This is a genomic window from Providencia vermicola, from assembly GCF_010748935.1.
Classification (GTDB): domain Bacteria; phylum Pseudomonadota; class Gammaproteobacteria; order Enterobacterales; family Enterobacteriaceae; genus Providencia; species Providencia zhejiangensis.
This window is the reverse complement of record NZ_CP048796.1, coordinates 3,637,215-3,694,885: the sequence shown is the minus strand read 5'-3', so window position 1 is coordinate 3,694,885 and position 57,671 is coordinate 3,637,215. Positions and strand designations below refer to the sequence as shown.

General features: G+C 42.1%; 56 protein-coding genes (2 of these 56 cut by a window edge). 24 read left to right on the top strand and 32 right to left on the bottom strand.

The genetic code is table 11. The annotated features are described in order from the left end of the window. The 14 genes from G3341_RS16720 to G3341_RS16655 form a co-directional block, all read right to left on the bottom strand. A protein-coding gene (locus tag G3341_RS16720; protein ID WP_163863024.1) for an ATP-grasp domain-containing protein crosses the window boundary here: on the bottom strand, nt 1-885 show its 5' portion. It extends 324 nt beyond the left edge of the window; the window shows 885 of its 1,209 coding nt (coding positions 1-885); it begins with the start codon at nt 883-885; the stop codon falls past the left edge of the window. Next, entirely contained in the window at nt 857-2,023 is a 1,167-nt protein-coding gene (locus tag G3341_RS16715; protein ID WP_163863022.1) for an MFS transporter, read from the bottom strand. Before G3341_RS16715 ends, G3341_RS16720 begins: the two co-directional genes overlap by 29 nt. Beyond that, the gene (locus G3341_RS16710) at nt 2,020-3,054 is read right to left on the bottom strand and encodes a threonine aldolase family protein (protein WP_163863020.1); all 1,035 of its coding nucleotides are present in this window, start codon (nt 3,052-3,054) and stop codon (nt 2,020-2,022) included. The genes G3341_RS16715 and G3341_RS16710 overlap by 4 nt, the downstream gene beginning before the upstream one ends. A gap of 970 nt (nt 3,055-4,024) precedes the next feature. Next, the gene (fis, locus tag G3341_RS16705) at nt 4,025-4,321 is read right to left on the bottom strand and encodes a DNA-binding transcriptional regulator Fis (RefSeq protein WP_004258438.1); all 297 of its coding nucleotides are present in this window, start codon (nt 4,319-4,321) and stop codon (nt 4,025-4,027) included. Nucleotides 4,322-4,345: 24 nt separating this feature from the next. Continuing rightward, entirely contained in the window at nt 4,346-5,311 is a 966-nt protein-coding gene (dusB, locus tag G3341_RS16700; protein WP_154624870.1) for a tRNA dihydrouridine synthase DusB, read from the bottom strand. Between the two features lie 316 nt (nt 5,312-5,627). Next, on the bottom strand, nt 5,628-6,512 hold the full coding sequence (gene prmA / locus G3341_RS16695) for a 50S ribosomal protein L11 methyltransferase (RefSeq protein WP_154624871.1): 885 nt from the start codon (nt 6,510-6,512) through the stop codon (nt 5,628-5,630). A gap of 13 nt (nt 6,513-6,525) precedes the next feature. Further along, entirely contained in the window at nt 6,526-7,992 is a 1,467-nt protein-coding gene (panF, locus tag G3341_RS16690) for a sodium/pantothenate symporter (RefSeq protein WP_163863018.1), read from the bottom strand. Next, nucleotides 7,982-8,224 carry a YhdT family protein gene (locus G3341_RS16685; RefSeq protein ID WP_154624873.1) on the bottom strand — a complete coding sequence of 81 codons (243 nt, stop codon included), beginning with the start codon at nt 8,222-8,224 and terminating at the stop codon, nt 7,982-7,984. The genes panF and G3341_RS16685 overlap by 11 nt, the downstream gene beginning before the upstream one ends. Nucleotides 8,225-8,365: 141 nt before the next feature. Next, nucleotides 8,366-8,668, bottom strand: a complete 303-nt coding sequence (locus G3341_RS16680; protein ID WP_163863016.1) for a DUF202 domain-containing protein — start codon at nt 8,666-8,668, stop codon at nt 8,366-8,368. Between the two features lie 8 nt (nt 8,669-8,676). Further along, nucleotides 8,677-9,024 carry a YidH family protein gene (locus G3341_RS16675; RefSeq protein ID WP_154624875.1) on the bottom strand — a complete coding sequence of 116 codons (348 nt, stop codon included), beginning with the start codon at nt 9,022-9,024 and terminating at the stop codon, nt 8,677-8,679. A gap of 141 nt (nt 9,025-9,165) precedes the next feature. Further along, the gene (accC, locus tag G3341_RS16670) at nt 9,166-10,512 is read right to left on the bottom strand and encodes an acetyl-CoA carboxylase biotin carboxylase subunit (RefSeq protein WP_163863014.1); all 1,347 of its coding nucleotides are present in this window, start codon (nt 10,510-10,512) and stop codon (nt 9,166-9,168) included. Between the two features lie 12 nt (nt 10,513-10,524). Next, nucleotides 10,525-11,001 carry an acetyl-CoA carboxylase biotin carboxyl carrier protein gene (gene accB, locus G3341_RS16665; RefSeq protein ID WP_154624877.1) on the bottom strand — a complete coding sequence of 159 codons (477 nt, stop codon included), beginning with the start codon at nt 10,999-11,001 and terminating at the stop codon, nt 10,525-10,527. A 30-nt stretch (nt 11,002-11,031) separates the two neighbouring features. After that, entirely contained in the window at nt 11,032-11,484 is a 453-nt protein-coding gene (gene aroQ / locus G3341_RS16660) for a type II 3-dehydroquinate dehydratase (RefSeq protein ID WP_163863012.1), read from the bottom strand. 232 nt (nt 11,485-11,716) lie between these two features. Next, on the bottom strand, nt 11,717-12,700 hold the full coding sequence (locus tag G3341_RS16655) for an oxidoreductase (RefSeq protein WP_154624879.1): 984 nt from the start codon (nt 12,698-12,700) through the stop codon (nt 11,717-11,719). A gap of 639 nt (nt 12,701-13,339) precedes the next feature. Here G3341_RS16655 and G3341_RS16650 point away from each other — a divergent pair. The 10 genes from G3341_RS16650 to G3341_RS16605 all read left to right on the top strand — a co-directional run bounded on the left by G3341_RS16650 (nt 13,340) and on the right by G3341_RS16605 (nt 25,008). Further along, entirely contained in the window at nt 13,340-14,383 is a 1,044-nt protein-coding gene (locus tag G3341_RS16650) for a rod shape-determining protein (protein WP_154635575.1), read from the top strand. An 87-nt stretch (nt 14,384-14,470) separates the two neighbouring features. After that, entirely contained in the window at nt 14,471-15,439 is a 969-nt protein-coding gene (gene mreC / locus G3341_RS16645) for a rod shape-determining protein MreC (RefSeq protein ID WP_154624881.1), read from the top strand. A gap of 40 nt (nt 15,440-15,479) precedes the next feature. Next, nucleotides 15,480-15,968 carry a rod shape-determining protein MreD gene (gene mreD, locus G3341_RS16640; RefSeq protein ID WP_154624882.1) on the top strand — a complete coding sequence of 163 codons (489 nt, stop codon included), beginning with the start codon at nt 15,480-15,482 and terminating at the stop codon, nt 15,966-15,968. 38 nt (nt 15,969-16,006) lie between these two features. Further along, nucleotides 16,007-16,594: a Maf family protein gene (locus G3341_RS16635; protein WP_154624883.1), complete on the top strand. Its 588-nt coding sequence runs from the start codon at nt 16,007-16,009 to the stop codon at nt 16,592-16,594. After that, nucleotides 16,591-18,060 (top strand): ribonuclease G, encoded by a 1,470-nt coding sequence (gene rng / locus G3341_RS16630; RefSeq protein ID WP_154624884.1) that lies wholly within the window; start codon nt 16,591-16,593, stop codon nt 18,058-18,060. Before G3341_RS16635 ends, rng begins: the two co-directional genes overlap by 4 nt. Nucleotides 18,061-18,082: 22 nt before the next feature. Beyond that, nucleotides 18,083-21,877, top strand: a complete 3,795-nt coding sequence (gene yhdP / locus G3341_RS16625; RefSeq protein WP_163863010.1) for an AsmA2 domain-containing protein YhdP — start codon at nt 18,083-18,085, stop codon at nt 21,875-21,877. Beyond that, on the top strand, nt 21,877-22,731 hold the full coding sequence (gene nit1 / locus G3341_RS16620) for a deaminated glutathione amidase (RefSeq protein WP_154624886.1): 855 nt from the start codon (nt 21,877-21,879) through the stop codon (nt 22,729-22,731). The genes yhdP and nit1 overlap by 1 nt, the downstream gene beginning before the upstream one ends. 5 nt (nt 22,732-22,736) lie before the next feature. Beyond that, complete coding sequence (tldD, locus tag G3341_RS16615) at nt 22,737-24,182, top strand: metalloprotease TldD (RefSeq protein WP_163863009.1); 1,446 nt, start codon at nt 22,737-22,739, stop codon at nt 24,180-24,182. Between the two features lie 23 nt (nt 24,183-24,205). Beyond that, the gene (locus G3341_RS16610; RefSeq protein WP_154624911.1) at nt 24,206-24,688 is read left to right on the top strand and encodes a ribonuclease domain-containing protein; all 483 of its coding nucleotides are present in this window, start codon (nt 24,206-24,208) and stop codon (nt 24,686-24,688) included. 11 nt (nt 24,689-24,699) lie between these two features. After that, entirely contained in the window at nt 24,700-25,008 is a 309-nt protein-coding gene (locus G3341_RS16605) for a barstar family protein (RefSeq protein WP_154624888.1), read from the top strand. A gap of 384 nt (nt 25,009-25,392) precedes the next feature. Here the strand turns inward: G3341_RS16605 and yjgA are convergent, their stop codons facing one another. Beyond that, on the bottom strand, nt 25,393-25,938 hold the full coding sequence (yjgA, locus tag G3341_RS16600) for a ribosome biogenesis factor YjgA (protein ID WP_163863006.1): 546 nt from the start codon (nt 25,936-25,938) through the stop codon (nt 25,393-25,395). Nucleotides 25,939-26,112: 174 nt separating this feature from the next. Here yjgA and pmbA point away from each other — a divergent pair, with 174 nt between their 5' ends. Both pmbA and G3341_RS16590 read left to right on the top strand, forming a co-directional pair. After that, complete coding sequence (gene pmbA, locus G3341_RS16595; RefSeq protein ID WP_154624890.1) at nt 26,113-27,453, top strand: metalloprotease PmbA; 1,341 nt, start codon at nt 26,113-26,115, stop codon at nt 27,451-27,453. A gap of 85 nt (nt 27,454-27,538) precedes the next feature. Then, nucleotides 27,539-28,060 (top strand): YcxB family protein, encoded by a 522-nt coding sequence (locus G3341_RS16590; protein ID WP_163863004.1) that lies wholly within the window; start codon nt 27,539-27,541, stop codon nt 28,058-28,060. Between the two features lie 124 nt (nt 28,061-28,184). On the opposite strand, the gene rnk is transcribed toward G3341_RS16590, so the two are convergent. The 11 genes from rnk to kdsD all read right to left on the bottom strand — a co-directional run bounded on the left by rnk (nt 28,185) and on the right by kdsD (nt 35,983). Further along, nucleotides 28,185-28,595 (bottom strand): nucleoside diphosphate kinase regulator, encoded by a 411-nt coding sequence (rnk, locus tag G3341_RS16585; protein ID WP_154624892.1) that lies wholly within the window; start codon nt 28,593-28,595, stop codon nt 28,185-28,187. 188 nt (nt 28,596-28,783) lie between these two features. Then, a complete protein-coding gene (gene npr, locus G3341_RS16580) occupies nt 28,784-29,056 on the bottom strand; it encodes a PTS phosphocarrier protein NPr (RefSeq protein WP_154624893.1) in 273 nt (90 codons plus the stop codon). After that, nucleotides 29,056-29,907, bottom strand: coding sequence for an RNase adapter RapZ (rapZ, locus tag G3341_RS16575; RefSeq protein WP_154624894.1), 852 nt, complete (start codon nt 29,905-29,907; stop codon nt 29,056-29,058). Before rapZ ends, npr begins: the two co-directional genes overlap by 1 nt. 168 nt (nt 29,908-30,075) lie before the next feature. Continuing rightward, a complete protein-coding gene (gene ptsN, locus G3341_RS16570) occupies nt 30,076-30,543 on the bottom strand; it encodes a PTS IIA-like nitrogen regulatory protein PtsN (RefSeq protein WP_154624895.1) in 468 nt (155 codons plus the stop codon). Between the two features lie 102 nt (nt 30,544-30,645). Continuing rightward, complete coding sequence (gene hpf / locus G3341_RS16565; protein WP_154624896.1) at nt 30,646-30,933, bottom strand: ribosome hibernation promoting factor; 288 nt, start codon at nt 30,931-30,933, stop codon at nt 30,646-30,648. Between the two features lie 22 nt (nt 30,934-30,955). After that, nucleotides 30,956-32,401: an RNA polymerase factor sigma-54 gene (gene rpoN, locus G3341_RS16560; RefSeq protein WP_154624897.1), complete on the bottom strand. Its 1,446-nt coding sequence runs from the start codon at nt 32,399-32,401 to the stop codon at nt 30,956-30,958. Between the two features lie 165 nt (nt 32,402-32,566). Next, entirely contained in the window at nt 32,567-33,292 is a 726-nt protein-coding gene (gene lptB, locus G3341_RS16555; RefSeq protein WP_154624898.1) for an LPS export ABC transporter ATP-binding protein, read from the bottom strand. A 5-nt stretch (nt 33,293-33,297) separates the two neighbouring features. Then, complete coding sequence (lptA, locus tag G3341_RS16550) at nt 33,298-33,846, bottom strand: lipopolysaccharide ABC transporter substrate-binding protein LptA (RefSeq protein ID WP_154624899.1); 549 nt, start codon at nt 33,844-33,846, stop codon at nt 33,298-33,300. Continuing rightward, nucleotides 33,830-34,423 carry an LPS export ABC transporter periplasmic protein LptC gene (lptC, locus tag G3341_RS16545; protein ID WP_154624900.1) on the bottom strand — a complete coding sequence of 198 codons (594 nt, stop codon included), beginning with the start codon at nt 34,421-34,423 and terminating at the stop codon, nt 33,830-33,832. The genes lptA and lptC overlap by 17 nt, the downstream gene beginning before the upstream one ends. A 15-nt stretch (nt 34,424-34,438) precedes the next feature. Then, nucleotides 34,439-34,999: a 3-deoxy-manno-octulosonate-8-phosphatase KdsC gene (kdsC, locus tag G3341_RS16540; protein WP_154624901.1), complete on the bottom strand. Its 561-nt coding sequence runs from the start codon at nt 34,997-34,999 to the stop codon at nt 34,439-34,441. Nucleotides 35,000-35,014: 15 nt separating this feature from the next. Further along, nucleotides 35,015-35,983, bottom strand: coding sequence for an arabinose-5-phosphate isomerase KdsD (gene kdsD / locus G3341_RS16535; RefSeq protein ID WP_154624902.1), 969 nt, complete (start codon nt 35,981-35,983; stop codon nt 35,015-35,017). 483 nt (nt 35,984-36,466) lie between these two features. Between kdsD and mlaF the strand changes: the two genes are divergently transcribed. The 7 genes from mlaF (at nt 36,467) to murA (ending at nt 41,335) form a co-directional block, all read left to right on the top strand. Beyond that, nucleotides 36,467-37,270, top strand: a complete 804-nt coding sequence (gene mlaF, locus G3341_RS16530) for a phospholipid ABC transporter ATP-binding protein MlaF (RefSeq protein WP_154624903.1) — start codon at nt 36,467-36,469, stop codon at nt 37,268-37,270. 6 nt (nt 37,271-37,276) lie between these two features. Further along, the gene (gene mlaE / locus G3341_RS16525) at nt 37,277-38,059 is read left to right on the top strand and encodes a lipid asymmetry maintenance ABC transporter permease subunit MlaE (protein WP_154624904.1); all 783 of its coding nucleotides are present in this window, start codon (nt 37,277-37,279) and stop codon (nt 38,057-38,059) included. A gap of 3 nt (nt 38,060-38,062) precedes the next feature. After that, nucleotides 38,063-38,560 (top strand): outer membrane lipid asymmetry maintenance protein MlaD, encoded by a 498-nt coding sequence (gene mlaD, locus G3341_RS16520; protein ID WP_163863002.1) that lies wholly within the window; start codon nt 38,063-38,065, stop codon nt 38,558-38,560. Between the two features lie 34 nt (nt 38,561-38,594). Further along, nucleotides 38,595-39,221: a phospholipid-binding protein MlaC gene (mlaC, locus tag G3341_RS16515; protein ID WP_163863000.1), complete on the top strand. Its 627-nt coding sequence runs from the start codon at nt 38,595-38,597 to the stop codon at nt 39,219-39,221. 4 nt (nt 39,222-39,225) lie between these two features. Further along, nucleotides 39,226-39,516: a lipid asymmetry maintenance protein MlaB gene (mlaB, locus tag G3341_RS16510; RefSeq protein WP_154624907.1), complete on the top strand. Its 291-nt coding sequence runs from the start codon at nt 39,226-39,228 to the stop codon at nt 39,514-39,516. Between the two features lie 138 nt (nt 39,517-39,654). Continuing rightward, nucleotides 39,655-39,909, top strand: a complete 255-nt coding sequence (gene ibaG / locus G3341_RS16505; protein WP_154624908.1) for a BolA family iron metabolism protein IbaG — start codon at nt 39,655-39,657, stop codon at nt 39,907-39,909. Between the two features lie 163 nt (nt 39,910-40,072). Then, a complete protein-coding gene (gene murA / locus G3341_RS16500; protein WP_154624909.1) occupies nt 40,073-41,335 on the top strand; it encodes a UDP-N-acetylglucosamine 1-carboxyvinyltransferase in 1,263 nt (420 codons plus the stop codon). A gap of 705 nt (nt 41,336-42,040) precedes the next feature. Here murA and G3341_RS16495 read toward each other — a convergent pair. The 4 genes from G3341_RS16495 to zapG form a co-directional block, all read right to left on the bottom strand. Continuing rightward, nucleotides 42,041-42,754, bottom strand: a complete 714-nt coding sequence (locus tag G3341_RS16495; RefSeq protein ID WP_154624910.1) for a hypothetical protein — start codon at nt 42,752-42,754, stop codon at nt 42,041-42,043. 845 nt (nt 42,755-43,599) lie between these two features. Next, nucleotides 43,600-44,664 (bottom strand): outer membrane-stress sensor serine endopeptidase DegS, encoded by a 1,065-nt coding sequence (gene degS / locus G3341_RS16490; RefSeq protein WP_154622912.1) that lies wholly within the window; start codon nt 44,662-44,664, stop codon nt 43,600-43,602. Nucleotides 44,665-44,785: 121 nt separating this feature from the next. After that, nucleotides 44,786-46,180: a Do family serine endopeptidase gene (locus tag G3341_RS16485; protein ID WP_167520937.1), complete on the bottom strand. Its 1,395-nt coding sequence runs from the start codon at nt 46,178-46,180 to the stop codon at nt 44,786-44,788. Nucleotides 46,181-46,638: 458 nt separating this feature from the next. After that, complete coding sequence (zapG, locus tag G3341_RS16480; protein ID WP_154622910.1) at nt 46,639-47,043, bottom strand: Z-ring associated protein ZapG; 405 nt, start codon at nt 47,041-47,043, stop codon at nt 46,639-46,641. 345 nt (nt 47,044-47,388) lie between these two features. Here zapG and zapE point away from each other — a divergent pair, with 345 nt between their 5' ends. From zapE to sspB, 5 genes are all read left to right on the top strand, one after another. Next, on the top strand, nt 47,389-48,522 hold the full coding sequence (gene zapE / locus G3341_RS16475) for a cell division protein ZapE (protein ID WP_163862997.1): 1,134 nt from the start codon (nt 47,389-47,391) through the stop codon (nt 48,520-48,522). Nucleotides 48,523-48,790: 268 nt separating this feature from the next. Then, nucleotides 48,791-49,219: a 50S ribosomal protein L13 gene (rplM, locus tag G3341_RS16470; RefSeq protein WP_004925433.1), complete on the top strand. Its 429-nt coding sequence runs from the start codon at nt 48,791-48,793 to the stop codon at nt 49,217-49,219. Nucleotides 49,220-49,234: 15 nt separating this feature from the next. Further along, nucleotides 49,235-49,627 carry a 30S ribosomal protein S9 gene (rpsI, locus tag G3341_RS16465; protein ID WP_004258235.1) on the top strand — a complete coding sequence of 131 codons (393 nt, stop codon included), beginning with the start codon at nt 49,235-49,237 and terminating at the stop codon, nt 49,625-49,627. 1,307 nt (nt 49,628-50,934) lie between these two features. Further along, on the top strand, nt 50,935-51,576 hold the full coding sequence (gene sspA, locus G3341_RS16460) for a stringent starvation protein SspA (RefSeq protein WP_154621896.1): 642 nt from the start codon (nt 50,935-50,937) through the stop codon (nt 51,574-51,576). Between the two features lie 8 nt (nt 51,577-51,584). Then, on the top strand, nt 51,585-52,076 hold the full coding sequence (gene sspB, locus G3341_RS16455) for a ClpXP protease specificity-enhancing factor (RefSeq protein WP_195848132.1): 492 nt from the start codon (nt 51,585-51,587) through the stop codon (nt 52,074-52,076). Nucleotides 52,077-52,145: 69 nt separating this feature from the next. On the opposite strand, the gene G3341_RS16450 is transcribed toward sspB, so the two are convergent. Both G3341_RS16450 and gltB read right to left on the bottom strand, forming a co-directional pair. Beyond that, a complete protein-coding gene (locus tag G3341_RS16450; protein WP_163862995.1) occupies nt 52,146-53,561 on the bottom strand; it encodes an FAD-dependent oxidoreductase in 1,416 nt (471 codons plus the stop codon). 10 nt (nt 53,562-53,571) lie between these two features. After that, a protein-coding gene (gltB, locus tag G3341_RS16445; RefSeq protein ID WP_154621893.1) for a glutamate synthase large subunit crosses the window boundary here: on the bottom strand, nt 53,572-57,671 show its 3' portion. It continues 364 nt past the right edge of the window; only the last 4,100 of its 4,464 coding nucleotides appear in the window; the start codon falls outside the window, past its right edge — the gene reads right to left on this strand; the stop codon is at nt 53,572-53,574.

The window sequence follows — 57,671 nt, the reverse complement described above, 5'->3', positions numbered from 1 at the left end:
GATTTGACACAGTTTATCGATCATTCCTCCTGCAACCCGTGGATTGATTTCAATCAGTGTGATGGAATCATTCTGTAATTTAAACTCGACGTGTACGACGGTATGAGATAACCCAATGTGTTTAAGCCAACTAATTAAGGTGGTTTTAATCTCAGGGTAGGAGGGTAATTCACAAGGGAAGTCATGACCTACCTCGACGGAATATTGCCCTGTCGTTGTATATTTTTTGGTTATTCCCAGTATTTCCCATTGATTTGAGGAGGTATCCCAGTAGGCCTCGGCACTATATTCATCACCATGAATAAATTCTTCAATAAGATAATCTGAAGATAATTCGTAGCCACGTTGATTAACCCTAAAGTGACAGATCTCTTGGATTGCGTTGGTCAGTTCTATAGGCGTATGACAAATCGTGACTTTACTGCTACCACTATCGTCGCAAGGTTTTACGACCAATGGAAATGATAGATTTGAGGTATCGATAGTGTCCTTAATATTGATAACATGATATTGAAAACCTTGATGGTATTGGCTCAATCGTTCACGAGTCTTTTGCTTATATCGGCATAACACTAAAGGTTTAATTGGCGGTGAAGGTAAACCTAATGCATGGGAAGCCGCTGCGGCAGTAATTAATCGATAGTCATCGAACGCGACAATACCATAAGTTGGATAATTCATGGCATGATTAATGACCGCTGTAAGGCTATCTGTATTTACCTCAGCGACATGATCGACAACATTTAATGGATTGTCTGCAATATGCTCATAGAACGAGCGCTGTTTGGTCAATAATATTGTCTGGTAACCTGCATTTTTTGCTATCTGAATCGCCCTTACGCCAGTTCCTGAGAGATTACACTCTAGAAATATAATCGCTTTCATGACTTTTCCTTTTAGTGAGTAAACCTTCGATAGAGAATAAAGAAATCAGCGTTAGGCATGAGCTAAATGGAATAAGGACGTGCAACTGATAGCGATCTGCCATAATTCCCATATAGGCACCACCAGACTCGGCTAATCCCCAGAAAAAGATGCATAGAGAGAGTGATAATTTTTTATTTTTAAAAGGGCATTTTTCTATAGATAGGCTGTTGTTGTAGGGGCTCCAAATTAACTCACTTAGCGTAAATAGTATGATTAATAAATACAGGCTTAAAGCTGACTGGAAATCAAATAGCAATAGTAAGATAGACACGAATACTAGGCTTAACTTATAAGTAATAATCTGTCTTTTAGTACTCTGCTTTGACAGTAAAGAGGTTGATTTCACTTGTAACAATATGATGAGTATCGCGTTTAATGCAAATAGTGAAGAAACGGAGACATAGCGAATAGTCTCGTTATGATTCGCTTCAAAGTGAAAGGCGAGATTCCTGAGTATTAAACCAATCATAAAAAAAGAGATTGAGCTATAGCAAACAAATAGCACCCACTCAGAAAAGGTTGCCACCACTTTATCGTTATTTTGCTGATTACTATGACTGTGTTTCACATTGTTTAATGTGCAAGAATAGAGCGACGATGACAGCATGACGACAGCTGGCAGGATAATAATCCCCGAATAAAAGCCATGATAAAACCATTCACCTATCACTCCACCAATCGCAGATGAAATATTGACGGCAACATTTAGAATCGAAAAATTTTTAACACGTTCGGCGTGATTATTATTTTCAGCAATAAAAAGACTCGTGCAAACATTCGCAATAGAAAAACCGGCGCCAATGATGGCGGAAATAAACATAATGGCTATGACGTCAGTCATCGCATAGATAGATAGAAGGGATATGGCCGCGACAAGATAACTAAATATTAATGTTAGTTTATAACCGACAGCATCAATAATATAGTGCGTGAATAATGAACATGCTCGACTAATAAATAGAAATATAAATAAAATAACAGCCACGTTTTCTTCACTAATACCTTTATAATTTATAAGGTAAATTGAATAGAAAGGTAAAAAACTATAAAAAGATAGGCCAGAAAGAAAACGCGACGTAATTATTTTATTTATCATAGAAAACCTTTATGCTTATCTATCGTTTCAAAGATGGATTTTATTTGATTAATCATTTCATGATTAATATTAGAGCTAGTGACAAAACGAACAGTATTTGCAGTCCATGCCGTCGCTAATACACCGTATTCTTTCAACTTGTTGACTAGAGCATCCGCATTATGACTTTTTATCATGACAATATTTGTTTCAACTGGATAAGCGAGTTGAAAATATTTAGTGCATATTAATTCTAGACTTTTAGCATTTATATGATCACGTTCTAGACGGGAAGAGTAATTTTTTAATTTGTTTAATGCGATGGCAGCCATCAGCCCTGATTGGTGTAGTGCTCCACCATACCATTTTCTTATTTTTTTGGCTTTATCAATCTCATCTTGTCTTCCAATAAGTATAGAACCAAACGGCGAACCAACGCCTTTAGATAGGCAAAGATTTAGCATATCAATGTGTTCAGTATATTGTTTAGGTGAAATACCGAGCGATACACATGCATTTAATACGCGGGCACCATCTAAAAAAAGAGACATTTTTCTTTCATCACATAACATTCTTAATTGGGATATTTCATCAAGCGGAAAAATCATTCCTCCATAAGTGCTAATACTACTTTCTATTGATAGAATTTTAGGTGTAGCATATAAATTTGACCAACGAGCTTTATTATTGAACGCATTTAATACGTCAGACGTTGTTAATATGCCACTTTTAGTGTGCACATTATTAATCACTAGGCCATTTAATGCCGCAGTTTGTGAGGACTCAAAAAAACAAACATGATAACCCACTTCAGTTATCAGCTCTTCCCCTGGTTTTGATAGTACTCGCAAAGCAACTTGATTACTCATGGTTCCGGAAGGCATAAATAGCGCGCTTTCTTTACCAAAAAGGTCGGCAATTTTAAATTCCAGCATTTTGACATAACGGTCTTCATTATAACAATCATCACCGATGTAATCATAATTTATATCCAGTAAATCTTCAGGCTTTAATTTTGTCAATGTATCACTTCGAAGGTCAATGAGTTCCATATATAGTTTTATTCCTAATTATTTTAAGTTGAATCATTATGGGGGTATTTCTCGGTCATAATAGGAATAAATTATTTTTATGAATCTATAAATAATATTTTTACAAAACAAGTTTTTATTTTTTATAACAAGGTAATTGTGAGCGGTATCATGCTTTATGATTTATAATTAGTTGTAATTTAAATTATTTTAATAAGTTAATATCCAAATTAATAGATGTCATATATATTTTTAATCTCACCATTATTCAAAGTGAATAAGGTGATCTTTTTAGGGGCGATTAATTAATTCGAATCATCATTAAATCATCACCTGAGCATATGAGTGGCAGTTTTTATGACATCTAAATGTATAGCACCAGGGGTTGAGGTCTGTCGATTATGCGGGGGATAAAAGAATTTATCGGCTAACGCTAACAATATACGCTGATTTATCTACTATCTGTGCTGTGGTTGATTTGATTTTTCGCTGCAATCTATATGAGATATGCTCAAAGCGAGATCGAAATGTGATAAGTCAGTGAGCGAACGATGAGAGTGTGATGGGAAACGATATGATCGTGATGATCTTCAAGTGGCTTCTTGAGAGGGCTTATTGTCAGCAGGATCAAGTTATCGCATACCAATAGAAAACGATTTGCGGATAAGCATAGATGGCTTAACCCCTTTTGAAGGTAGTTGATGCCGAAAGGTTTAACGACAGCCCTTTTACCTTGATAGAGTCATGTGTGGCTTCATTTTTCCTATCATGGTAGATATCGCGCGGTTTTACAAAATAGTCTCTAGTATGCAGCGGAACATGCGAGGTATTTTCAAATTGCTGAAGGCCGCAACGTGAGCACAATAAATAGCATCAATCGATATTCAGGTGGGGAGAGGTTATCAATAGTGAGATGACTTATTTAGGTCATAAAAAAGCACTTCCTGAAAACAAGAAGTGCTTCTAAAAACACGGCATTAACCGACTAGGATTAGTTCATGCCGTATTTTTTCAGTTTCTTACGCAGCGTACCGCGGTTGATACCCATCATCAGGGCTGCACGGGTCTGGTTTCCACGGGTATATTGCATAACCATGTCCAACAAAGGCTGCTCTACCTCAGCCAATACCAGCTCATATAAATCGTTAACATCTTGATTGTTTAATTGAGCAAAATAGTTCTTCAGTGCTTGCTTAACTGAATCACGCAATGGTTTTTGAGTTACTTGATCTTGTGAATTTACAGTAGCAACGGTTAGTACGTCAGAATTTACGCGTTGTTCGAACATAGTTCTGTCAGCTCTTATCTTTATTTACGCAAAGTATTCAAAAAATGCTTCCAACACCTCCAGCTGTTCGCTGGCGTCCTCAATGGCGTTGAATGAGCGCCGGAACTGGTCATCAGGTGCATGCTCCTGCAAATACCAAGAGACATGTTTGCGCGCTATACGGGCTCCTTTGCCTTGACCATAAAAGTCGTGCAACTCCTGTACATGCGCTATCATAATGCGCTTCACCTCTGCCATTGGCATGGGGGGCAACATTTCACCTGTGTCCAGATAATGCTGGATTTCCCGAAAGATCCAGGGTCTTCCCTGAGCCGCTCGTCCTACCATCAGGGCATCCGCCCCTGTGTAATCCAAGACAGCTCTGGCTTTAAGCGGGTCAGTAATGTCGCCATTGGCAATAACCGGAATGGCAACAGTCTGCTTAACTGCCCGTATATTGTCGTACTCCGCTTCACCATTGAACAAACAGGCACGCGTCCTGCCGTGAATAGTTAATGCTTGAATACCACAATCTTCGGCCAATTTGGCAATTTCTATGCAGTTTCGTTCTTCAGGTGACCAACCTGTGCGGATCTTCAGTGTGACAGGAACATCAACTGCTTTCACTACCGCCGACAGGATAGACTCTACCAAGTCGGGATAACGTAAGAGTGCTGAACCCGCAAGCTTACGATTCACTTTTTTAGCTGGACAGCCCATATTGATATCGATGATTTGGGCACCACTCTCAACATTAATCTGAGCTGCTGCGGCCATTTCATCGGGATCATTGCCAGCTATTTGAACGGAACGCACCCCCGGTTCATCGCGATGAACCATTCTAAGTCTCGATTTGTCTGTCTTCCAAACCTGTGGATTAGAAGAAAGCATTTCTGAGACTGTCATACCCGCACCCATGTCATAACAGAGGGACCGGAATGGTCTATCTGTTATGCCTGCCATGGGGGCAGCAATAAGACAGTTTCGCAACTGATATTGTCCGATTCGCATAACTAAAGGGGGCCATACTGTGACTGCAAGGGCGCGTATATTACGCATTTTTTTCGAGATATGAAAGGACAAACTTTGAGCAAACCGTTATTTATTACTAATTTTTTTATCTTGATTTTTTCAAGAAACAACTATTAGTCTTATATAACAACTGGTTAAGTGAATTTATAGCAAATCCACAAAAATCATTGTTGACCTGTTCAAATCTCAAGCAGGATAGAAAATCACCAGCAGTTGAACAATATTTGAGCTATAAGATAATCTATTCCCGCTTCAATTTCAAAGAAATTATTCACTGATTTTTATTATAAATTTATCAAAAACGCTTGACACCAGTGATACGACACCACTCCTCTTTTTCTGCGATAGGGTCTATTGCAAATAGCTCACGATATGCGTCGGCAACGCCTTCTGCTTGTGTAGCCAGAACACCTGAAAGCCCTAATAAACCGCCTGAACGTGGCAGTACGCTGATCATAGGTGCTAACTCACGTAATGGGCCGGCTAAAATATTCGCGACGACCACGTCAGCTTGTAGCTCTTTTGGTTGATCCTTAGGTAAGTAGAGTGATAAGCGTTCTGAAACACCATTGCGTTCAGCATTATCACGACTGGCGATTATGGCTTGAGGATCGATATCGATCCCAATGGCTTGCGCTGCACCGAGTTTCAAGGCTGCGATGGCAAGAATGCCGGATCCACAACCAAAGTCGATAACGGTTTTACCTTCAAGATCGAGTCCGTCTAGCCACTCTAAGCATAATGAAGTGGTTGGGTGAGTTCCCGTGCCAAAAGCAAGGCCGGGATCTAACATCACATTGACGGCGTTGGGATCAGGAACATCTCGCCAGCTTGGACAGATCCAAAGACGTTGCCCAAAGCGCATTGGATGAAAATTGTCCATCCATTCTCTTTCCCAATCTTTATCTTCAAGTTGTTCGATTTTATGAATGAAACCTTTTTCGAGAAGAGGGCTGTTCTCTAATTGTGCAACAACCCTTTTCATATCCGTTTCTGCATCATAGAGGCCAATAACATCAGTATCCCCCCATAAACGCGTTTCTCCAGGGAGCGGTTCGAATACTGGGGTGTCATGGCTATCTTGAAAGGTAACCGAAACGGCACCGCTCTCAATGAGTTCATCGCCAAGTGCTTCGGCGTGTTGTCCAGTTGAGTTAAGTCTTAGTTGTATCCAAGGCATAGTGATTCTCTTTTTACTTAATTTTTGCGGGCGTAGCCAATTGATTGGCTGCCGATTGTACTGGATTTTTACCGAAAAGATTACCAATAATAAAAGCAATAAGGCTAAATACCAATGAAGGTACAATGGCATGAAAGCCTAACAGCTCGATTTTAAATGATGCCAGTAGTGCATAAGAGACACCGCCAACGACCATACCGCTGATAGCACCTTTACTATTGGCTTTTTCCCAATAGAGGCCTAACACAAGTGGCCATAAAAAGACGGCTTCCAGTCCACCAAACGCCAATAAATTAAGCCAAATAATCATTTTTGGCGGATCCCATGCGGCAAAGAGCAGCAAAGCACCCAGTATCAAGGTTGAAAAACTGGAAATACGAGCCAGTTTTTTCTCATTTCGAATTTGTGCTGGCGCCGCACTTAAATAGATATCTTTAACTATAGTTGCTGATGATTGCAGTAGTTGTGCGTTGATGGTGGACATGATCGCTGCCATTGGCGCCGCTAAAAAAATACCGGCCGCAAATGGGGGCAATACTTGTACCATCAATGTTGGGATAACCTGATCAGGGATAGTGAGGTCTGGCAGAATTGCACGGCCTAATGCTCCGGCAAAGTGCATACCAAACATCAACATTGCCATGACTATCGTGCCTAAAATAATACCACGATGAACAGCTTTACTGTCTTTATAGGAGATACAGCGCACTGCGGTGTGTGGTAGCCCGATAACGCCAAAGCAAACTAAAATCCAGAAAGACGCAAGGAAAGGTGCGCTCAAAATATCATCGGCGCCTTCTACTGATACCAATTTAGGGTCAATGGTCTGTATTTTTCCGACTGCTGCACTGAGTCCACCGGCATGGTAGATTATGGCGACGAGTAAAATCACTGTTCCTAGCAGCATAACAAGGCCTTGTAAGGCGTCATTGAGCACACTAGCACGGAAACCACCAATCGCGGTATAGAGCGCGATTGAAACACCAAAAATGATTAAGCCATAGGTATAAGGGATACCGGCTGCGGTTTCGAGCAATCTAGCTCCCCCAATAAATTGCACGGTCATCGCACCGAAAAAAGCCACCAGCAGGCTGAGGCTTGCAAACCAGACTAAAAAGCGGCTTTGATAACGTGCATACAACATATCATTCAATGTTACGGCATTATATCGGCGAGCTAAAATAGCAAATTTTTTACCAAGTACGCCTAACGATAACCAGATCGCGGGTAATTGGATCATCGCCAGTAGCACCCAGCCTAAACCGTATTTATAGGCAGCTCCTGGTCCACCAATAAAGGAACTGGCGCTCACATAGGTCGCGGTGATGGTCATTGCAAGTACAAAGCCACCCATCGAACGATTACCGAGGAAGTACTCATTGAGGAAAGCTCCCTGTGTGCGTTTGCGATAAGCGTACACAGATAGCAGAAATACCAAAGCGAGATAGCCTATTAGAGGGAGTAGGACTTCAGTCTGCATCCTTGTCCTCCAATGGAATATCTTTAAAAATAATGTTGACCATCATAATACACAGTAAAATGAAAATGATGGGTAGAATGAGACAGGACCATTCAAACCATACAGGTAAGCCTGTAATTCCAATGGTATTGCTTGGAAGATAGGCACAAATCACCCACCCAATTAAATAGGCGATGGTCAGATAGAATGACCAGCGGGCTTCCTTATTTGATTGAAGAAAACGTTTATCCATACGTATTTCCCCCTCATAGAAATAAAAATAATCAGCGATTGTACGACAAACCTAGGGATGTGTGTAAAAAAACCGATAAAGGCTATTGAATATGTTCGATTTGTCATCGAATAATATGGCGTGTATGTAGGGTAATAGGGATTATTTGTCTACGAATAGAGAGAGGATAAATAGAATTGACATCGCGAAGATAGCGAACGCAGTGATGTAGAGAAAAAGTGCACTATCAATTTTTAGTCCATTGTTTTGATAAGAGCGTGAAATATGTCTTTTGCAGCTAATGATACCCAGTAGCGTGATAGCAATCAGTGCAGCAGAAAACATAAGCCATGACGACGCTAATAATCCCAAGCGAAAAAAAAGCAATCCATTGATCGTCAATAGCAGTAAAGTTCGGCTCCAAGCTTGTTGTGTTCTTTCTGGTTGTAAGCCAGGGTCACGCATCACTATACCTATAGTAAGATGTAAAGTAAGGAAATTAAGGCAATAGAGACAATAAACAGGCTCATCATGGTGAGAAAAGAGGTATATTTCAAAGGTTCCTCTTTACGCATTGCAATCTCGTTTTGTCGCCAACGATACAGTGCCATGATTGCGGTAATGCCGCCAGCCGATGACAGAAAAAGCGCTAATAAGGTTTTTAACCAAGAGTCTTGCAGTAGCTGTTCGATAGCGATTGCCCCTGCTAACAAGGCCAATGCGGTTCTTATCCACGCAAGGAAGGTTCTTTCATTTGCTAGGGAAAAGCGGTAGTCCGGTGTTTTGCCAATATTTTTCCAATCATGATGTTTGAAGGCCATGGCGATTATTCACTGTGTTGGTTGGATTGATTGTAATGAATGACTATATTAAATAGCTCTTACTCATGATGCAAAAAAATACCGGAAAGGGTGTTTTCCGGTATTTGATGAATGAAAGAATTATTTTAGTGATTCAGAATATTATTCTTGAATATCTAATTTTTTCTCCAAATAGTGGATGTTAGTACCACCTTTTTGGAAGTTTTCATCATTCATGATCATTTGGTGTAGTTCAATGTTGGTTTTGATACCATCGATGATAAGCTCATTCAGTGCGTTTTTCATACGCACAATCGCAATTTCACGAGTTTCACCATAGGTGATCAGCTTACCAATCATTGAGTCATAATATGGAGGCACGGTATAGCCTGCATAAATATGGGACTCCCAACGCACACCAAAGCCACCCGGAGAATGGAAACGAGTGATCTTACCTGGGCTAGGCATAAAGGTGTTTGGATCTTCTGCGTTGATACGGCATTCAATCGCATGACCGTGAACAACGATATCTTCCTGTTTGACAGACAACGGTAAGCCTGAAGCAACACGTAGCTGTTCTTTAATTAAGTCAACACCCGTAATCATTTCTGTTACAGGATGCTCAACTTGAATACGGGTGTTCATCTCAATAAAGTAGAACTCACCGTTTTCATACAGGAATTCGAATGTTCCCGCACCGCGGTAGCCGATTTCAATACAGGCATTTGCACAACGCTCACCGATACTACGGCGAACTTCAGGCGTGATACCCGGCGCAGGTGCCTCTTCAACGACTTTCTGGTGGCGACGTTGCATTGAACAATCGCGTTCTGCTAAATAGATAGCATTACCTTGGCCATCAGCCATAACTTGGATTTCAACGTGACGAGGGTTTTCAAGGAATTTTTCCATATAAACCATATCGTTGTTGAAAGCCGCTTTAGCTTCGGCACGGGTTAGGCTGATTGATGAATCTAAGTCTTTTTCATGGCGTACGACACGCATACCACGACCACCACCGCCACCCGATGCTTTAATGATCACTGGGTAACCGATACGCTGTGCGATAGCTCGGTTTTTGTCTGTATCGCTGCCAAGAGGGCCATCGGAACCGGGGACGCAAGGTACACCTGCAAGTTTCATCGCCTCGATAGCGGAAACTTTGTCGCCCATTAGGCGGATGGTTTCAGCTTTAGGTCCGATAAAAATAAACCCTGAACGCTCAACTTGTTCTGCAAAATCAGCATTCTCAGACAGGAAACCATATCCTGGGTGAATAGCTTGAGCACCTGAAATTTCTGCCGCTGAAATGATAGCGGGAATGTTCAGGTAGCTTTTTGTGGATGCGGCTGGACCGATACAAATAGTTTCGTCAGCCAACAACACATGTTTTAGATCACTATCTGCCGCGGAGTGAACAGCTACGGTCTTGATACCTAATTCTTTACAGGCTCGAAGAATACGTAGTGCGATTTCGCCACGGTTAGCAATGACAATTTTTTCCAGCATGGAAACGCCTCGTTATTCGATAACAACCAACGGCTGGTCATATTCAATTGGCTCACCGTTCTGTGCCAGGATTGCTTTCACAACACCTGCTTTTTCTGCTTCAATTTGGTTCATCATTTTCATCGCTTCAATGATGAAAAGTGGATCGCCAACATTGACAGTTTGTCCAACTTCAATAAATGGTTTTGCTTCTGGACTTGGTGAGCGGTAGAAAGTACCAACCATTGGAGAGCGTACTTGATGACCCGATACAGCCGCAGGTGCGGTGGATGGCGTTGCAGCAGGTGCTTCTTGAGCCGGTGCAACAGCCGCTGCTAATGCAGGTTGTGCAGCTGGAGCTGAATAAAATTGTTGAGGTGCCGACATAACCTGAGAAGTCGCTGAAACACGGCTGATACGTACTGATTCTTCACCTTCAGAAATCTCCAGTTCAGAAATGCCAGACTCTTCAACCAGCTCGATCAGCTTTTTAATTTTACGAATATCCATGGATATGATTCCGTACTCTTATATTTGGATTTAATTAATTGATGACAGACGGTTAACCGCTGCCTGTAACGCGAAACTGTAACCATCAGCGCCAAGACCACAAATTACGCCGACAGCTTTATCGGAGAGATAGGAGTGATGGCGAAATGGTTCTCTGGCGTGCACATTAGACAGGTGAATCTCGATAAACGGGAGTGCAACTGCTAACAATGCATCACGCAGGGCAACACTTGTATGCGTGAATGCAGCTGGATTAATCAGGATAAAATCGACGTTATCCTTTGCTGCATGAATTTTATCTATCAATTCGTGCTCTGCATTCGACTGAAAATGACTCAATTTTACGCCTAGATGTTCCGCTTCCGCCGTTAGTTTGGAAACTATGTCTACTAGCGTGAGATTGCCGTATTTGTCAGGCTCTCTAGTACCAAGTAGATTTAGATTCGGTCCATTGAGGAGTAAAATGTGAGTATCTTCTGTCATTGTGTTGCTAACTCCGACGATATGTCAATAACCTGACAACATAACCTGATGTTGATGGTTTGTCATCTTTTATCATAAAAATAAATGAAATCTTTACGGATAAAAAACACTATTATAATTATTTCGTGGCATATGACAGCAAAATACTGGTCTTATCAGAGAAATTACCCGAACTTATTTTTTGAATTGTGCGGCAATCCAAATTTTTGAATTTATCCGCACACGTTGTATTTTATGCACTTAAAACATTAACAAGTGTACGCCCTGTTATCTGATTTTTTAAGAACTTTTGTGCATACTCGATGGATTGTTCCAAAGTGATTTCGCATGTGATATGCGTATAAAATGACTCAGGAAGTAATTGAGAAAGGCGCTGCCACACTGCTGGGCGTTTTGCGGCAGGGTAATAAACAGAATCGATACCTTGTAGACGAATATTACGCAATATAAATGGCATGACGGTGGTAGGAAGTGAAAAACCGCCCGCCAGGCCACAAGCAGCAACGGCACCGTTGTAGTGCGTTTGTGCCAGTATATTTGCCAGTACATCTCCGCCAACGGTATCGATAGCCCCCGCCCAATGTTGTTTGTCTAAGGGTTTCGCGGGCGACGTAAATTCACTGCGAGGTAACACGCTTTTGGCACCGATTTGCTGCAAGTAATCACTATTTTCTTGGCGACCAGAAATCGCGACCACATCGTAGCCAAGGGATGATAATAGTTGGATTGCGGTGGAACCAACTCCTCCACTGGCTCCACTAACGATCACTTCCCCTTTATCTGGCGTTATCCCTGCATCCTCTAATGCGTTAACGCACAGCATGGCTGTAAAACCGGCAGTGCCAATGATCATGGCTTGGCGTAATGACAGATGTTCAGGAAGCGGGGTGAGGAAATTAGCAGGCACTCGAGCCCGAGTTGCGAGTCCACCCCAATGTGTTTCGCCTACGCCCCAACCGGTGAGTAAAACATGTTGCCCAACGCTAAAACGAGGATCCTCGCTATGATGTACCACACCCGAAAAATCAATACCAGGCACCATGGGATATTGGCGGACAATACCGGCTTTGCCATTGATGGCTAAGGCATCTTTATAATTTAATGTAGACCAATGAATATCAACGATAACATCACCTGCGGGGAGTTGCTCGGTAGGAATGGTCTGTATTTCGGTTGTTAGCTGGTCATTTTCTTTCTGTAGGACGAGGGCTTTCATACTTCGCTCCTAATTTTATATGGGAATTTTCCGAGTAAAATTGAGTATAATTGATGATATCAACTTTAGTACTTTCATCGATGTTAATTAAGTTGTGATGGTAGTATTGTTGTTATTGTAATTAATTTGTAAAAATGTAATTTTTTCTGGCATAAATACTGTTTTATCGTGCAGAATATCACGTTAAGAAGGTTTCTGTTTGTGTATAGGTAATATTACATAGGTCATTTGGTGGTTTATGTAACTAACATACAGAAAATGCACATATTTAGCTGTGAAGTTGGTCGATGTGCAACAATAAAAAAATAACAAGAAATTTATTTGAACTTGTAGCTATAAAAACTTGTCAACACAGGGTGGAACAGAAGACGGCGTATATAACAACCAAAGAGCGATTAGCTGTTGATAGATTTATTCATTCATAAATAAGTTAAATTTACTCACCAATTAATGGCTATTTTTAAAGGTTGTTATCTGCTTCGTTTTCAAAAGAGGCATGTACAGTAATTTATACTGTAACAACAGATGGATTAACCATATTTTTTGAAGCGGCTCATTAACGCCTTGAGACAGCTTCAAGTGGTTGGTAGAGTAGACGGGTTTTTATTCGTCCCCAGCTTGCAGGATAACCCTTTCGTTATGTTTAAAAAATTTCGTGGCATGTTTTCTAATGACCTGTCAATTGACTTGGGTACGGCCAATACCCTCATTTATGTCAAAGGACAAGGCGTAAAATTAAATGAACCTTCTGTTGTCGCTATTCGCCAAGATCGTTCTGGCACGCCAAAGAGCGTCGCAGCCGTAGGTGGTGAAGCTAAGCAAATGCTGGGGCGTACACCAGGCAATATTTCCGCAATAAGACCGATGAAAGATGGTGTTATTGCTGACTTTTTCTTAACTGAAAAAATGTTGCAGCATTTTATCAAACAGGTGCATAGCAATAGTTTTCTTCGTCCAAGCCCACGAGTGTTGGTTTGCGTACCTGTTGGTGCAACGCAAGTTGAGCGTAAAGCGATACGTGAATCCGCGTTGAGCGCAGGCGCACGTGAAGTCTTTTTGATTGAAGAGCCGATGGCAGCCGCAATTGGTGCTGGCTTACCAGTTTCTGAAGCAACGGGTTCAATGGTGGTTGATATTGGTGGTGGCACGACTGAAGTTGCTGTTATCTCATTGAACGGTGTTGTGTATTCTTCTTCTGTTCGCATTGGTGGTGACCGCTTTGATGAAGCAATCATTAACTATGTGCGTCGCAATTATGGTTCTTTAATCGGTGAAGCAACGGCTGAGCGTATTAAACACGGCATTGGTTCAGCTTATCCAACTGATGAAGTCTATGAAATTGAAGTGCGTGGACGTAACCTTGCTGAAGGTGTTCCTCGCGGCTTCAAAATGAACTCAAATGAGATTTTAGAGGCATTACAAGAGCCACTAACGGGGATTGTTAGCGCTGTGATGTTAGCATTAGAGCAATGTCCTCCTGAATTAGCCTCTGATATTTCAGAGCGTGGTATGGTATTGACGGGGGGGGGAGCACTGCTTCGCAACCTTGATCGCTTACTCATGGAAGAGACAGGTATCCCTGTTATTGTTGCAGAAGATCCTTTAACTTGCGTTGCTCGAGGTGGTGGCAAGGCATTAGAGATGATCGATATGCACGGCGGTGATCTGTTTAGCGAAGACTAAATAACGCCATAGGCAAGCTGGGGTTGTTACCCCAGCTGCTGCTTTGCCTATTTTTGTTCCTCTGAATTTAGTGAAACTCAGCCATACATGAAGCCGATTTTTAGGCGAGGGCCATCGCTCCAGTTGCGTATTTTTATTGCTGTCATTGCCGCAATAGCACTGGTAGTGATTGACCATCGTTTTGAGCCTTTCAATAAAATCCGTAACTATTTAGACACGGCGGTCAGCCCATTTTACTTTTTGGCGAATGGCCCGCGTCAGTTTCTTGATAATGTGTCGGAAAATTTCGCCTTACGAGAGCAACTTCAATTTGAAAACAAGGCATTACGTCAAGAGTTGCTATTAAAAAAAGCCGATAGTCTTTTGTTAGAGCAACTCAAGCAAGAAAACTCACGTCTTCGAGAGCTTCTCGGGTCGCCCCTGCGCCAAGACGAACATATGATGGTGACTCAGGTCATTTCTGGTGCCAATACCCCTTATCGTGATCAAGTCGTTATCGACAAAGGCGAGAATGATAACGTCTATGAAGGTCAGCCCGTTATCAGTGATAAAGGTGTTGTGGGGCAAGTTGTTGGCGTCAGCCAGTTTAGTAGCCGCGTTTTATTGATTTGCGATACTACGCATGCCCTGCCGGTTCAAGTGTTACGTAATGATATTCGTGTGATAGCCGCCGGTTCTGGCTGTGCAGATGATTTACAGTTAGAGCCACTACCTGAAAATACCGATATTCGTGTTGGTGATGTACTGGTGACGTCAGGGCTTGGTGGGCGTTTCCCTGAAGGATACCCAGTCGCTGTTGTCTCAAACGTGAAGCATGATACTCAGCGAGCTTATACGATCATTAGTGCGCGCCCGAGTGCTGAGTTACAACGCTTACGTTATTTGTTGCTATTATGGGGTAATGACAATGATACCGTTACACCATTACAGCCTTCTGAGGTATATCGTGCTGCGAATGAGCGTCTGATGAAGGTGCTCCCACAGGTATTACCAAATCCTAGTGAAATTCAGGGACCACCATTACCTCCATCACTGTCTCAGGAAGCCCAACCATAAAGGAAGGTGCAATGGCTATGGGTAAAATAGGGTAAGCTAAATGGATGAATATCGTGGTAATGGTCGCAGTATTATCTGGATCTCTTTTTTCATCGCATTGATTTTACAAGTGATACCATGGCCTGAACAATTTACGTTTTACAGGCCATCGTGGCTATTGTTGATCTTGATTTATTGGGTGATGGCGTTGCCACATCGTGTCAGTGTTGGCACAAGCTTTATTCTTGGTATCATCGTTGATTCTATTCAAGGTTCAGCGCTAGGGGTTCATGCCCTTTCTTACAGTATTATCTGCTATCTTGTCTCTTACAAATACCAGTTACTGAGAAATATGGCGCTGTGGCAGCAAGCCTTAATGATTGTCTTACTGACCGTGATATTGGATATGACGGTATTTTGGGCAGAATTTGTTTCTTCACAAGTATTATTCCACCCACAAGTATTCTGGAATAGTCTTGTGAATGGTATCCTGTGGCCATGGTTGTTTTTGCTATTACGGAAAATTCGCCGTCAGTTTTCAGTGTGTTAAGATTTTAGCGGCGGGCAATTATCTCTAGGATATCGTTTATGAGTTATATCTATTTAGCTTCTGGTTCACCACGAAGAAGAGAATTAGTGCAATTACTGGGTTATCACTTTGATATATTGAGCCCTGTCGTTGAGGAACAATGGCAAGAGGGTGAAACCCCAGAAGCTTATGTGCAACGTTTGGCTCGAGAAAAATCACAGGCTGGCGTCAAAATAGCCGCCAACGATTATCCTGTCATTGGCGCTGATACAATTGTTGTTCTTAATAATCAAATTTTAGAGAAGCCCCGTAACGAGCAACATGCGCAAGAAATGTTGTTATCCCTTTCTGGTAATACGCACCAAGTGATGACCGCTGTCGCAATCTCAAACAAGGATCACACATTGACGCATCTCGTTGTGACAGATGTGACGTTCCGCGAATTATCTGTAGCGGAAATAAAGGATTATATCAAATCAGGGGAGCCAATGGATAAAGCCGGTGCATATGGAATACAAGGAAAGGGGGGATGCTATGTTAGGCGAATTAATGGCAGTTACCATGCGGTTGTCGGTTTACCTTTAGTAGAAACAGATGAATTAATACAACGATTTTTAGCGCTAAGTGATGGTAAGGGGATGTCATGACTGCTGAGTTATTAGTAAATGTTACACCATCTGAAACGCGCGTAGCTTATATAGATGGCGGTGTTTTGCAAGAAATACATGTAGAGCGAGAAGCAAAAAGAGGAATTGTAGGGAATATTTACAAAGGTCGTGTGAGCCGTGTGTTGCCCGGTATGCAGGCGGCCTTTGTTGATATTGGTCTCGATAAAGCCGCTTTTCTGCATGCGTCTGATATCATGCCACACACTGAATGTATTGCGGGTGAAGAGCAGAAAAACTTTCATGTTAGAGATATTGCGGAACTGGTTAAGCAAGGACAAGACCTCATTGTTCAAGTGGTAAAAGATCCGCTAGGAACCAAAGGTGCAAGACTCACCACGGATATTACCTTACCGTCGCGTTACTTGGTCTTCATGCCCGGCGCATCCCATGTCGGGGTATCACAGCGTATCGAGAGTGAAAGTGAACGCGAACGTTTAAAAGAGTGTGTGTCTCAATATTGTGATGAAAACGGTGGCTTTATTATACGTACCGCCGCGGAAGGGGTGGGCGAAGATGAAGTGAAGCAAGATGCCGCTTTCCTCAAACGTTTATGGGCAAAAGTGATTGAACGTAAGAAACGTAATATCACTCGCACTAAAATTTATGGTGAATTGTCACTCGCTTACCGGATAATTCGTGATTTCGCTGGCGCTTCATTAGATAGAATTCGCGTAGATTCTCGTCTAACCTATAAGCAGTTACAAGAATTTATTGATGAATATGTTCCTGAAATGACGGCTAAGCTTGAATTGTATCAAGGCAATCAGCCTATCTTTGATTTGTTCGATGTTGAGAATGAAATTCAGCGCGCAATGGATCGTAAAGTTGAGCTGAAATCGGGTGGGTATCTGATTATCGATCAAACAGAAGCGATGACCACTATCGATATTAATACCGGGGCATTTGTTGGTCATCGTAATCTCGAAGAGACTATATTTAATACCAATATAGAAGCCACTCAAGCTATCGCTCGTCAGTTACGACTCAGAAATTTGGGTGGGATCATTATCATTGATTTCATCGATATGGGTGATTTGGAACATCGCCGCCGCGTTCTGGCCTCTTTGGAACAAGCATTGAGTAAAGATAAGGTGAAAACCACGATTAATGGTTTTTCTCAATTGGGGCTTGTTGAAATGACACGCAAGCGTACACGCGAGAGCCTTGAGCATGTGTTATGTGATGTGTGTCCGACCTGTCAAGGTAGAGGAACGGTTAAATCTGTTGAGACCGTGTGTTATGAGATTCTGCGAGAAATTGTGCGTGTTCATCGTACTATCGATGCAGATAGGTTCTTAGTTTATGCTTCTCAAGCGGTGGTTGATGCACTGATGGGTGATGAATCTCATGCTTTAGCCGAAGTTGAAATCTTTGTTGGTAAGCAGGTTAAAGTTCAGACTGAGTCTTTATACAGTCAGGAACAATTTGACGTCATCATGATGTAGTGTTTACTTGAAGGAGAAACGGGTGAAACGACTGCCAAGAGTAGTATGGATGACCACGGCTATCGTGCTGCTGCTTTGTGCATTGCTGTTAACAGGGCTACGTTTCTTCTTACCGAATGTTAATCATTATCAGCAAGGCATTATTGCTTATATTGAAAAAAATACTGATATCTCACTACAAATTGGTGAGATAGAAGGTGCTTGGCAATCTTTTGGACCTGTTTTTACCTTGAGGGATGTGGTTGTTCATAACCCTGAGGTTGATGCAACAGCCAGCAAAATTGCGATTGAACTGGATATTTGGCGCTCTATTCTTTCTTTAACATGGCGTTTTCGAGATATTACCTTTTATCAACTTGATGTGGATTATAAGGTGCCTTTTAGTTTCGAAGGCAGCGCTGAACCGATCGATAGCGACGGCATTGAAGGGCTATTTTTAAAACAGTTTAATCATTTTACGCTGAAAAATAGCCAACTCACATTTCTCACTCCTTCAGAACAAAAAACGACGCTTATTTTACCTGAGTTAACATGGCTTAATGAACAAGAGCGTCATCGTGCTCAAGGCTTTGTTAGCCTAGAGACGATTAATAAGCAGCATGGTTTTTTGCAGGTCAAACTGGATGTGAAAGATAAAAATGGCATCTTGAGTGACGGCACTGTCTATCTGCAAGCCGATAACATTGATATGCAACCATGGCTTAGCCGGTGGTTACGCGAAAATACAGGATTACGCGACGCTAATTTCAGCTTATCTTCTTGGGTGAGTATTAAAAATAATCGTATTGATAGCGGGTTACTACAGTTACGCCAAGGTGAAGCCAACTGGGGAGAGGCTCCTTTAGCCCAGAACCTACAAGTTAATGATTTATTGATTCGAATGAGAAGACAGGGTGAAGGATGGTTATTTAACATTCCTGAGCTAAATACATTAAAAACAAACGAATATATTTGGCCAAATGGCAGTGTTTCGGTGCTGTATCTTCCCTCATCGATGAAATATAACCAACAAGACCATTGGCGTATCCGAGCTAAAAATATTGAGCTAGAACGCTTAAGTGAAGTATTACCCACGTTCTCATTTGTAACTCCTGAAACGGTACAAGATTGGCAGCACCGCCAACCTAAAGGGGTGTTATCTGCTTTTTCTTTGGATATCACGCCAGAACAACTCGACCATACGCAAATCGATATGGACTGGCAGAATGTTAGCTGGAAAAAATGGAAGCAATTGCCTTCAGTTGACCACTTTACCGGGGTTTTAGTGGGCAATATGCAACGAGGTGTTTTGGATGCCTCACTAGAAAATAGTGAAGTTGACTATGAGCCAGAATTTAAAGCGCCGTTTAAAGTGAGCAAGGCGGTTGGGCGTTTTTATTGGCAAAATGATGACAGCCAGTTCAGACTATGGAGCGATAGCATTGATATCCAAGCTATCTCAGTCTGGGCTAACGGCCAATTTAACTTTTTAACCTCGAAAAAGCGTGATGAGAGTGACCTGAGCATATTAGCTGGCATTAGTGTGACTGATGCTGGTGATGCATGGCGCTATTTCCCTCAAAAACTGATGGGGCAAGAGCTAGCGGATTACTTATCCAAAGCCATCATTGCAGGGAAAGTCGATGAAGCTACTCTGGTGTTTAAAGGGGACCCTGCACATTTTCCATTTTATGGTAACGATGGACAGTTTCAGGTATTCGTACCATTACATAATGCCACGTTTGAATATGATGAAGGCTGGCCTGCGCTATTTGACCTTGATATTAATCTTGATTTCCAACGTTCCAGTTTGGCGATGCGTGCCGAAAAAGTTAAATTGGGCGATGCGATTGCGACAAATTTAACGGCAGACATTCCTGAATATCAAGATGAGATGCTGTTTATTAATGCGGATCTCGCGGGGACAGGTTCTCAAATTCAACAATATTTCACCACAACACCAATGAAACACTCGATTGGTGACACACTAGACGAATTACAAATTGGCGGTAGTGTGAAAGGGGAGCTTGGATTATCCATTCCACTATCGGCAGGTAAAGAGGTGGTTGCCAAAGGGCAGGTTTATTTAGATAAAAACGACCTATTTATTAAGCCAATTGCGAGCAAACTGACGGCGCTAAGTGGAAGTTTCCAATTCAATAATGGCAACTTAGTTGGCAACAGGTTAGCAGGGCATTGGTTTGGTCAGCCGGTAGCAATAGACTTTTCCACTCAGGATAACCCCAAAAATTATCAAGTAAATGTGGATTTGAAAGGAAATTGGGAACTCGCAAAGATTGCGCAATTGCCTGACTCCATAAAACAAAAGCTTGCTGGCAGCAGTGATTGGAGCAGCCAAATTGAAATATTATTACCGAATGCGGCAAGCGAAAAAATGGCACTGAAAGTCGCTTTCAAGGCAGGGCTAGATAAATTAAAAAGTCGTTTACCTGCTTTGGATGACCATTTATTAAAAGAGTTAGGTTCAATGAATGCGACGGCTCAAGGCTCAACGGACCACCTTGTGATTGGCGGTGATATTGGTCAACGTGTTGGTTTTAATAGCCAATGGGATTTGAGTGGAACGAAATTAGGGTTAGATAAAGCGACAGTCGCTCAATGGCAGGGAAAAGCCCCCGAATTACCTAAGTCATCGACGTTATTGGCAGATTTACCGCCTATCACTAACCCAAATTGGTTTAAAACCCTTGATACCCTATTTTCACCAAAACAAAAGAGTCAGCCATTCGATATTCGCTTACCTGAGACGGTGACGGTGAAAACACCTTCCCTGTCTTTAGGTGGTCAGGCATGGAAAAACATAGATCTTTCATTCAGCTTGTTAGCTGAAGAGCAACTGATAAAGGTTTCAAGCGAAAACCTGAAAGGTGAACTCCAGATCTTTGCTAATCAACCATGGGCACTAAATATCGATTATCTGTATTACAATCCAACCGCATTTCCGGGACAACAAACCACGAGCAGTAATGATAGCGCTTCATTTGATTTTAGCTATTGGCCTGAAATGACGATTCATTGCCAAGATTGTTGGGCAGGTGGACAAAAGTTAGGCAAGATCAACGCTCACTTGCTGCCTCAAGGTAATACCTTGCAACTGAGTGGTGGAACATTAACCAATAGCGTCAATCAATTAAAATTAGATGCAGTTTGGCAAAGTGGCCAACAAAATCGGACACAGATTGCAGGCTCACTAAGCGGCGAGCAATTTGATAATACGGCAGCCTACTATGGTGTTTTAGTGCCAATTATTGATGCACCTTATACCATTGACTTTCAATTAAACTGGCAAGATGTTCCATGGTCTCCAGATATTGCCACCCTTGATGGCAAATTGTCGACCAAGCTAGGTAAAGGTGCGATTGCTAAAATGGGCGGGGGAAGAGCTGGGCAGTTGTTACGCCTTGTGAGCTTTGATGCACTATTGCGCAAGCTTCAATTTGATTTTCGCGATACCTTCAGTAATGACTTCGACTTTGATTCAATTAAAGGCAGCGCCAAGATCCATAATGGTATCCTATCAACAAAAGATGTATACATTGATGGGTTAGTGGCAGATATTGCGTTAAGTGGGGAAATTGATTTGGTGAAACGCCAAATTAATGGTGAAGCAGTAGTGACTCCCGAAATATCTGCTACAGTAGGAGTAGCAACAGCATTTGCAGTTAACCCATTTGCAGGAGCAGCAGTATTTGCTGCATCAAAAGTCCTTGGTCCGTTATGGAGCAAAATTTCTGTAATACGTTATCGTGTAACAGGAAGCTTGGATGAACCAAAAATTGATGAAGTATTGCGTCAGCTAAAGGAGACTCAAGAGTAATGAAAAATGGCAATGTTGCACTTTTGCAGTTATGCAGCGGTAAAAATACTAAACATAATTTGGCACAGATTGAGCAGCAAATTAAGCAGTTGCCAGAGACTGTTGAGCTAGTATTGACACCTGAAAATGCATTGTTGTTTGCGGATGCGGCGACTTACCGTAAGCAAGCTGAAATAGAAGGACAAGGTCCTCTGCAAGAAGCTATCGCGACGATGGCAAAACGCTATAAGGTATGGATCCTCATTGGTTCAATGCCATTGATTAGCCGTGAAGATCCTGAGCGGATTACGAGCAGCAGTATTTTAATCGACTCCCAAGGAAAAATTCAGGCGCGTTATGACAAAATTCATATGTTTGACGTGAATATTGAAGATGAACAGGGGACTTATAATGAGTCTGTGATTTATCAGCGCGGCGAACACATTACAGTGGTGGATACACCCGTCGGTCGCTTAGGGATGACGATTTGTTATGATCTTCGTTTCCCTGGCTTATTTCAGGCTTTGCGTGAGCAAGGTGCTGAAATTATTTCTGTCCCTGCCGCTTTCACACGTTATACCGGCAAAGCACATTGGGAGCCATTGTTAAGAGCAAGAGCGATTGAGAACCAATGCTTTATACTCGCACCTGCTCAGGTTGGTGTGCATGGAACCCGTAGAACATGGGGACATACCTTAGCCGTTGATGGCTGGGGCAAAGTAATGAAAAAGAATGTTGATGCTGTCGCTTCAACAGTTTTAAATATTCAAACAGAGAGTCTACATGGGATGCGGGAGCAAATTCGAGTGGTAAAACATAACCGCTTTAGACCGCAACTAACGTCATTGATTAAAAAAGAAACAGAAAAAGAGTAAACACTATGAGTTTAGCTTCTGTCAGCGAACATTTGCTGGCTGCCAATGGTCTTGACCACCAAAAACTGTATGACACATTAGGTTTATTATCTGAGCGTAAGCTCGATTATGCCGATCTTTATTTTCAATCGAGCTATCACGAAGCATGGGTGTTAGAAGATCGTATTATCAAAGATGGCTCTTATAATATTGACCAAGGTGTTGGTGTTCGAGCTGTAAATGGTGAAAAAACAGGATTTGCCTATGCAGATCAGATTTCGTTGATGGCATTACAACAAAGTGCGACAGCTGCACGTAGCATTGTTAACGAACAAGGTCATGGCAAATCACAGATTTTAACCGAGGTAGATTACAAGAAGCTATACTCGGCAACGGACCCACTACAAAGCTTATCTCGCGAAGAAAAAATTGCCTTATTGCATCGCGTCGATCAGGTAGCCCGAGCGGAAGATCCTCGCGTGATCGAAGTTAATGCAAGCCTTACGGGTGTTTATGAGCAGGTACTCGTTGCTGCGACTGATGGAACATTAGCGGCTGATATTCGCCCCCTGGTTCGTTTATCAGTCAGTGTGCTAGTGGAACATGAAGGTAAGCGCGAGCGTGGCGGTAGTGGCGGTGGTGGTCGCTACGGCTATGAGTATTTCCTTGGAATTCATCAAGGTCAGGTGCTAGCAGAGCAGTATGCTAAAGAAGCGGTGCGTATGGCGCTGGTTAATTTATCTGCAATAGCTGCGCCTGCGGGTATGATGCCTGTTGTATTGGGCGCGGGCTGGCCGGGAGTCCTCCTTCACGAAGCGGTTGGGCATGGTTTAGAAGGTGACTTTAACCGCCGTGGCACTTCTGTGTTCTCTGGGCAAATTGGTGAATTGGTCGCCTCTCCGCTTTGCACTGTTGTTGATGATGGAACCATCGCAGGTCGCCGAGGGTCCTTAGCTATTGATGATGAAGGTGTTCCTGGTCAATATAATGTGTTGATTGAAAACGGAGTCTTGAAAAATTATATTCAAGATAAGTTGAATGCACGTTTGATGGGGGTTGCGCCAACAGGGAATGCTCGGCGTGAATCGTATGCGCATTTACCGATGCCGCGTATGACGAATACCTATATGCTAGCAGGCTCTTCAACACCTGAGGATATTATTGCTAGTGTGGATAAAGGCATTTATGCACCTAATTTTGGTGGTGGCCAAGTCGATATCACTTCGGGTAAGTTTGTTTTCTCCACATCTGAAGCCTATCTCATTGAAAAGGGTAAAATTACCTCGCCTGTTAAAGGCGCAACTTTGATTGGCTCTGGCGTTGAAGCCATGCAGCAAATTTCCATGGTAGGCAACGACCTTGCGCTTGATAAAGGGGTTGGCGTGTGTGGTAAAGAAGGGCAAAGTGTTCCTGTTGGGGTTGGGCAGCCGACACTGAAACTGGATAAAATGACCGTTGGTGGTACAGCTTAAACGAGAAGCCAAGGAGGGTAATGATGAATAAACGTATTATTTCTATGCTGTTGATGGCTGTGTTGATCGCACTTAGCTTATATTTTAATGCGGGCGAGCAACAAGAGAAAAAGCAGGCTGAAAAGCCTGCTTCAACATCAGAGCAAGCAATACAGAATCAACATGTTCAACAAATAGATGAGCTAACAAAACAAGCCAATGTGGTGGGGTATATGCAAAAACACCATCAATTGCCCCGTTTTTATGTCACTAAAAAGGAAGCTCGTCGGGCAGGATGGAACCCTAAGCAAGGCAACTTGTGTGATGTGCTCCCAGGTAAAGCTATCGGTGGTGACCGTTTTTCAAATCGTGAACAGCGTTTACCTATTGCACCAAATCGCCAATGGTATGAAGCTGATCTGAATTATAACTGTGGGCATCGCGGTGCCGACCGTTTGCTATACTCCTCAGATGGCATGATTTATATCACGCGAGATCACTACAAAAGCTTTCAAGAAATTAATTAAAGAGTATTGATATGAGCCGTCCTGTTGTTATCTTTAATTTTCAACAAATTAGTAGCATTGAGGATTTTTATCGCCAATTTGAGCTGCAATTTTCATTGCCAGATTGGTTTGGTAAAAACCTTGATGCGTTGTGGGATAGTGTGTCAGCAGGTATCGAATTGCCTGTTACTATCGTCTTTACTCATCTTAGCGATGAGCAAAAATCGACGTTTGACGATATCATCGCGATGATGCACGATGCGCATGATTTATGGGGGGATGACCTAATATTTGTGTGTGAAAATGATGATGAACAATCAGGCTGTGAAAAACAGATCTAACTATTGAGAAAATCTGCTTCCCATTTTTCTCAGCTAAAAACGCTCTTTTCAATGCGATGTATGGAAGAAAGCCATACTAAGATCCCACAAAAATTTCCCCAAACGATAAGATATCGCTAATTTTTTAAATCATGATCCTCCGCCCCTCCTCCCGTCGATAAGTGGGGGGCTCAAGCACGATGAGAGATCAAAAATTGGGATATATTGGTAATTGACGGGCTCTTTGAGGAGTCAACGATTATTGAGGCAGCCATCCCCATAGAGAACCTTAAAAAGGTATTATGGGTGCATATGACGTTGATATAAAAGAAGCGAAGTAGTGCTTAGAGGGACACTATTTTTGACATCTTCCCCTATATCTCACTCGGTATAGGGGAGGATAATTTACGCGCTTTCAGATAGCTCTTTTAGGTATTGGAAGATTTGACGGAAAGCTTTCGGCGGTTTGTTACTTTCACGTTCTTTCTTGGCGTTGCGCACGAGCGCTCTGAGCTGTTGTCTATCTGCATGAGGGAATAGAGTAACCACTTCTTCAATCACACTGTCGCCATCTTCAACAAGGCGAATACGTAGGTCCTCAAGCTTATGTAGAATGACAACCTGCTGGTTATGACGATTTTTTAGTTTATCTAATGCTTCAGTAATAGGATCAACATCACGGGAACGTAGCAACTTGCCAATATATTGCAGTTGACGACGGCGACCTTCACGCTTAATTTTTTGTGCCAGTTCAATGGATTCAAGTAACTGAGCATCGAGTGGAATGCGCTCAAGTTCACTTTTGCTTAATTCAACGAGCTCCGCGCCCAGTTTTTTTAGAATTTCAGCATCGCGCTTAATTTCACTTTTACTGACCCAAATGATCTCATCATCGTCTTCATCTTGTGGCGCTGGTACATCATCCAGCCAGTCTTCAGGCTGTTTGGCCATATCTCAATTTCCTTTTTACAGAACGCAGCGATGTAATTACATGACCTGCCGCGTTGTGGATGTTAACATTCATATATTATGTATTGTAACTGGGAAAAAGCCCTGATGACTACCCGACATTTGTGAGTTGGTGTAAAAAAGCCAGGTTTACCCCATTTTATGTGGATTGAGTCGATGAATTTAACTGAACAAGTCAGTGAACAACGTAAAAAACTGGAAGATGCGGTCGCACAAGCGCTCTCTTTTGCAAAAAGCCGTTGTGATGCGGCTGAAGTCGCGGTGAATAAAAGCACTGGAATTAGTGTCAGTACCCGCCAAGGTGAAGTAGAGAATGTTGAATTCAATAGTGATGGGGCGCTGGGGATCACGGTTTATCACAATCAACGTAAAGGTAGTGCGTCTTCTACCGATTTAAGCCCAGCAGCCATTGAACGCACAGTACAAGCCGCTGTCGATATTGCTCGTTATACGTCGGAAGACCCTTGTGCTGGCCCTGCTGAAAAATCACTACTCGCTTTTGAAGCGCCTGACCTACAATTATTTCAGGCTAGCGACATTACACCAGAGGAAGCGATAAAGTTAGCATCACAAGCCGAGATGGCAGCGCTTCAGGTCGATTCACGTATTGTGAATACGGAAGGTGGCAGCTTTAATGGTCATTATGGTGTTCGCGTGTTTGGTAACTCACATGGTATGCTACAAAGCTATTGTTCAAGTCGTTATTCTATGTCGAGCTGTGTGATTGCGGAACAAAATGGTGATATGGAACGCGATTATGCTTATACCATTGGACGCAGCTTGAGTGCTTTGAAATCACCAGAATGGGTGGGGCAAGAGTGCGCTCGTCGTACATTGGCACGCTTATCACCAAGAAAGCTGCCAACAATGAAGGCTCCCGTTATTTTTGCTGCTGAAGTGGCGACAGGGCTGTTTGGTCATCTTGTTGGGGCAATCAGCGGTAGCAGTATTTATCGTAAATCCTCTTTCTTATTGGATAGCCTTGGCAAGCAAATTTTGCCTGAATGGCTAACCATCAATGAACAGCCTCATTTAATCGGTGGACTCGCCTCATCACCATTTGATAGTGAAGGTGTGCGTACTACCGAGCGCAATATTATTGAAAAGGGTGTGCTGCAAACTTGGTTGATGACTTCCTATTCAGCTAGAAAGTTGGGGCTACAAAGTACAGGGCATGCAGGGGGCATCCATAACTGGCGCATTGCAGGGCAAGGTTTATCATTTGAAGCGCTGTTAAAACAAATGGGCACAGGCCTAATTGTCACTGAATTGATGGGGCAGGGAGTCAGTGGGATCACGGGGGATTATTCGCGTGGTGCCTCCGGTTTTTGGGTCGAAAATGGTGAGATCCAATACCCAGTGAGCGAAATTACTATTGCGGGTAACCTCAAAGAGATGTGGGCGAATATGGTTACTATCGCAGATGATATTGAAACGCGAAGCAATATTCAGTGTGGTTCAGTACTACTGCCTGAAATGAGCATTGCAGGCCAATAATGGCATTATAGCGAGCATTTGTTGTATAAAGGAGTCTGAGGAGCGATTGCTCCTCAGTTTTTTGCTCACAATAGGATATGTTTATATGGTAGACCCCATTCGAGTAACATTAAATCGTAATGAATATATACGGTTCAATAACTACTGCTATAAAAATAATTATTTTTATAAGGGGAAAAGTTCGTCCATTCCTTTGGTGATGTTTATCATTTTTATTGTTGTATTTGTGGTGGCGTTGCAACTGCTTAACATCACATTGGCCCAAATTTCGATGGCATTGCTTATTTCACTGTGCTTATTTTTATTTATAGCTGCTCGAATATTACAGACCTTTCGGTGTGCAATACCTGATCCCGATAGCTTACTTTTTTCTGAAAAGCAGTATTATTTTGATGAACAAGGCATTCATGAAACCAGCGAATATGGCTCTTCATTTATCAAGTGGGAAAAATTTAAGTTTATCCGAACAGATGGCGACTTGTTATACCTGTTTTTTGACCGTGTCAGTACCATTATTATTCCTGCTCGTTGTTTTGTATCGACAGAGGAAAGTCAACAGTTTGTGCATATGGTAAAAAAACATGCCACGAATTTGTTGATGGAATGAGTTGAGTCACCCATCTTTAGAAGTGATGAAATGGGGATTGAAAAGAGTGAAGGTGATACGGTAAGGCAAAATGTGTTAGGCGCCCTTATGGGCCCTAACACAGTACTAGCGCGTTATCGGGGCATTAACGGTGAAACTCACCAGCCGCTTCTGGCTGATAAATAATTTCAAGTACTCTAACGCGAGTTTCAACACCATTAGGTAATGCCCAACTGATCTCATCATTGACACGTAAACCAAGTAAAGCAGCGCCAATGGGGGCCATTACAGAGAGTTGTTCCGCACTATCTTTTAATGATGCTGGATAAACCAACGTACGCGTGCGTTCTTCATTGCTGATTAAATCAAGAAAACGCACAGTACTGTTCATTGTGACGACGTCAGCAGGAATTTCCTGTGGTGACAGGATATCTGCACGATCAAGTTCATCATTCAATGCGTCAGCAACTGGGGTACCTGCATAAGCAGCTTGTTCCAATAGTGCGTCTAGGCGCTCTGCATCTAAATCATTGATAATAATTGTTGGCTTTGTCATACCACACTCCAATAGAGACGTACAAAGCAAACACCCCCCACCCAATAAGGTAGGGGGTGTCGCTGTGATAAAATTGTATAAAATATTAGGCTCTTCAAGCTCCAAAAGGAAGAGATCATGATCACGATCTCTGAGCCAATAGTTGTAAAACAACTGATATTTAGTTCGTAAATAATTGGTTGATTATACTAACTTTCATCAAATCCACTTTCGAACAGGTTAATTATCGCGGATAAAGCCTGATCTTCATCAGGGCCGCTAACCTCAATATCAATGGTACTTCCTTGCTCTGAGTCTAACATCAACATCGCAATAACGCTATCCGCCTCAGCCTCGATATGATTATTATTGCGTAAAATAACTCTAGAGTTAAATTTTTGAACTAATTCATAAAGTAACATTGCCGGCCTAGCATGCATGCCAAGCCGGTTTTTTAAGGTGATGGTCGCTTTTAGTGTCATTATTTCCGTTTTTCTAACGTTCGGTGGCGGGACTGTACGTTTTTGCCGCGGGAACGAAAATAATCAGCTAGCTGTTCAGCAACATAAACAGAACGGTGTTTACCGCCAGTACAGCCTATAGCGACAGTCAGATAACTACGATTATTTGTTTCAAGCATTGGCAGCCACAATTCTAGGTAGCTGCGTGTTTGATAAATAAAGTTATGGACCTCAGTATGCCTATCTAAGAATGCAGCAACGGGGCGATCTAACCCTGTCATTGGGCGTAATTTAGGATCCCAGTGCGGATTGGGTAAAAAGCGGACATCAAAAACATAATCCGCATCGATAGGGATACCGTGTTTGAAACCAAAAGATTCAAACACCATGGTGAGCTCACGTTCACGTTTGCCCATTAAACGTGTTCTCAACATCTCTGCTAATTCATGCACTGACATTTCAGAGGTGTCTATCACTAAATCAGCACGAGAGCGTAGTGGTTCTAACAGCTCGTTTTCTTCATCTATCGCACTCTCTAGCGATAAATTTTTACTGGAAAGAGGATGTAACCTACGCGTATCGCTATAGCGGCGAATTAATGTGTTGCGATCAGCATCCAGAAACAAGAGTTGAGGCGAAAAACTAGCAGGTAATCTATCTAATGCCTCTTCAAAGATCTCTGGGTTATCGGGCATATTACGCACATCAATGCTCACAGCGGCTGAAATATTACGATCTGCGAGTGAATTGGCCAGTTCTGGAAGCAGCACAACCGGCAGGTTATCCACACAATAGAAACCCATATCTTCCAGCGCACGTAAGGCAACGGATTTTCCCGAACCGGAACGGCCGCTGACAATCATCAGCACCATGAGCTAACTCCCTTTTGTTTCTTTTCGATGATCATATGATCTCGATAGTTGAATCGAACTTTTGCTTACTTATTAAAACATCACAGTTTATGTCAGTACAGCTATATAGAAAATATCAAAATTTTATATACATGTAACCCTGTGATGACAAAGTCATTCAATTATAGATTACTCAGTAATAATACTATATAGCTCAGCGTCGCTTTGTGCCGATCTTAGACGCTTACAAAAAGATTTGTCTGCTAATTTTTTGGCGATTAACGATAACGTGTGCAGGTGTGTTTTGCACTGATCGGCAGGCACAAGTAATGCAAAAAGCAGATCGACAGGTTGATTGTCGATGGCATCAAAGGCAATAGGCTCTTCAAGATGCAAAAAAACGCCAACAGCTTGCGTATGTTCACCTTCTGCTAACTTACCGTGAGGAATGGCGATCCCACTACCAATACCTGTTGTTCCGACTTTTTCTCTGGTGAGTAATGCTTCAAATACCGTATTTTCCGGTAATCCCAACTCTGCGGCAGCGAGTTCACTAATAATCTCGAGGGCCCTTTTCTTGCTAGTACAGACAAGGTTATTACGTGTACAGGCTGGTGATAATACGGCGCTTAATTGGATTTCTATATCACTGTTCATTTTATTGTTCGCTTAGGACTACAAAACCAGATAGCGGGGTACGCTATCTGGTTTTAATTATTTATTGGTCATAAATCACTGAGTGATTTCACCATAAATAGACTAGTGTTGTCTCAGTTTTTCTTTATGTTTGGTTAACTGGCGTGACAATTTGTCTACCAGTAGGTCGATTGCTGCGTACATGTCGTTTTCTTCAGCTGACGCATGGAGTTCTGCACCATTCACCTGCACAGTTGCTTCAGCAATCTGCTGAACTTTTTCAACTTTTAAAACGACTTGAATACCATTGATACGATCAAATAATTGCTCCAATTTTTTGATTTTTTTCTCAACAGTTTCACGCAATGCAGGGGTGACTTCGATATTGTGTCCAGTAATCTGAAATTCCATACAATCTTCCTTACTTTGTCAATTAAACCAACTTTTTACGTTGATTTGAGGGCGGAATAGATAACGATTCACGGTACTTAGCGACAGTTCGACGAGCAACCTGAATGCCCTGTTCGGCCAGCATGCTGGTCAATTTACTGTCACTCAATGGTTTTGCTGGATTTTCAGCAGCAACCAGTTTTTTCACTAACGCACGTATTGCCGTTGAGGAAGCTTCTCCTCCAGTATCGGTACTCACATGGCTAGAGAAAAAATACTTCAATTCAAAAATTCCCCTAGGGCTATGGAGATATTTTTGCGTTGTGACTCTCGATATTGTCGATTCATGCATATCGACCTGATAAGCAATATCAGCCAATATCATGGGTTTCATATATTCATCGCCGAGTTCGAAAAATTCTTGTTGCTGTTCAACAATGCAAGTTGCGACTTTTAACAAGGTCTCATTGCGACTTTCCAAACTCTTAATCAGCCATTTAGCATCCTGCAAATTGCTACGAATATACTGTGAATCACTTTCGCTTACTGAATCTTTTATCAGTGAAGCATAGTGATTGTTAATACTTAGTTTAGGGATGCTATCTGTATTTAATTCAACTTGCCAGTGTCCATTGATTTTTTTCACTAAAACATCAGGAATGACATATTCAGACTCTCCGGTATTGATGGATTGGCCGGGTTTGGGATTCAACGTCAATATCAGATCAATAGCGGTTTTTAGTGCATCTTCTTTTAATCGAGTCAGCTTAGTGAGCTGGCGAAAATCGCGATTTGCCAGTAAATCGATGTGTTGGCGAATAATCGTGCGAGCTTCCTCTAACCCAGGGGTATTTTTCGGATAGAGAGATAGCTGAATGAGTAAACATTCTTTAAGGTCTTGTGCCGCCACTCCAAGGGGATCAAAATGTTGGATTCGTTTTAAAACCGCGCTCACTTCTTCCAAAGTGATATCAGGGTTATCAATACCTTCATGGATATCGGTAATTGATGTGGTGAGATAGCCTGAATCATCAATAGAATCAATAATTGCTGTCGCAATAGCACGATCCGTATCGGTAAAAGGAGTTAACTCGGATTGCCACTGCAAATAGTCCTGTAGGGTTTGTGTCGTTTCCCCTTGGTAGACCGGTAATTCATCGAAACTGTAGTCGTTGCTGGTGCCTGAAGGTGTGCCAGCGGTGTAAATCTCATCCCAATTGGCATCCAGTGGGAGCTCATCGGGCATATCACCCTTTTCGAGTGCATCTTTGGTATCGATTTCGCTACTATCAGTGTCGATATCGATGTCATCCAGCGAATCTAATTCATTGGCATTTTCTTCTTGTTCTAGAAGGGGGTTGGTTTCTAGAGCGAGTTGGATTTCTTGTTGTAGCTCAAGTGTAGAGAGCTGCAACAGGCGGATAGCCTGTTGCAGTTGGGGTGTCATTGCAAGTTGCTGACTGATTCTGAGCTGCAAACTTTGCTTCATGAATGGTCTTTTATCTCCATCTCAAAAATATATTTGTCATACAACCAGTGACGGTATCGCTAGCGAATGTTGTTGACCTGCTTTCTGATTTATTAAGACATTCAACAAATCGTGTCTCTGTCACCTAGCGATGCTCGACTTATTTTAGAGTCTATGACTAATAACTTATAGACGGAAGCCTTCCCCTAAATAAACGCGTTTGACTTGTTCATTTTCGAGGATCATCTCAGGTGTTCCGTGTGCTATCAGGTGCCCTTGGCTCACAATATAAGCTCTTTCACAGACATCGAGTGTTTCTCGCACGTTATGGTCGGTGATCAACACGCCCAGACCATAGTCACGTAAATGTTGGATGATTTTTTTGATATCCAATACTGAAATTGGGTCAACACCAGCAAACGGCTCATCTAACAAGATAAATTTCGGATTCGCGGCTAATGCGCGAGCAATTTCAACACGGCGACGTTCCCCACCTGACAACGATTGACCAATACTATCGCGCAAATGGGTGATACTAAACTCTTCCATTAGCTCTTCAGCACGTGTTTTACGTTGGTCTGAATTTAAGTCATGACGTATTTCTAGCACTGCCATCAGGTTATCATAAACGCTCAAGCGGCGAAAAATTGAGGCTTCTTGAGGCAGATAGCCAATACCACGGCGTGCGCGTTCATGAAGAGGCAACAGGCTAATATCTTCGCCATCAATGGTAATCTTACCTGCATCTCGCTGGACGATTCCGACCACCATATAAAAGGTGGTCGTCTTACCCGCACCATTAGGACCAAGTAAACCAACAATTTCACCAGACTTCACCTCAAGGCTGACATCTTCAACGACCTTGCGTTTTTTATAGGCTTTTGCCAGATTCTCAGCGGTTAATGTCGCCATAACGATTATTTACTCTTTCCGTTGTTTGCCGCGGGGCCTTTCTCTTGTAACTGTGATGGCAATAATACTGTGGTGACGCGTTTGCCTTTATCGCTAAATGCTTCCATCTGTTGTGTCGGCACGATATAGGTAATTTTATCACCCTTAATATTGCTATCTAACTGCTCAAGATAGGCATTACCTGTTAATGTCAGCAGTTCTTTATCCACTTCGTAGCGTGCTTTCGCTGCTCGGCCTTTAATTGGCTTACCATCATCTTGTAGTTGATAGAACGTTACTGGATTACCAAACGCTTCTATCGTAATTTTGTCAGAGTTACTGCTAGGACGCGTAACCACGACTTTATTGGCTCTGATATCAATAGAACCTTGTTTAATCACAACATCATCTGTAAATGTGGTGACATTTTTCTCTAAATCAAGGGACTGCTTGACTGAGTTAATTGTCATCGGTTGTTGTGTATCAGATTTTAATGCGGAAGCTGGTACGCTAAGAGCAAAAATTGCGCTGGCAACGGCTCCTTGAATAAAACGCTTTTTATTTACTTGATTCATTTTTTTGCTCTTCTTTTTGTAGCACGTAATGAGTTTTTACATCTTCAATTAACTCTGCGGTTCTTGAACGCAGGTTACCGCGCATTTTTAAACCAGTAGAATTAAGGCCTTGCCCGATGATGGTAACTTTATCATCCGATGAAACATCTTGTGTTATCAGATTAACGACAGCACTTTGGGTTGAAATTCGCTGAATTTGTGAATCAGGGCTTAAACTATCGACTTGGACATCGTCATACAAATAGAGCACTCTATCATTCGTCAGTTTGGCCTTGAGTGACCGCACAGTCCATGTCGGTACGCCTGCTTCGTTATAAGTTGTCAAAACAGGGTTAGTAAACCAAGTGAGTTTGTCTGCCGTATAATTATCAATTTTATCTGATACAAGTTTATAGGCCAAATCACCTGCTGGATTATAGACGAATGTCACTGAATCATCAGTTTGATAATTAGGTTGACTGTTATCTATAACGCCTGCTGTTGGGGTGCTGGTATCATAACCAGCGAGGTTCCAACCGATCAGGCCAAGTGCTATCAAGGATAACAGGATAATTAACCACTTTTTAGCGTTACTCATGGGTGTCTTTATTCTTTAAATCGATAAGCCTTTAGCTTCTTCCAGTTTATTTTGAGCAATAAGGATCAAATCGCAAAGTTCACGAACTGCTCCTTTACCACCACCAATGCGTGTAACGTAATCGGCTTTTGGTAGTAGCAATGGGTGTGCATCAGCAACCGCTACAGATAGCCCAACTTTTGCCATGACAGGCCAATCAATAAGATCATCTCCGATATAGGCTGTCTCTTCCGCGCTTACTTTTAGTGTATCTAACAGTTCATGATACGCCAAAAGCTTATCGCTCTGTCCTTGGTAAAGATATGTAATACCGAGTGTCTTTGCGCGATCTTCAAGCAATTTTGCCTTTCTGCCAGTGATAATGGCCACGTCGATACCCGAGGTCAATAAACAGCGAATACCGTAACCATCACGCACGTTAAATGCTTTCAGCTCTTCGCCGTTATTTCCCATGTAAATTTGGCCGTCAGACATGACACCGTCGACATCACAGATTAACAATTTAATCTTAGCGGCTTTTTTTAAAACATTTTGGGTTACAGGACCGTAACACGTGTCCTGAAAGTGCGGATCCATAATCATTCCTTTTCTTTATACAACACCAGCTTGTAAAAGGTCATGCATATGTAAAACACCGACTAGCTTATTACCTTCTGCGACCATCAATGAAGTAATATGTTTAGACTGCATAAGGTTAAGTGCTTCTACCGCTAACATATTCGGGGTTATTTTGATGCCACCTGGCGTCATCACATCGGCTATTTTTGCGTTGTTAAGATCAATACCCATATCGAAGATGCGACGCAAATCACCATCTGTAAAAATACCAGCAATATTCATCTCGTCATCACAAATCACAGTCATGCCTAATTTTTTGCGAGTAATCTCAATTAATGCTTCACGTAACGTCGCTGTTTGTGGAATATGAGGAATATCATCACCGACATTCATTAAATCACGAACTAATAATAAAAGTTTGCGCCCAAGTGCGCCACCAGGGTGAGAAAGTGCGAAATCTTCCGGCGTAAAGCCTCTCGCGGTGAGTAAGGCAATCGCTAATGCATCCCCCATCACCAGCGTTGCGGTGGTACTTGTGGTAGGGGCCAAGCCTAATGGGCACGCTTCTTTTGGCACTTTTATGCAGAGGTGAACATCGGCATATTTACCCATATTACTATTAGGGTTATTGGTCATGCAGATCAATGGAACTTTAATTCGTTTTAAAACAGGCAATAGCGCTAGGATTTCACTCGATTCACCAGAGTTAGAAATTGCCAATACAATGTCTTTATGGGTAATCATTCCCAGATCGCCATGGCTAGCTTCGCCAGGATGCACAAAGAAAGAAGGTGTACCTGTACTGGCCAAGGTTGCTGCAATTTTTCGCCCAATATGACCCGATTTTCCCATACCCATAACAACGACCTTTCCTTGGCAAGCAAAAATGCGCTGACAAGCGTGGGTAAAATCATCGTTGATATATTGTTCTAAATTTTTTAGGCCTTCACTTTCGATATGGAGAACTTCTTTGCCTACTTGCTGAAAATCGATGTTTGACATTTTCTGTTCCATGCGTAGCTTTTCAGTTAATCGGATTAGCGAGCGCGAATTGTATAACGAATACTTACTATCAGTAAGTGCTTTGTCAAATCAGTCGAATATTAATTATATTTTAATCAATGATGACTGGCGGAGATTAACAAAAGCTTAAGTCAGTGGCTCTCGGTATTCATTAGCATCATAAACCAAATAAAGAATGATGAACTTTAGTATTCTCAACGAATAACAAATTTTTAAAGTCTAAGAGCTATCTGCTTCAATTGCGCAAAAATAATGTTTAACTATTAATAATTCTGTTGTCGTATGTATCTTTTAGATATAAAAAAACACATTTTTCACACCAATAACGCTATTTAGAACGTTATAATACTATAAATAAAATCAGATGTGATATTAGACGATTTTTGGTCTATTTTTCTGTAAAATCGCGAGCCTAGCGCTTTGAGAAAATAAAAATTGATGATGTGACGGGCTATCAAACAAATGCAAACAAAGACAGACAACTTAATCGAAGTGCGTGACATGTCTTTTACTCGTGGCAATAGGAAAATATTTGAAAATATTAACCTAACAGTACCACGGGGTAAGATAACGGCAATTATGGGGCCATCGGGAATAGGGAAAACCACGCTATTACGCCTTATTGGCGGCCAGTTACGCCCAAATCAAGGTGAAATTTGGTTCGATGGTGATAATATTCCGGAATTATCACGCTCAAAACTGTATCAGGCTCGTAAAAAAATGAGCATGTTGTTCCAGTCTGGGGCGCTGTTTACTGATATGGATGTTTTTAACAACGTAGCATTTCCTTTACGTGAACATACTCGCTTACCGGAATCATTGATCCATACTACGGTCATGATGAAGCTAGAAGCGGTAGGTTTACGAGGGGCTGCAAAATTGATGCCTTCAGAGTTATCGGGGGGGATGGCAAGACGAGCAGCTTTGGCTCGAGCTATCGCACTTGACCCTGAGCTAATTATGTTTGATGAGCCTTTTGTTGGACAAGACCCCATTACGATGGGCGTGCTAGTCAAATTGATTGATGAGCTGAATCAAGCATTAGGCGTGACCTGTGTGGTGGTTTCTCATGATGTGCCAGAAGTGCTTAGTATTGCTGACAATGCCTATATCGTTGCTCAGCAGCATGTGATTGCACAAGGGACTGGTGATGAGTTAAGAGATAACCAAGAACCACGCGTTAGGCAGTTTTTAGATGGTATTGCTGACGGGCCTGTACCATTCCGTTTCCCCGCCAATGATTATCTGGCTGATTTATTAGGGTAAAATAAGATGATAGTAGAGGCAATCGCTGCCTTCGGACGTCGGTGGATTGAAATTTTTTCGGCTTTTGGGCGAGCCGGCTATATGCTGTTTCGTTCATTGTTTGGAAAACCCGAATTTTCCAAACAATGGCCACTGTTAATTAGGCAATTGTACGCTGTTGGTGTGCAATCATTGTTAATAGTTGCAGTTTCAGGGCTATTTATTGGTATGGTGCTTGGGTTACAAGGCTATCTTGTTCTAACAACCTTTAGTGCTGAAGCCAGTCTCGGAATGATGGTGGCATTATCGTTATTGCGTGAATTAGGGCCTGTCGTGACAGCACTGCTGTTTGCAGGGCGTGCTGGCTCTGCATTAACCGCTGAAATCGGCCTGATGAAAGCGACTGAGCAAATATCAAGCCTTGAAATGATGGCTGTCGACCCCTTACGTCGAGTGATTGCCCCGCGTTTTTGGGCTGGCTTTATTAGTATGCCATTGCTATCACTTATCTTTGTTGCAGTAGGGATCCTCGGTGGTGCATTGGTTGGCGTTGATTGGAAAGGGATTGATGAAGGCTTTTTTTGGGCTTCAATGCAATCTTCTGTTGATTGGCGCATGGATATTGTGAATTGCTTTATCAAGAGCCTTGTCTTTGCCATCACAGTCACTTGGATTGCATTGTTTAATGGCTATGACGCTATCCCAACATCGGAAGGGATAAGCCGAGCGACAACACGAACCGTTGTTCATGCATCACTCGCGGTTCTTGGTCTAGATTTTGTACTTACAGCACTGATGTTTGGGAACTAAGTCATGCAAAGTAAAAAAAGTGAAATATGGGTAGGTTGTTTTATGCTGCTGGCAATTGCAGCAATTGTTTTTCTATGTCTAAAAGTGGCTGATTTAAAGTCAATTGGTAGTCAATCCACCTATCAGGTTTCTGCCTCTTTTGAAAACATTGGTGGCTTAAAAGAAGGTTCCCCAGTGAAAGTGGGCGGTGTTGTGATTGGTAGAGTTGCAAGCATTACGCTGAATAAAGATAACTATGTGCCTGATGTGAAAATTGATTTGTTGAGTGAGTATGACAACATTCCAGATTCAAGTTCGTTATCTATTCGTACTTCTGGTTTGCTAGGAGAACAATATATTGCAATGAATATTGGCCCTTCTGGTGAAGAATTAGGAATTGAAACCCTTAAAGATGGGGGGCGCTTAGAAGATACTAAACCTGCGATGGTATTAGAAGATCTGATAGGGCAGTTCCTATATAAGAGTGGAGATAGTCAAGGTGCTGATCCTACAGCAAATTGATTCGACATTAATACGGATTTAGAAGGAATAATTTATGTTTAAGCGCTTAATGATGATAGCCATGCTGGCGATTGCACCATTTGCAATGGCGATTGACCAAACCAACCCCTATAAACTCATGGATGAAGCGGCTGAAAAAACGTTTACACGATTGAAGGAAGAACAGCCTAAAATCCGTAAAGATCCTAACTACTTACGAACTATTGTTCGTGAAGAGCTGCTGCCTTATGTACAAATTAAATATGCGGGAGCACTCGTACTAGGAACTTACTACAAAAATGCAACGCCTGCACAGCGTGAAGCATATTTTGCCGCTTTTGAAGCTTACCTTGAACAAGTCTATGGCCAAGCATTGGCGATGTACCATGGTCAAACGTATCAAATAGCGCCAGAGCAGCCTCTTGGCGATAAAAATATCGTCGCGATCCGAGTCACCATTATCGATCCTAATGGTCGCCCGCCTGTGCGCCTAGACTTCCAATGGCGTAAAAATAGCAAAACAGGCCACTGGCAAGCTTATGATATGATTGCAGAGGGTGTCAGTATGATCACCACTAAGCAAAATGAATGGGGCGATATTTTACGTAAACAAGGTATTGATGGTCTAACAAAACAGTTAGAAATCAGTGCGAAAGCACCTATTACTCTGGATGAGAAATAATCACATGAGTCATGCGCTTACGTGGGACACCGCATCGTCAACAGTTAAACTATCTGGCACATTAGGCCGAGAGTCTTTGCTCGTATTTTGGGAGCAGCGTGAGACTTTGTTATCCCAAGTTGAGCAAATCGATGTGTCAGGCTTGGATCACGTTGACTCAACTGGACTCGCTATGTTGGTCCGTTTAAAAGGTGAGTTTGAGCAGCAAAAACGCTCACTACAAATAGTGGGAATGAGCGATAATTTAACAACCTTGATGGAACTGTATGGCGTTAAGTCATTATTGCTAAGTTAAGGTCAGTTTGTGTAAAAAAAGCGCCTCTGCGTGTTTTTATGCACCGGGGGCGTTTTCTTTGGTTTAAGATTTGTTTCGGATCCTTTAGGATAGACGTCTATTTATACCAAAATCGATGATGATAAAATTGAGTCATATATGGAAACCAACGAAATAAAACAAGTATTGATGGACAAGCTATCTCTGGATGAGGTGATTGTTAATGGTGATGGCAGCCACTTTCAGGTTATTGCCGTCGGTGCCATGTTTGAAAATATGAGCAGAGTCAAGCAGCAGCAAGCTGTTTATGCTCCTTTGATGGAGTATATCGCGGACAACCGTATTCATGCGCTTTCAATTAAGGCATATACCCCAGCTGATTGGGCACGTGACCGCAAGCTAAACGGTTTTTGATAAAAAACTGCGAACAGTATTTAAAATCTATACTCAAAACTATCTCGGGTTGCATGCAGTGAGTCAATAAAGATAGCACTAGGCGTAAGGAACGCGATAGTCCTACTTTTCTGAAGACATTTGCAATCCGAAATAGGATGAATATGAATACGAGAGTAACCGAATGGATAAATTTTTAGTTAAAGGGCCCACTCGTTTAGAGGGTGAGGTGACAATCTCCGGTGCCAAAAATGCTGCACTACCAATTCTGTTCGCTGCGCTACTAGCCGAAGAGCCAGTAGAAATACAAAATGTCCCTAAACTTAGAGATATTGATACGACTATCAAACTTCTCAATCAATTAGGAACCAAAGTTGAGCGCAATGGTTCCATTTATGTTGATGCAAGACATGTTACAGAATATTGTGCTCCCTATGATCTAGTTAAAACTATGCGCGCATCAATTTGGGCTCTTGCGCCGTTGGTTGCACGTTTTGGTCACGGGGAAGTTTCATTGCCAGGTGGTTGTGCTATCGGGGCACGTCCTGTTGACCTACATATTTCTGGGTTAGAGCAACTTGGCGCACACATTGTATTAGAAGATGGCTATGTAAAAGCGACCGTTGATGGCCGTTTAAAAGGCGCTTGCATCGTTATGGATAAAGTCAGTGTGGGCGCGACTGTCACCATTATGACGGCAGCCACATTGGCAGAAGGGACAACGACGATCGAAAATGCTGCCCGTGAGCCAGAAATTGAGGATACAGCTAACTTCTTGAATACGTTAGGTGCCAAAATTACTGGTGCGGGTACTGACCGTATTGTTATTGAAGGGGTTGAACGGTTAGGTGGGGGAACTTACCGTGTGTTACCCGACCGCATCGAAACCGGCACTTTCCTTATTGCAGCAGCTGTTTCAAGAGGAAAAGTGATTTGCCGCAATGCCTGTCCAGATACACTGGATGCTGTTTTGGCAAAACTGCGTGAAGCAGGTGCTAAAATTGAAATCGGTGACGATTGGATCAGCCTTGATATGGAAGGTAAACGTCCTAAAGCTGTGACGTTACGTACCGCACCACACCCAGGTTTTCCGACAGATATGCAAGCTCAATTTAGCCTTTTAAACCTAGTGGCTGAAGGGGCTGGTATGATCACTGAAACCATTTTTGAAAATCGTTTTATGCATATCCCTGAACTTATCCGTATGGGTGCTCATGCTGAAATCGAAAGCAACACAGTGCTATGTCATGGTGTTGAGAAACTGACGAGCGCGCAAGTTATGGCAACGGATTTACGTGCATCTGCAAGTTTGGTGATTGCGGGTTGTATCGCAGAAGGCACGACGACAGTTGATCGTATTTATCACATTGACCGTGGTTATGAGCACATTGAAGATAAGCTACGTGGCTTAGGTGCGAATATTGAGCGTATCCACTCTGAAGATTAAGGGTGCTGTTGCCAATACAGAAGAAAGTCTACATTTTGCTTGCCCTTTACGAAGGGCTTGCTTCACTTTCAATCCCTTTATTCGTTTAAAAGGTGATTCTGGTCGCTTAAGGCCGAGTATGGGGCTGAACATACGTTTCAATGCCCAGTAATGACTCCTAATCACATTATTGTGATATTTAATTTGTTGATGCTCGCCACTTACCGTGAGCATCTTCTCCCCCTCAAATGAACCTGTATTTATCACTTTTGATATGCCTCCTTTTACCTTTAATTGCAGACGTTAATTAACAAAGAGAAAAGAGAGCTTGGTCCTGCAAAATAAAAGCTAAGGCCAAGACGATTATTTTTGCTATTAACAGCGTTAATATAGATAACGTGAGATTTGATTAATTTTTTGCTGAATTCTCATTTGACTATAAATTTCATGATTTGATTGAAGGAGGCCAACAACATCGCAGTTGTTTGGCTATTTTTAGGGGGAATCATTGGGTCCTATGGGAAAGAGGAATTCAATCTTTATATCTTCTTAGTAAATCATTCGTTAAGCTCACGCTATTTGCTACTGTATCGATAATATTAACAGTGCTCTCATTGTTTTTAACCGCTTAATTAAATAGTTTTAATATCAATATAAACATGTTTTCATTAAAAATAAAAAACGTTAGTGAATATTGTCACTAACGTTTCGTGGAGAACATTTATTTTATTGCGCGCATTGGTCTAATTTTACTTTGGCCGGATATTGAGCGACATTTAAATAACTTTCTCCAACCGGAGATGCAGTAATAACTCCGCTAGAATTATTTAAATTATCATTAATACCAGGGCCAATAAATGCGACAATTCCACGGGAAACACCCGCAATTGTTTGTTCACCATTAGGGACATTCATATTATCTGAGCGAATTTGTAAGTTTCTAACACCTGAAAAATCTTTTAATTTTACTTCGATTTTATTCGGTTGTGTTACAGATGGGCTAGATGATATTTTTTTCATTGTTTTATATGGAAGGAATTCATATTCAGAACCTTCACCCAAGAAAAACTGGAAGTAAACTCCCACAGCACTTGTTTTAAAAAATTGAATCTTATTTTCACTGTATGCCGGTGTTGCATTATCAGCCCAACCATAAGGTCTATAGGCTAACTCATAGAGTTTATCTTTATCTGATTCATCACAAACAAATAATACTTTTTCTAAATCAATATGGGTTTGCAGAGATATTTCTTGTGGTGTAACAAGCGTGTCAGCTAAAACTTTTCCAGCTTGTTGGATATTGCTAACAATCATGGGATTTTTTTCACCAGCGTATATTGTTTTATTTTGCAATCCGGAGTTCACAATTTTACAAGCCGCTTGTGCACCAGAAGCAAATAGCAATGATAGCATAATGGTTGCTGAGATTTTCTTAATCATAATTATTCCTTAAATGAGATTTGTTTTTTATTTACATGGCATCTGTAAATTTCAATTTAAAGATAGATGACAGAAATATCTTGCACAAGAAAGTGATTAAATTAAAATTAAATCACCATTATTTTTTATGGTTGGTTTTTTAAATGCTCTTTTTTTCTAAAATAGAGGTTGGGTATAAATTAATTAACCATTTTTGGTTGATATTCCTTATTTGCTGGCATGAATAGAATATAAAACTTGCTCTATAAACTGATAATCAATTTATTCATGGCTTTTTATCTATTTCATTTTTTGAAATGGAAATGTTTTTTTTATTTAGTCTATTTAAGTCTTCTATTTTAAATCGCATTGTTTTATTTTTAGACGAGAGTTTATTAAATATCGAATTTTAGAGTTCATTGATTAATAGTGAAATCAGACATGTAGCAATGTGTCTTATTAAACTGATATAAGAACGTTAGTCATGCGCTAATACTCGTAGCGTTTAAAAGGAAAAGAAATATTGGCAATACTCTGTATGAGTCACATTGGATATCATTTTTGGCTCAGCGATAAGGCTAATGATCGGCTATCCGAGCAGAAAAGCGTAATACGTCAATTGGCTAAAGTGTGTTGAACTGAAAAAGGCTATTTAAAGATAAAAGTGACTACGCATTTTCTGAAGGGAGAAAATAGGTAATGAGATAATGAAAATTGACATCTACCGATAAATTAAAAATAAGGCAATAAATATATATCACCCAGTAATCACACTAACGTTAAAATAACCGTAAATGGTAACGGCCTATTTTATACGGGGCTGAAACCTAGTTTTATGGCGTGAATTAGCGTAAAGGCACCCTTTGCTAGCCAGCTTGGCCTTCAGGAATTTCTTCAATAATAACATCCACATCCTTTACTTCACCATCACGTAAAATTTTTACGGGTACTTTACTGCCAGGGCGAATTTCTGCGACTAAATCCATTGTTTCTGCGGCGGAAACGGCGGGTTTATTATCTACCGATAAAATAATGTCGCCTTGAAGAATCCCCGATTTCGCCGCAGGGCCGTTAGCTGCAACTTGGAATACACGTAGCCCTTTGATTTGGTCAATATTGTTATTGTTAGTTCTAATCTGTGGTAGTTCACGTGCAGTGATCCCAATATAACCACGGATCACACGGCCATCACGGATTAATTTTTCCATTATTTTTGTCGCTAGGGCGGTAGGAATAGCAAAACTTAAACCTTCTGAACTGATCCCTTGGCCCGCACTGAAGGAGAGGGTATTAATACCGACTAATTCCCCTTCTGTATTAATTAAGGCTCCCCCTGAGTTACCTGAATTAATAGAAGCATCCGTTTGTAGAAAGTTTTGACGTCGGGTGGAGCTTAAGCCAACTCGGCCCGTTGCACTGATAATTCCCTGAGTCACTGTTTGCCCTATGTTGTATGGGTTACCAATGGCAAGGACGACATCTCCAACATGGGTGACACGCAATTTATTAATAGGAATGACAGGAAGGTTTTCGGCATCTATTTTGAGTACCGCTAAATCCGTTAATGTATCGGAGCCGACTAATAGAGCATCAAAGATTGAACCATCCTGTAAGGCAACTAGAATTTGATCTGGATTATCAACAACATGTTTATTGGTAATGATATAACCGTTGGCGCTCATAATCACGCCTGAACCCAGTGATTTTAATTCACGGCCTGATTGAGAAAAACTCCCTTTAGAGCTGCTATACACATAAACGACAGCCGGTGCGGCTTTCCGGACGGCTTTATTATAACTGATAGGTTCGTTATCTATTTTACCATAAAGCAAATCAGCTAACCCTTGAGGGCGTAGGGAAGGCACCGCAACAATAAGGATCATCGCGGTTATTAGACCTAGCATTGCTGCCCAGAGAAGCTTTTTCACCATAAGATATCGAGTATTCAACTTGTTGATGTTAGTACAGGGAGATTGAGCATAACATAAAAAAACAGGCACAGCAGTTTGTACTGTACCTGTTTTGATCTTTTACAACAATTTTGTGTTGTGATTAATTTTTCATGAGCAGATAGAGTGTCTCACCACCACGTAAGACTTTCATTGCCAGTACTGGCGGTTTTGCATCAATCACTTTACGGAACTGTTCAATACTTTCAACACGAACGTCGTTCACGCCAAAAATTAAGTCACCTTTAACTAAGCCAACCGCGGCAGCAGGTGATTTTGGTGCGACATTATCAACTTGTACACCTTTAGTGTTGCTAACGGTTGCGTTAGATAGTGTGGCGCCAAGTAATGATTCGCTCAGTTTTTCCGCTTTAGTCGCTTCGCCTTCATTGTTTTCTAAAACAACTTTAACATCCATTGGCTTGCCTGAACGGATCAGACCAATCGTGATTTCTTTACCGATCTGGCTGGTACCAATTTTAGCTCTCAGCTCAGCAAAGCTGTTAATACGCTTACCATCGACAGAGACTAAGACGTCACCTGATTTAATGCCAGCTTTAGCCGCGGAAGACTTAGGCAGAACTTCGCTCACGAATGCACCACGTTGAGCATCAATATTAAAGGCTTTTGCAATATCCGAATTCATTTCGGTACCTTTAATACCTAAAATCCCACGTTTCACCTCGCCGTGCTTAATGAGTTGTTCACTGAGGTTTTTAGCCATATTACTTGGGATTGCGAAACCAATACCAATGTTACCGCCACCCGGTGCTAAAATTGCGGTATTAATACCGATCAGTTCACCATTTAGGTTCACTAAGGCACCACCGGAGTTACCACGGTTGATAGAGGCATCTGTTTGGATAAAGTTTTCTAGACCTTCAAGATTTAAGCCGCTACGTCCAAGTGCTGAAATGATCCCTGAAGTTGCAGTCTGTCCTAGACCAAACGGGTTACCTACGGCAACGGCAAAGTCACCGACGCGTAATTTATCGGAATCGGCCATGCTAACGGCAGTGAGATTTTTAATGTCTTTTGCATTGGTGATTTTTAATAATGCGATATCTGTCTGTGCATCTTTACCGATCAGCTTAACATCGAGCTCACGACCATCATTAAGTTGGATTTGAATTTTATCTGCACCATCAATCACGTGATTATTGGTTAAAATATAACCCTGCGCAGCATCAATGATTACACCAGAACCTAACCCTTCAAATGGTCTAACACTTTGCTGCTGTGAAGGGATGTTCGGGCCAAAAAAGAATTTTAATTCTTCTGGGATTTGTTGGTTTTGAACACGTGTACCAGAAACATGAATGTTGACGACAGCAGGGAGCACTTTTTCAAGCATCGGTGCTAAGCTTGGCATATTTTGGCTCTGTGCCGTGGCTGGTAATGTTGCAGGTAAAGCCGCACTGCTAATCGAAGGTAAAATTGACAGGGATAACCCTAGGCTCATTGCGACCGCAGTGAGAAAGAAATTTTTTCTTTTCATCATTCCGTAGATTCTCTCAAGAATAAAATTTATCAGGTAGCAGCAATGCTGCACTCATCACGATATTTTTCTCATATCAGATTTGATTTTACTGATAGCTATGACTATGGATTATGCGCAAAAGTTCATACAACAGGTAGCAAATATCCACTCTTTTACATCTATTTACATGGATTGTAGATGAAATAGAACTTCTATACAGTTTTGAAATAAAAAGAAATACTTTAAATAAGACGATATTTTGTCGTGTTGTATTTAACTGACTAGTTAGCAGCAGTAAACTCGCCAGTGCTAACCAAACAAAAAAGGATATGTGGTATTCACCAGTAAATGATTTTACTGGTGAATAAGTTAGCTATATTTCGTGTGATAGAGCAGTTGAAGGTGTCGAACCACCTTCAAGACTCATTATTTTTCTTCATTCTGATTCACGAACCATTTAGATGATATATGAATAATTACTTTTCTTTTTCATCTAAAGGGCGGAACAGGCCAGAAGCACCATCTGAATAATCTCTCGGTGGCATTTTTACTGGCGCCTGATCATTATCAGCTTCTGATTCCGTTAAGCGATAATTGAACGGATTATCTTGAGCGGGCATATCTGGCATTAACTCTGAGGAGCTTTGTGCCATATGTTGATATAGCTGACGATAATCACGAGCCATTTTATCAAGTAACTCTGCACTGCGAGCAAAATGGCTGACGAGCTCCTTACGGTACTCTTCTAGCTCAGTGTTTTTCTTGTCTAATTCAGCTTGTGCTGTCTTTTGTTGGCGAAGTTTTGGGTTACCATAACGGACGACTAAGGCGCCGATAATGAAACCGATAACTAGTCCAATTAGTGCATACTCCCAGGTCATGCTGACTCCTTCGTTTACTTCACTGTTCGCAGAAATTAAGCTTATCCATCTATTACTATACTCTAAATCATTCGAGGTGCAGCGAGGCGACAAGTGAATAAGTCGCTAAGAGTATAGATAATGCTATGACGAGTCTGAATAAATGTCGTCAATAACGCTGCAACTTGAAGTATAACGAGTAAATTCCGGTTAATCACTAAAGAGTGGAATACTAAGACGAAATTCCTTACTCCTCTAACATTCGTTAACTAGACGTTAAATAATAAATGAATCTGGTTATAATAAGGGCAGTGTATACCATATAACGGTAAAAAAACCGAAAATTTTTCAAGGATTATTCAGTTAATGTCACCGATAACCCCGATTATGCGTTATCAACAGGCTCTTGCTGAAGGTAACTATCAGCCTGATGACGTACAAAGACGTGCAGTAGAGCGTCTAAATGAAATTTATCAGCAGTTGATCTCGACATCCTCTTTAAATGAACACAATGAGAAGCCTTCAGGCCTAAAAATGCGTTTAGGGCGCTTATTGGGCAAAAAACACACCTCAACGATCGAGCCTGTAAAAGGACTATACATGTGGGGTGGCGTGGGGCGAGGAAAAACCTGGCTGATGGATATGTTCTATGAAAGCTTGCCAGGAAATAGAAAACTCCGTTTGCACTTTCATCGCTTTATGAAAAAGGTCCAAGACGACCTGATGGCTTTACAAGGTCAAGAAAACCCATTGGATATTATTGCTGATGAATTTAAAAAGCAGACAGATGTCCTGTGTTTTGATGAGTTCTTTGTGTCTGATATTACTGATGCAATGATTTTAGGCACTTTACTGGAAGGCTTATTTGCTCGAGGCATCACCCTAATTGCAACATCCAATATTATCCCAGATGACCTATATCGCAACGGTTTACAACGTGCGAGGTTTTTACCCGCGATAGAGCAGATTAAAAAGTATTGTGAAATTATGAACGTGGATGCTGGGGTTGATTATCGACTAAGAACATTAACTCAAGCCCATCTTTTCTTATCGCCGATTAATGATGAAAGTCGTCAACATCTCAATGAGGTTTTTAACAAACTGGCTGGGAAAAAAGGCGAACAGCAACCGATCTTGGAAGTTAATCATCGTAAAATGCAAGCGATAAACGCCGCAGAAGGGGTGCTGGCAATTAGCTTTAAAGCGTTGTGCGAGGAGCCTCGTAGTCAAAATGATTATATTTATCTCGCCAATTGTTATCACACCGTACTTTTGTATGATGTGCCTGCTTTGGACGGTAAACAAGAGAGTGCGGCGCGGCGTTTTTTAGCGTTAGTGGATGAGTTTTATGAACGAAAAGTGAAGTTAATCATTAATGCGCAAGTGCCTATGGCATCGCTCTATCAAGGTACTTTGCTCACATTTGAATATCAGCGTTGCTTATCTCGTTTACAAGAAATGCAAAGTGAAGAGTATTTGAAGATGCCACATTTGGCTTAAGTCTCATTGGTGGTTTTTGTACAAAAAAACATCTAATATAGACAAGAAGAAAAAAAAGTGTTTTTGGGGTCGATTTTTATTGCTGACTTCTCTATAATCTTGCGACCCCACGTTACAGCGATGTTTTTTATTTCCCAAGAAATATCGCATTAATGCCGGCTAGGCTGCTCGAAGGGGTGGGTTTGCTGGACAAGAGTCGTGTGAACCTCACAAAGCTTATGAACATGAGTGTTCACCAACGTGTAACTTCAATATTGGGTAAGTTTTAATGAAAACTTTTACAGCTAAACCAGAGACCGTAAAACGCGACTGGTACGTTGTTGATGCAGATGGCAAAACTTTAGGTCGTCTTGCAACTGAATTGGCTCGCCGTCTGCGCGGTAAGCATAAAGCGGAATATACTCCGCACGTGGATACTGGTGATTACATCATCGTTCTGAATGCAGAAAAAATTGCTGTTACCGGCAATAAACGCGAAGACAAAATCTACTATCGCCACACTGGCCATGTAGGTGGAATTAAGCAAGCGACTTTCGAAGAAATGATTGCTCGCAGTCCTGAGCGTGTGATTGAAATCGCGGTTAAAGGCATGTTGCCAAAAGGGCCTCTGGGTCGTGCAATGTACCGTAAACTGAAAGTTTACGCAGGTAACGAGCACAACCACGCGGCACAACAACCGCAAGTTCTTGACATTTAATCGGGATTATAGGCAATGGCTGAAAATCAATACTACGGCACTGGTCGCCGCAAAAGCTCTTCCGCTCGTGTCTTCATTAAGCCAGGTAGCGGTAACATCACAATCAATCAGCGTACACTGGAACAGTACTTTGGTCGCGAAACTGCGCGCATGGTCGTTCGTCAGCCGCTAGAGTTGGTTGAAATGTTGGAAAAACTGGATCTGTACATCACTGTAAAAGGTGGCGGTATTTCAGGTCAGGCAGGCGCAATCCGTCACGGTATCACCCGTGCACTGATGGCTTATGATGAGACTCTTCGTTCTGATCTGCGTAAAGCTGGTTTCGTTACCCGTGATGCGCGTTCTGTTGAACGTAAGAAAGTTGGTCTACGTAAAGCACGTCGTCGTCCACAGTTCTCCAAACGTTAATTTATTGCCCTTTGGGCATAAAATTGATGAAAAAACCCGTCTTTATGGCGGGTTTTTTATTGGGCGCAATATATTGCTTGATGTTTATTGATGAGCTGCGAGCGGTTTCTTTTATCTGAATTCGCGCTATGGCGCGTGCTGGAAAAGATAAATATCATTGAATCTAATATATTAGTGATAGACTTCAAATTGAATTTTTATTGGAAAATCAATGCACATAATATTTGTGTATTATTATTTGAATAATATACCCAAGTACTCAATGAGTTGTGTTCGGAAAACAGGAAATAACCTAGGCTGAACTTCTTTGATATGCAAATTAATAGTATCTAGGTGGCAAGACAAATCGAATGGGTAAAGGCGTTCTTTTCTAAGACATATTATTGTTCATGTTGGCTTTCGTATTGTAAGGTGGGCCAATAAAAATGATCAAAATAAAACTTATTCATTTAATAACGGATTTTTGATGCTGAGATAGTATTAAGTTGATTGCGCTAGTGTAAGAGGTTTTGTCATTGATTTACCTGCCGGTTTAAGTAACTCGTGTCAGACGAGATTTCTATTATTCGAGCGAATCAAGCAGTTCAATCTTCATTAATGTTTATGCAGCGAAAGTGCGCAATACAGAGCCGTCAGCGGGGATAAAAATTTTTGTGGGTATGCGAACGGGTTGCATCATAGGGTTATTACTTGAGAATTCAGAATCGCACCACAAATCATTCGTCTATTGAGGGAAAAACAATCGAAACTGACAGTTTAAACGCCATTTTAAAGTGGAATAGTGTTCGCCTTCCAAGCTTCCCTAAATAAGCTTTTAGAAACGTTTGTATATTGAATCTCTAAGTTGGTTGTTTTATTTGCCATCTTACTTATTTCATGTTCGACTATACAAAATAGATATAACTTACCTTACCAGCATTTTTCTTTATGAGTAGGCGTTAGTTGAGGATTTTTAGGCTGACATTTTTTATTTAAAAAAACATTTTTTAGAGTTAGCTCTAAGGTTTTTTAACTAGTTTTACATGTATTATTGAATTGATATTCTAATTTTTTGTCTTTTATCTACTTTAAACTACATTTAGTTATGATTTTCTCATCTACGTCCCCCTAAGTTGTACAAAATCTGCTAGAATATGCGACTGCTTTTTATTTTCTTATTTCTCGCTGCACTACAGCGAGAGGGTTGTGCTGACTTTCTATATGGATAAATGAGAGCTTTGGCACAGGGGATTGTAAAATGGGCGGGCTCGTAATTATTCAAAAACTTATTACAGTTTAGTTCATTTTTATTCAACTTGGAGGTTTTAATGGCTGTCGCTCCTAACAAACGTTCGGTAATGACATTATTTTCAGGCCCAACCGACATTTTTAGTCATCAAGTTCGTATTGTTTTGGCTGAAAAAGGGGTTAGCGTTGAGATTGAGCATGTCGAACCTGGTCATCTGCCTCAAGATCTGATCGATCTAAACCCATATCAGAGTGTACCTACTCTTGTTGACCGTGATCTGACCCTATATGACCCACATATTATCATGGAATACTTAGATGAGCGTTTTCCTCATCCTCCTCTCATGCCTGTTTATCCAGTTGCTCGTGGTACAAGTCGCCAACTGATGCACCGCATTGAAAAAGACTGGTATTCTCTGATGTACAAAATTGAAAAGGGAACGGCACAGGAAGCGGATAACGCACGTCGTCAGTTAGCAGAAGAGCTGATTGCGGTATCACCTGTTTTTGCTGAAATGCCTTTCTTTATGAGTGAAGAATTCAGCTTGGTTGATTGCTACTTAGCCCCGCTGTTGTGGCGTTTACCTGTACTAGGTATCGAACTCAAACCATCAAGCAGCAAACATCTGCAAATGTACATGCAACGTGTTTTTGAACGTGATGCATTCTTAGCTTCACTGACTGAGTTAGAACGCGAAATGCGTCTTTCGGCACGAGGCTAAGTGGCATGATGGAAATGGCGCCAATGACACCGAGACGCCCTTATCTATTACGTGCGCATTACGAGTGGCTGCTTGATAATGATATGACGCCCCATTTGGTTGTGGATGTCACTGTGCCAAATATCAATGTGCCAATGGAATTTGCTCGCGATGGGCAAATTGTATTGAATATAGCACCGCGCGCAGTAGGTAACTTTGAGATTACGAATGATGAAGTACGCTTCAGTGCGCGCTTTGGTGGTGTACCTCGTCAAGTATATGTGCCAATGGCCGCGATTATCGCAATCTACTCCCGTGAAAATGGCGCTGGGATGATGTTTGAACCGGAAGCCGCCTATGAAGAACAGTTATCAGCTGATCTTGAAGGGATTGAAGAAAACCCTGCGGATAACATCACGTTGGTCCATGAATCAGACCCAACAAGTGATCACTCGTCATCTTCAGATGATGAGCCTACGCCACCCCCTAAAGGTAGGCCATCACTCAGAGTCATTAAGTAATTCGTAAAGTATATCGATCAAAAAACAGAGGGTTTCCCCTCTGTTTTTATTTTGCGATCTGTTCGCTGATTAAACGCCCATAAAGCATAAGATACCATCTGCCGCTTTGCGCCCTTCAGCAATTGCCGTCACCACTAAATCAGAACCGCGAACAATATCTCCCCCAGCAAAAATTTTGGGGTTTGATGTTTGGTAAGCTAACAGCTCATCACTGCTTGCAATGATCCGCCCCTGAGCGTCTAGCTGCACATTATGCTCTGCTAGCCAAGGCATGGCATGTGGGCGGAAGCCGAATGCTGTGATCACCGTATCCGCTTGTAATAAGTGTTCAGAACCCTCTATAACCTCTGCTTGAGCGCGCCCATTTCTAGCCTCACTCATCTGTGTTCTGACTACTTTGACTCCACACACATTGCCTTTCTGATCGACTTCAATACTCACCGGTTGTAAATTGAATAAAAATTCAGCCCCTTCTTCTCGAGCATTTTTCACTTCTCGTGGTGAACCAGGCATACTTGCTTCATCGCGACGATAAGCACAAATCACCTTTTTCGCGCCTTGTCGAATAGCGGTACGCACACAATCCATTGCGGTATCACCGCCACCGAGGACGACAACCTGTTTGTTTTTAAGGTTGACATAAGGTGCATCGGCTGGGTTTTCAAAGCCCATTAATTGGCGAGTGTTGGCAATAAGGTAAGGTAAAGCATCATACACTCCCTTTGCATTCTCATTGGCGAGTTGTCCTTTGGTGGACTGATAAGTTCCTGTACCAATGAATACGGCGTCATATTCAGCAAGTAAATGATTTAATGGCAGGTCTTTACCAATCTCGGTATTGAGTTTGAATTCAATCCCCATTGAGGTAAAGATCTCTCGACGGAGAGTCATAATTTCTTTTTCGAGTTTGAAAGCCGGAATACCGAAGGTCAGTAACCCGCCAATTTCAGGATGGCGATCGTACACGGTCGCTTGTACGCCATTGCGAGCTAACACATCGGCACAGGCTAGACCAGCAGGCCCAGCTCCAATAATAGCAACGCGTTTATTCACAGGGACAACATGAGAAAGGTCAGGACGCCAGCCCATTGCAAAGGCGGTATCGTTAATATAACGCTCAATATTACCGATAGTGACAGCGCCAAAGTCATCATTTAAGGTACAGGCACCTTCACATAAACGATCTTGAGGGCACACTCTACCACAAACCTCAGGCAAACTATTGGTTTGATGAGATAGCTCTGCGGCCTCGATAATACGTCCTTCATTGGCAAGCTTGAGCCAATTGGGGATATAGTTATGCACCGGACATTTCCATTCACAGTAAGGATTACCGCATGAAAGGCATCGATCTGCCTGTGTCTGAGCTTGGATCGCGCTAAAAGGCTCGTAGATTTCTACAAATTCAATTTTACGTACATTTAACGTTTTTTTAGGCGGATCAACACGTTGTAAGTCGATAAATTGATAAACATTCTGGCTCATTTTTCTCTCCTTACTGTGCTTGGACGCGTAATTCAGCCGCAGAACGGCTACGGTGGCCTAAGAGTGCATTGATATCGCTTGATTTGGGTTTGACCAAAGTAAAGTGGCAAACCCAATTTTCCCAATCCGCGAGAATGGCTTCACCGCGCGCTGATTGCGTCAAACGGACATGTTCAGTAATTAATCCACGCAGATGTTCCGCGTGAATTGGGTAATCATTGACTGACAGTAGTTCCACCATCTCATTGTTGACCCGGCGTGAGAAGTGAGATTCTTCATCAAGCACATAAGCAAAGCCCCCCGTCATACCTGCACCAAAATTGATCCCCGTGCTGCCAAGGACACACACTATCCCACCTGTCATATATTCGCAGCCATTATCACCAATTCCCTCAATAATCGCCGTTGCGCCTGAGTTACGGACCGCGAAACGCTCACCCGCAAGGCCTGCTGCATAGAGTTTACCGCCTGTTGCACCATATAAACAGGTGTTACCAGCAATAGTGGTTTTATGGGTGGCAAATGAAGAGCCCACTGGTGGACGGATAGCGATAACCCCTCCTGTCATCCCTTTACCAACATAGTCATTGGCATCACCCGTTAAAATTAATTCCACTCCACCTGCATTCCAGACACCAAAGCTTTGCCCAGCCGTTCCTGTAAAATAGAGCTGTAATGGTGTGGCTGCGAAGCCTTGATCACCGAAGCGACGAGCAATTTCACCAGACAAGGCGGCACCAATTGAACGGTCGGTATTCATGATGTCATAGAAAAAGGTTTTCGATTGCTTCTGAGCCAAATAAGGTTCTGCATCTTGTAAAATGCGTTGATTCAGTAAGCCTTCATCAAATGGAGGATTAGTTTCTGTACAAAAAACGGCTTTCTCTGGCTGCGGTTCGCTCGTTTCTAACAAACTTTGCAGATTAATGCGGTTTTGTTTAGCGGTCGTTCCTTCAATAATCTCGAGTAAATCGGTACGACCAATGAGGTCGGTGAGTTTAGTGACGCCTAATGCCGCCATCAGTTCACGCGTTTCTCTGGCAATAAATCGAAAGTAGTTGATAACACGTTCTGGTAAACCATGGTAATGATGTTGTCTTAATGTTTCATCTTGTGTTGCAACACCCGTTGCACAGTTATTGAGATGGCATATGCGTAGATATTTGCACCCAAGGGCAACCATTGGGCCGGTACCAAAGCCAAAGCTTTCAGCACCTAGTATTGCCGCTTTGATGATGTCTAGGCCTGTTTTGAGACCGCCGTCCGTTTGTAAACGAATTTTATGGCGCAAACCATTGGCGACAAGTGCTTGTTGAGTTTCAACAAGGCCTAATTCCCATGGGCATCCCGCGTACTTCACTGAGCTAATAGGGCTAGCACCTGTGCCTCCATCATATCCCGCAATGGTAATTAAATCGGCATAGGCTTTTGCAACACCGGTTGCGATAGTACCAACACCGGGTTCTGAAACTAATTTAACGGAAATCAAAGCATGTGGGTTAACTTGTTTAAGGTCAAAAATCAGTTGTGCCAAATCTTCAATCGAATAAATATCGTGATGTGGTGGTGGGGAGATCAGTGTAACGCCCGGCACGGAATAGCGTAAACGTGCGATATATGGCGTGACTTTATCTCCGGGGAGCTGGCCGCCTTCACCCGGCTTAGCCCCTTGAGCGACCTTGATCTGGATAACATCAGCATTGACCAAGTACGCAGGCGTTACACCGAAACGCCCTGAGGCAACTTGTTTTATTCGAGAACGTTTTTGTGTGCCATAACGCGCAGGATCTTCACCTCCTTCGCCAGAGTTTGAAAAACCGCCCAATGTATTCATCGCAATCGCGAGGGCTTCATGGGCTTCTGGGCTCAATGCACCGATCGACATGGCGGCAGTATCAAAGCGAGAAAATAGTGCTTCTTCAGGTTCAACATCGGCTAAGGAAATGGCTTTATTTGTCAATTTTAATGCTAACAAATCACGAAACGTCGCCGTAGGGCGATTATTCACGAGCTGAGCATATTTTTGGTAATCATCATAATTGCCGCTGTGCACTGCATTTTGCAGGGTTTTGACAACATCTGGGTTGTAGGCATGATATTCCCCATTATGCATATATTTGAGCAAGCCACCTTGTTCTATCGGTAGACGGGGTAACCATGCTTTACGAGATAAATTAAATAGATCTAACTCAAAGTCACTAAAATTAGCCCCGCTGACGCGGCTAACGACACCCTCGAAACACAGTTGAGTCACTTCTTCATGTAAGCCCACAGCTTCAAATAATTTCGCGCAACGGTATGAGGCGATTGTCGAAATACCCATTTTCGACATAATTTTATATAACCCTTTATTGATGCCGTTACGATAATTCAATAACACTTTGCCAAGTGGTTTATCAAAAAGTTGGCTTTCAGACATAGCAGCCAGCGACTCGTAGGCTAAATAAGGATAAATCGCTGTCGCGCCAAAACCTAACAAAACGGCAAAGTGATGTGGATCTCTGGCACTTGCTGTTTCAATGATTAAGTTAGCATCACATCGTAAATTATTTTCGACTAAGCAGCGTTGGACCGCACCGACAGCCATCGCGGCAGGAATAGGGAGGCGCTCCGGAGAAATATTTCGATCAGAAAGTACGAGTAAAACAGCACCGTCGAGAACTTTTTGTTGGGCTTCTTGGCAAAGATTTTCAATAGCTTGTTTTAATGAGTGGGTTGACGATGCGTAAGTCATGTCGATAGTCTGTGTTTGATAATAGCGGCTATCTTGTTGACATAACTGTTGGAAATCAGAGTAGAGCAAAATAGGGGACTTGAAACTCAATCGATGAGCCTGCCCTTCAGCTTCGCAAAATACATTCATTTCTCGCCCAATACAGGTGGCGAGTGACATGACGTGAGCTTCCCTCAGCGGATCAATCGGTGGGTTTGTGACCTGTGCAAACATTTGACGGAAATAGTCATAGAGAATACGTGGTCGCTGTGACAATACCGCAAATGGAGTATCATCCCCCATTGAACCCGTCGCTTCTTGACCATTTTCACCAAGCACACGAATAACTTGTTCTAATTCTTCGCTCGTATAGGCAAATTGCTTTTGATAGGTTGCCAGCGTTTGATTATCCATTGAGCGCTGACCAACGGTATCTTGTTGTTGCTCCATCGCTTCAAAAGGAATTAAGCGAATCACATTTTTTTCAAGCCATTGCTTATAGGGGTGGCGGCTTTTTAAGTCGTTATCGGTCTCTGCACTCTGTAAGATGCGGCCTTCTTGAGTATCGATAAGCATTAATTCACCGGGGCCAACACGCCCTTTTTCAACGACTTCATCGGGTTGGTAATCCCAAATACCGACTTCCGATGCACAGGTGATCAATTTATCTTTAGTAATAACGTAGCGTGCTGGACGTAAGCCATTTCTATCAAGATTACAGGCAGCGTAGCGACCATCGGACATGACGAGCCCTGCTGGGCCATCCCAAGGTTCCATATGCATGGAGTTAAAATCAAAGAAGGCTTTGAGGTCTTCATCCATATCAGGATTATTTTGCCAAGCCGGAGGTACTAGTAAACGAATCGCCCGAATCAAATCCATCCCGCCATTAAGTAACAACTCCAGCATATTATCTAGGGAGCTAGAATCGGATCCTGTTTCATTAACAAAAGGTGCCGCTGACTGCAAATCAGGGATAAGGGGAGTTCGAAATTTATATGAACGTGCTCTAGCCCACTGGCGGTTACCCGTGATCGTATTTATTTCACCATTATGAGCCAAAAAGCGGAATGGTTGCGCTAATGGCCAGCGTGGTATCGTATTGGTTGAAAAACGCTGATGGAACAGGCAAATAGCGGATTCCATGCGTAAATCAGCAAGATCAGGGAAAAAGCGCGGTAAATCGGTGGCCATACATAGCCCTTTATAAACCGTCACAAGGTTAGAGAGGCTACAGATGTAAAAATCACTATCGGTAATACGTTTTTCGATACGACGACGGGCGATGAATAAACGTCTTTCGAGATCTCGAGGGCGCCAGCCTGCGGGCGCATTGATAAAGAGTTGTTCAATCTTAGGGAGACTTGCGAGGGCAATACTACCGAGAATTTCACGGT

What these genes read in the sequence shown, in the direction of transcription:
- G3341_RS16715 (WP_163863022.1), bottom strand. Translation starts at nt 2,023, where the DNA reads ATGATAAATAAAATAATTACGTCGCGTTTTCTTTCTGGCCTATCTTTT.
- G3341_RS16710 (WP_163863020.1), bottom strand. Translation starts at nt 3,054, where the DNA reads ATGGAACTCATTGACCTTCGAAGTGATACATTGACAAAATTAAAGCCT.
- fis (WP_004258438.1), bottom strand. Translation starts at nt 4,321, where the DNA reads ATGTTCGAACAACGCGTAAATTCTGACGTACTAACCGTTGCTACTGTA.
- dusB (WP_154624870.1), bottom strand. Translation starts at nt 5,311, where the DNA reads ATGCGAATCGGACAATATCAGTTGCGAAACTGTCTTATTGCTGCCCCC.
- prmA (WP_154624871.1), bottom strand. Translation starts at nt 6,512, where the DNA reads ATGCCTTGGATACAACTAAGACTTAACTCAACTGGACAACACGCCGAA.
- panF (WP_163863018.1), bottom strand. Translation starts at nt 7,992, where the DNA reads ATGCAGACTGAAGTCCTACTCCCTCTAATAGGCTATCTCGCTTTGGTA.
- G3341_RS16685 (WP_154624873.1), bottom strand. Translation starts at nt 8,224, where the DNA reads ATGGATAAACGTTTTCTTCAATCAAATAAGGAAGCCCGCTGGTCATTC.
- G3341_RS16680 (WP_163863016.1), bottom strand. Translation starts at nt 8,668, where the DNA reads ATGCGTGACCCTGGCTTACAACCAGAAAGAACACAACAAGCTTGGAGC.
- G3341_RS16675 (WP_154624875.1), bottom strand. Translation starts at nt 9,024, where the DNA reads ATGGCCTTCAAACATCATGATTGGAAAAATATTGGCAAAACACCGGAC.
- accC (WP_163863014.1), bottom strand. Translation starts at nt 10,512, where the DNA reads ATGCTGGAAAAAATTGTCATTGCTAACCGTGGCGAAATCGCACTACGT.
- accB (WP_154624877.1), bottom strand. Translation starts at nt 11,001, where the DNA reads ATGGATATTCGTAAAATTAAAAAGCTGATCGAGCTGGTTGAAGAGTCT.
- aroQ (WP_163863012.1), bottom strand. Translation starts at nt 11,484, where the DNA reads ATGACAGAAGATACTCACATTTTACTCCTCAATGGACCGAATCTAAAT.
- G3341_RS16655 (WP_154624879.1), bottom strand. Translation starts at nt 12,700, where the DNA reads ATGAAAGCCCTCGTCCTACAGAAAGAAAATGACCAGCTAACAACCGAA.
- G3341_RS16650 (WP_154635575.1), top strand. Translation starts at nt 13,340, where the DNA reads ATGTTTAAAAAATTTCGTGGCATGTTTTCTAATGACCTGTCAATTGAC.
- mreC (WP_154624881.1), top strand. Translation starts at nt 14,471, where the DNA reads ATGAAGCCGATTTTTAGGCGAGGGCCATCGCTCCAGTTGCGTATTTTT.
- mreD (WP_154624882.1), top strand. Translation starts at nt 15,480, where the DNA reads ATGGATGAATATCGTGGTAATGGTCGCAGTATTATCTGGATCTCTTTT.
- G3341_RS16635 (WP_154624883.1), top strand. Translation starts at nt 16,007, where the DNA reads ATGAGTTATATCTATTTAGCTTCTGGTTCACCACGAAGAAGAGAATTA.
- rng (WP_154624884.1), top strand. Translation starts at nt 16,591, where the DNA reads ATGACTGCTGAGTTATTAGTAAATGTTACACCATCTGAAACGCGCGTA.
- nit1 (WP_154624886.1), top strand. Translation starts at nt 21,877, where the DNA reads ATGAAAAATGGCAATGTTGCACTTTTGCAGTTATGCAGCGGTAAAAAT.
- tldD (WP_163863009.1), top strand. Translation starts at nt 22,737, where the DNA reads ATGAGTTTAGCTTCTGTCAGCGAACATTTGCTGGCTGCCAATGGTCTT.
- G3341_RS16610 (WP_154624911.1), top strand. Translation starts at nt 24,206, where the DNA reads ATGAATAAACGTATTATTTCTATGCTGTTGATGGCTGTGTTGATCGCA.
- G3341_RS16605 (WP_154624888.1), top strand. Translation starts at nt 24,700, where the DNA reads ATGAGCCGTCCTGTTGTTATCTTTAATTTTCAACAAATTAGTAGCATT.
- yjgA (WP_163863006.1), bottom strand. Translation starts at nt 25,938, where the DNA reads ATGGCCAAACAGCCTGAAGACTGGCTGGATGATGTACCAGCGCCACAA.
- pmbA (WP_154624890.1), top strand. Translation starts at nt 26,113, where the DNA reads ATGAATTTAACTGAACAAGTCAGTGAACAACGTAAAAAACTGGAAGAT.
- G3341_RS16590 (WP_163863004.1), top strand. Translation starts at nt 27,539, where the DNA reads ATGGTAGACCCCATTCGAGTAACATTAAATCGTAATGAATATATACGG.
- rnk (WP_154624892.1), bottom strand. Translation starts at nt 28,595, where the DNA reads ATGACAAAGCCAACAATTATTATCAATGATTTAGATGCAGAGCGCCTA.
- npr (WP_154624893.1), bottom strand. Translation starts at nt 29,056, where the DNA reads ATGACACTAAAAGCGACCATCACCTTAAAAAACCGGCTTGGCATGCAT.
- rapZ (WP_154624894.1), bottom strand. Translation starts at nt 29,907, where the DNA reads ATGGTGCTGATGATTGTCAGCGGCCGTTCCGGTTCGGGAAAATCCGTT.
- ptsN (WP_154624895.1), bottom strand. Translation starts at nt 30,543, where the DNA reads ATGAACAGTGATATAGAAATCCAATTAAGCGCCGTATTATCACCAGCC.
- hpf (WP_154624896.1), bottom strand. Translation starts at nt 30,933, where the DNA reads ATGGAATTTCAGATTACTGGACACAATATCGAAGTCACCCCTGCATTG.
- rpoN (WP_154624897.1), bottom strand. Translation starts at nt 32,401, where the DNA reads ATGAAGCAAAGTTTGCAGCTCAGAATCAGTCAGCAACTTGCAATGACA.
- lptB (WP_154624898.1), bottom strand. Translation starts at nt 33,292, where the DNA reads ATGGCGACATTAACCGCTGAGAATCTGGCAAAAGCCTATAAAAAACGC.
- lptA (WP_154624899.1), bottom strand. Translation starts at nt 33,846, where the DNA reads ATGAATCAAGTAAATAAAAAGCGTTTTATTCAAGGAGCCGTTGCCAGC.
- lptC (WP_154624900.1), bottom strand. Translation starts at nt 34,423, where the DNA reads ATGAGTAACGCTAAAAAGTGGTTAATTATCCTGTTATCCTTGATAGCA.
- kdsC (WP_154624901.1), bottom strand. Translation starts at nt 34,999, where the DNA reads ATGGATCCGCACTTTCAGGACACGTGTTACGGTCCTGTAACCCAAAAT.
- kdsD (WP_154624902.1), bottom strand. Translation starts at nt 35,983, where the DNA reads ATGTCAAACATCGATTTTCAGCAAGTAGGCAAAGAAGTTCTCCATATC.
- mlaF (WP_154624903.1), top strand. Translation starts at nt 36,467, where the DNA reads ATGCAAACAAAGACAGACAACTTAATCGAAGTGCGTGACATGTCTTTT.
- mlaE (WP_154624904.1), top strand. Translation starts at nt 37,277, where the DNA reads ATGATAGTAGAGGCAATCGCTGCCTTCGGACGTCGGTGGATTGAAATT.
- mlaD (WP_163863002.1), top strand. Translation starts at nt 38,063, where the DNA reads ATGCAAAGTAAAAAAAGTGAAATATGGGTAGGTTGTTTTATGCTGCTG.
- mlaC (WP_163863000.1), top strand. Translation starts at nt 38,595, where the DNA reads ATGTTTAAGCGCTTAATGATGATAGCCATGCTGGCGATTGCACCATTT.
- mlaB (WP_154624907.1), top strand. Translation starts at nt 39,226, where the DNA reads ATGAGTCATGCGCTTACGTGGGACACCGCATCGTCAACAGTTAAACTA.
- ibaG (WP_154624908.1), top strand. Translation starts at nt 39,655, where the DNA reads ATGGAAACCAACGAAATAAAACAAGTATTGATGGACAAGCTATCTCTG.
- murA (WP_154624909.1), top strand. Translation starts at nt 40,073, where the DNA reads ATGGATAAATTTTTAGTTAAAGGGCCCACTCGTTTAGAGGGTGAGGTG.
- G3341_RS16495 (WP_154624910.1), bottom strand. Translation starts at nt 42,754, where the DNA reads ATGATTAAGAAAATCTCAGCAACCATTATGCTATCATTGCTATTTGCT.
- degS (WP_154622912.1), bottom strand. Translation starts at nt 44,664, where the DNA reads ATGGTGAAAAAGCTTCTCTGGGCAGCAATGCTAGGTCTAATAACCGCG.
- G3341_RS16485 (WP_167520937.1), bottom strand. Translation starts at nt 46,180, where the DNA reads ATGAAAAGAAAAAATTTCTTTCTCACTGCGGTCGCAATGAGCCTAGGG.
- zapG (WP_154622910.1), bottom strand. Translation starts at nt 47,043, where the DNA reads ATGACCTGGGAGTATGCACTAATTGGACTAGTTATCGGTTTCATTATC.
- zapE (WP_163862997.1), top strand. Translation starts at nt 47,389, where the DNA reads ATGTCACCGATAACCCCGATTATGCGTTATCAACAGGCTCTTGCTGAA.
- rplM (WP_004925433.1), top strand. Translation starts at nt 48,791, where the DNA reads ATGAAAACTTTTACAGCTAAACCAGAGACCGTAAAACGCGACTGGTAC.
- rpsI (WP_004258235.1), top strand. Translation starts at nt 49,235, where the DNA reads ATGGCTGAAAATCAATACTACGGCACTGGTCGCCGCAAAAGCTCTTCC.
- sspA (WP_154621896.1), top strand. Translation starts at nt 50,935, where the DNA reads ATGGCTGTCGCTCCTAACAAACGTTCGGTAATGACATTATTTTCAGGC.
- sspB (WP_195848132.1), top strand. Translation starts at nt 51,585, where the DNA reads ATGGAAATGGCGCCAATGACACCGAGACGCCCTTATCTATTACGTGCG.
- G3341_RS16450 (WP_163862995.1), bottom strand. Translation starts at nt 53,561, where the DNA reads ATGAGCCAGAATGTTTATCAATTTATCGACTTACAACGTGTTGATCCG.